The organism is Oceanobacter sp. 4_MG-2023 (assembly GCF_030689165.1).
Lineage (GTDB): Bacteria > Pseudomonadota > Gammaproteobacteria > Pseudomonadales > Oceanobacteraceae > Oceanobacter.
Window position 1 is genome coordinate 1 of sequence record NZ_JAUYVV010000024.1, and the last position, 50,878, is coordinate 50,878.

The window sequence follows — 50,878 nt, forward strand, 5'->3', positions numbered from 1 at the left end:
ACCCGTCAGGCCTGCAAGTCGGCTTCGTGATTCGAAACCATCCGGTGGCCCAGAGTGAGCACCGGATTAAATAGATGTCCCCGATATCCTGACAGTGCATCAGCCAGTGTATCAGCGTCGGTTATGGCCGACGTTTGGGGAATAACCAGAATCCGAACCAGCGTGTCATCCGGGGCATGGCCACATAAGACATCAGGACCATGACCACCGCCGTCACCAGCAGGGTGCGGAATATCAGCGGGATCTGGGCGAGGGGTTCACCAAACAAAAAGAACACCAGCGTGACAATCGGATACAAAGCCATCCAGCTGACAATCGTCATCTTGTATTTGGCCGGTGGTGTCTGTGGATTGGCGGCAGGTTGCCCTGGCAAATCAAACCAGTTGGCGATGCCGTAGGTGATCTCCCGCTGGGTTGGGGATGACAGCAGAGCCTCAATCGAGCCGAGTAGTTGCGCCCGTTGGGTGGATGCTTCCCAGACATTCAGTGCAGCATGGGAGGTAAAGCGGAAGATGATCCGGTACTCTGGGTCGTCGCTACTGGCTGGTCGGAACAGGTTGGTACCGAGATAGCCTTCGAAGCGTGAAGCGGCGAGGGTCATATCGGCGCTGAGTTGTTCGAACTCGGATTCCTTGCCGGGAATAACACGGCGGGAAATAACAACCGTAACCGGGCCGTCTGTATCGCTATGGGGTTCCATAACTACTCCAATAATAAGAATATCAAAATGCTAGCGCGAATAGAAAACGAGGTCAGGTGTTGTTTTTTATTATGCTCGGGAATTCAGAATGTCATATATGGGTGCTCAATGAATTATCAGGATTTGTATTTCTTTGTGAAGGTGGTCGATAAAGGCAGTATCGTGGCCGCGTCGCGTTATTTGAATGTTCCTACCTCCACACTGAGTCGTCGTATCCAGTCGTTTGAAGCCGAACTGGGTTACAAACTGATCCATCGCAGCGCCAAAACCTTTGGTCTGACAGAATCCGGCCAGCGTTTTTATCAGAGTGTTGTGGATACCGTACAAGACCTGGAAACCCGACTGGAAAACGTTAATAGCGAACTGTCCTCGATGTCGGGTGATATCAAAATCACCGCACCAGTCAGTCTCGGACATTATTACGTCAAACAGTGGGTATTCGATTTTATGAAAGAAAACCCCCGTATTACCGTGGAAATGTTCCTCAGTAACGAGAATGTCGACCTGGTTAAAAACAGCATTGATATCGCCTTCCGCATGGGCAATGTGACACTGAACGAATGGGTATCCCGGTCGCTGTTCCGTTCCAGCAACCTGATCTGCGCAACGCCCGCCTTTATGGCGCAATTCGACAGCCCGCAACGGCCACAGGCATTGTCACGGATGCCACTGGTAGCGCTCAAGCGTAACCCGGTCTGGCGCTTCTTTAATGCCGCTGGTGAAGCCGAAACCTTTGTCCCGAAACCCACCCTGCGTACCGATGAAATCCAGTTTGCCCTGGATGCGGTGCTGGAAGGCGTTGGAGCGGCCTGTTTGCCTTGTTATATCGCCCGCGAAGGGCTGGAAAACGGCGACCTGATCCAGTTATTGCCAGACTGGCGCATGGAAGACCGCGAAGTGAATATCGTCTTTCCTCATCGTCAGAACATGCCGGTCAAAACCCGCGCCTTTATTGATTTTATTATCGCCAAGGCAGCCCAGCATGCCGTCAATCTACGCCCTGCAGGGTAATCCCCCGGGGCGAAGGTAATTGTGTTATCCCTCGCCGACCGGCTCCCTGGCCGGTGCTGCTGGTTTACATGGCTCTTACGGATGGTGTTGGTTTGCCGGTTCTCATGGCTGGTTCTGGTTCTCATGGCTGGGAGAGCGAGGTGATTGAAGGAAAGGAAAGAGAAGGAAAGAGCCTGCAGGCCGGGCTAACAGCATACTGACATCCGCACTGAATCCCGTAATCGGGATGATCAACTCTCGAAAATATCGGTTTTAACCCCATGGGCCAGCCATATACTGAAGCTATGGAAATCCACGGCTGGCACAGCAACCCAATAACAATAAACCGTGATTCTGAACGGCGTAATGACGCTGCTTGCTGCGCAAATACATGATCAAACAGGTGATATATGAAAGAGTTTCGACACTTTATTAATGGTGAATATGTTGCATCTCTGAGCAACCGGACATTTGAAAATCGTAACCCGGTTGATAACAGCCTGATTGGCCTGGTGCACGAAGCCGGAAAAGAAGAAGTAGACGCCGCCGTTAAAGCGGCCAAAAAAGCACTCAAGGGGCCATGGGGCAAATACACCCAGGCACAACGTATCGAGCTGCTGAACAAGGTAGCCGATCGCATCAACGAACGCTTTGATGAATTCCTGCAAGCCGAATGTCTGGATACCGGCAAGCCCCACAGCATTGCCAGCCATATCGACATTCCGCGAGGAGCCGCCAACTTCAAGGCCTTCTCCGAAACCCTGGCCAACCATCCGACCGAAAATTTTCATCTGGATACCCCCGATGGCAAAGGCGCCATCAATATGGGCCACCGTACCCCCAAGGGCGTGATTGCCGTTATCTCCCCCTGGAACCTGCCCTTATTGCTGATGACCTGGAAAGTAGGCCCGGCACTGGCGTGCGGTAATACCGTGGTGGTCAAACCCTCGGAAGAAACCCCGGCCACCACCACCTTGCTGGGTGAAGTCATGAACGAATGTGGCGTTCCTGCCGGTGTCTTTAACGTGGTTCATGGCCTGGGGCCAAACTCCGCGGGTGAATTTCTCACCACCCATCCGCTGGTTGATGCCATTACCTTTACCGGCGAAACCCGCACCGGCGAAATCATTATGAAAGCCGCCGCCTGTGGCCTGCGTAATATCTCGCTGGAATGTGGCGGCAAAAATGCCGGTATCGTTTTTGCCGATTGCGATATCGAAAAAGCCGTCGAAGGCACCATGCGTTCCGCCTTCGTCAACTGCGGTCAGGTGTGCCTGGGCACCGAACGGGTGTACGTCGAACGGTCAGTGTATGACCAGTTTCTGGCCCGTATGAAAGAAGAAGTTGCCAAACTCAAGCTGGGTCGCCCGGAAGACAAGCAAGCCAACTTCGGCCCGCTGGTTAGCCTGGAACACCGCGACAAGGTTGCTTACTACTACAACCTGGCCAAAGAAGAAGGCGCGACCGTAGAAATTGGTGGCGGTATCCCGGATATGGGCGCAGCAATGAACGACGGTGCCTGGATTGAACCGACCATCTGGACTGGCTTGCCAGACGATGCCCGAGTGGTACGTGAAGAGATTTTTGGCCCTTGCTGTCATATCCGCCCCTTCGATACCGAAGAAGAAGTGATCGAACTGGCTAACGATACCGTATACGGCCTGGCCGCCGCGATCTGGACTGAAAATACCTCGCAAGCCATCCGGGTAGCAGAACAGATGGAAGCCGGTATCGTCTGGGTCAACTCCTGGTTCCTGCGTGACTTGCGTACCGCCTTTGGTGGTGCCAAACAGTCAGGTATTGGTCGGGAAGGCGGCGTTCACGGTCTGGAGTTTTATACCGAACTGAAAAACATCTGCATCAAACTGTAAAACCCAAAACGGCACCAACAAGACAACGTACTTGTTGATGCCGACAATACCGCCACAACGAAGGAATCATTATGCCGATTATTCAAGTCAGTATTATCGAAGGTCGCCCGGATGAGATGAAAGAACAATTGATTGTTGAACTGACCGAAGCGGCGGTTCGGGCGTTGGATGCACCGCGAGAGAGTGTGCGGGTATTGATTAGCGAAATGCCCAAACAGCATTTTGGTATTGGCGGTGTCTCGGTAAAAAAACTGGGACGCTGACGTTCACTGGTTGCCCGCATACTATGCGGGCTTTTTTATGGGCTATTACAACCTGCAGCGGCCATATACGGCGAATAGTGGTATCAGCTCTCTCGCAGCAGAAGAAAAACTTAACACCGTGTCCGGGATTCGTAGACCACTACAAGGTTTTTCTACAGACTCGTTATCCGCCTCTCGATGCGGCAATTCCCCCAAAACCAACCCTTTATCTCCTTCAGCCCACCGGATGAGTAAACCCTCCAATAGCGGTATTGTTCGCAAATAGCGATTTTTTGTTGACTAATAGCGAACTCATTGTTATCCTTCCCTAGCGTTAAATAAGGGAGCCAATCACCAGTTACTTGAGTGGGCTACCACTCGCGGAGACGTTGTCTCTACCTTTTGCGCCGCTCATGCTGCATGGGTCAAGCTACATCGATTCATCTAGCCCAAGTGCGCGTCTACGTCGTGTGGTGATACCTCGACGTGAAAACAGGGGTTTATTGCCGGTCACTCCCAAGTTCCTTTGGCAATGGTGATCCAGCACCCAGTTCCGGGTGTTGGGTGCTAAAGGAGCATAAGCTTTATGAAAGTAATTTTTAACGTTGTCTGGCAATCGCTTAAGGAGCGGAAACCGGAGGAGAAAATCCGCAGCAAAACTTGGGCGCTGATCAAGTTGTTAATGAAGATTGGTGTCATGGTTTGGAAGATACTGAAGTTTTTCTTCGATGAGGGTGACTCTGCTTAGGCGGTCCCCTGATTTTTTATCAGAGGTTGTTATGATTAATCGAGCATTAAAAACGATTCGCCAGTTTCATGGTTTAACGCAAGCAGAATTGGCTTTAAAGCTGGATATGTCCAAGTCTTATCTTAGTGAAATTGAATCTGGAAAGAAATCTGTTGGGTATGATCTGCTTGAAAAATATTCAGAACTCTTCGATGTGCCTGTATCGTCATTGGTTTTTTTCTCTGAAAATCTTGAAAAGGCAGATACCATTCCAGAAAAATATAGAAGTGTCGTAGCTGATAAGATTTTAAATATCATGGAATGGGTTGTATTAAAAAATGAAGCAAAAACGGCGTAAGCCAAGAATCATCACAAAGAAAAAGTCCTACCCCATTCAAGATTCAGTTTTCTACAAGCTATCCAGCAAAAAACGTCTAGCCAATCTATTATCTTCCACTCCCCAAGAGCTTAAGTCTCTTGTAGGGAGTGATAATTATCACTGCTTTACTCAAACCAAAAACGGCAAGCATCGGCTTATCCAAGAGCCTTTACCCAAATTGGATAGAATTCACTCTAGAGTTGCTAGCTTGCTGTGCCGGATAGAGACCATTGATGGATTGCATTCAGGAAAAAAAGGCAAGTCAAATATTACTAATGCTCGTTCGCACCTCGGTCTGGGTAAGAGGGTAATTACAGCCGATATTAAAAGCTTTTTCCCTTCAACTACGCGGCAAAGTGTATTCGATTTCTTTTTTAACACTATGCAGTGTTCTCCTGATGTTGCAGATCTCTTATCTAAAATTCTGACCTATGATGACCACGTTCCTACGGGCAGCAGAATAAGTATGCCGCTCGCTTACTTCGCCAACAAGAAAATGTTTGACGAGATCGAGTCTACTGCAGATGAATGTGGCGCGAAAATGACAATCTATGTTGACGATTTAACTTTTTCTGGCGCGATGTTACAGAAGAGCTTTATTGGGCGACTTGAAGCAATAGCTAAAATATATGGCCATAAAATACACCCATCAAAGACTCGCTTTTACTGTGCCAATAAAGTCAAGCTGATTACAGGCGCAGCTGTTAAGGGAAATGAAATTACTCCAAGAAATAAGCACCTGAAACAGCTGCGAGGTGAGCTTTCAGAATGGCTGGAGAGTTCCGTAAAAGATAAAAAACTAACAAATCGTGTTTTAGGTAGAATGACGTTTATGGGTAGCATTGACCCACGTTATAAAGATAAAGCTAGGACATTTAGAAAAGATGCATTCAAATAATTGAAATATTCTGGATTAGCATGCACGAATATCAAATGCGTATAACAAGTCAAAGCACTCGGACATCGCTGCGCTCCGCTGGTGTTTGAGACGTTACATTTTCTTGACCACACCTGTTAACTGGCGCTATTCGTGATAGCTGTTCCACTTTGGGGGAGGGTAGTTCTCTAATTTTCCTGCGTCTTTTTCAGCTTTAGAAATAATTGCCTGTCTTACAAATTCATAAGGTAAGTCTGGGTTGTCTTCCATCATTTTACCGATTTTAGCCCAGTGCTCAATTTGCTTGGGCGTAGTACGGTGTAAGGCTTTGGCCATAATTGTAGCTTTTTCAATAAGTTCTTGGTCTAGTTTAATGCTGGCTGTACCCATGGGGCCACCTGTTTGTGCAAAATAAATCTAATTGTAGTAATGCACTACAAGTGAGGCAAGTTGCAACAAGCAGCTGCCTCGGACTCGTCAAAGTGTCATGCCTTTTGTTCCAAAAGTCACGCCACTTTAACTCACCGCTGAGCTAGGCGTTGGCTGTTATTGCGCCGCCGAATAGTGATACTATAGTGTCACTATTGGTCTGATTCAGGGTGAGTCCATGAAGGTTGAACTTGTTACGAACCTCAAGCGCCAAGCCACAAAGATTCTGGCAGATTTGCACTTGTCCAAAGAGCCGGTACTGATCACTGAGCACGGTCAGCCATCCGCATACCTTGTTGATGTGCAAGATTACGAGTTTATGCAGCGCCGACTTGAGCTGCTTGAGGGGCTCTCGCGGGGAGAGCGTGCGGTACTTGAGGGAAGAACGTACAGCCAAAGTGAGGCCAGGGAGAAAATGAGTAAATGGCTGAAGTAATCTGGACAGAGCCCGCCCTTCAAGAATTGGATGCCATTGCTGAGTACATCGCTCTGGATAATCATGCTGCAGCAAGTCATCTGGTCCAAAAAATTTTCGACAAGACCGAGCGTTTGGAGAATTATCCCCAATCCGGGCGGATTCCTCCCGAGCTACCTAATTCGGTATACAGGGAGTTAGTGGTTCAACCGTGTCGCATTTTCTATCGTGAGGATGGGAAGCGTGTTCTCATCCTCTATGTCATGCGAGAGGAGCGGCAGCTCCGGGCTTACATGCTTGGAAACAGCTAACCAGGCGCGTCACTCGAGTGCCTTTGTCTCCGCATCGCGACATCAAAGTCACCGGTGCGCTTCGGCGTTACATTTTCTTTACCGCACCGGTTAACTGGTGCTATTAATGACGGCTGTGCCACTTTGGAGTATGCATCATGCAAGTAAAGTTTTCAGAAGACGTTGTCCCTCTCTCAGACCTAAAGATTAACCCTGGAAAGGTGGTTAGCCGAGCTCAGAGTACACACCGCCCAATCTTGCTTACGAGCCGAGGTCGTGGAGTAGCTGTTGTTCAAGGGCTTGAGGAGTTTGAGAAAACTGCTGAGGAACTCCGATTCGTTAAAGCGGTGGCACAGGGTCTCATGGATGTTCGCGAGGGCAATACTGTTTCTCTAGCTGATGCGAAGAAAACCCTAGGCATTAACTAAATGGAACTGCGCGTCGCACAGTCTGCTCTTGAGGATTTGCAAGCTATTCAAGAACACTACATCGAAGAGAGCGTGCCGCATATCGGTGATGGGTATGTGACCGCCATTCTGGAGCAAGCTGAAATGCTGTGCGACACCCTGATGCTGGCCGGATTGTCCCCGAGTTTGGTTTGAACCATATTCGAGAGTTAATCCATTCGCCATTTCGAGTTGTCTACCTGAGACAAGAAACCGACGTTGTGCTCATTCGAGTTTGGAGAAGTGAGAGACAACTTGAGCTACCAGAGAGCTGATATAACAAGCGGCTGTTGTCGGACACGCCTACGCTGCGCCCCAAATGTAGTAGTTCAATAACCCCGGACACTTGATAAGGCGACTCTCACCTCCACAGCTTACCTCCAGTCCGCCGCTGATTGAATCGCGCTGGATTTGCTCTTAACCTTCTCTTAACCCCACCTTAACCTTGGCTGCTCTAGCATGGCCGACCAGATTCCCGCGGAGTATCTTTTATGCCTTTTCCGGCATTCCCGTTGCCCCTGATTCCACGAACAGCCCGGCTGCTACCTGTCATGTTACTGGCGGGGTGTGCCAGTTTGTCTGGCGAGCAGCAAGCGGTACAGCAAACCTTGATGGATGAACAGGCCAGCGTTCAGCAGTGGCAAGCCACTCCCGTGACTTCTGTGGCAGGGGAGGAAGCGGTCGAGTCCAACAGTCTGCTGGCGCTACTGCCAGATGAGCAGTTAACCCAACTGGTCAAACAAAGCCTGGCCGCCAATCCCGGATTGCAGCAAACCTGGCTGACGTTGCAGGTTTTGCGTAGCAGCCAGCTTGGTGTGGAAGCCAATCAGTTACCGGAAGCCGATCTGTCCTTGTCTGGCAGTCGTAGCGAAGACGATGGCAACAGCTTTACCACTGAGCTATCGGTCAGCTGGGAGCTGGATTTATGGGCCAGGCTTGCCGATAGCAGCTCGGCGGCGGCGGCGGATGTGGCCGAGCAGCTGGCGTTATACCAGTCGGCCCGAGACACACAGGTGGCGGAGGTGATGTCGTCCTGGTTGCAACTGATCCAGCTGAACAACGCCATTCAGGTGCAGGCGTTATTGCTGGATTCGCTGCGCAAAAATGAAGACGCCATTATCCAGCGTTATCGTCGGGGGGTGGGCGATCTGGATGACCTCGACAGTGCCCGTTCCTCATTGGCCAGTGCCGAGTCGACCCAGGCGGATAACTACTACCAGTTAGCGGCGGCCAAACGCAGTCTGCGCACCTTGCTGGGACGTGTAACGGATACCGCCGAGGATGACGCGGAAGTACCGATTCCGGCAGATTATCCTGCGGTGTTATTGCCACTGGTGGAGCTGCCGGAGCAGACGCTGGCGCGTCGGCCGGATTTGCAGGCCGCCTGGCAGGCGCTGCAAGCCGCCGATTTGCGTACCCAGGTTGCCTATAAGGATATGTTGCCTTCCCTGAGCATTTCTGCGGCTCTGTCGGATACCGCGACGTCGCCGTCCTCTTCTTTGTTGACAGATCCGGTCTGGAGTCTGCTGGGACAGCTTACCGCGCCTTTGTTTCGGGGTGGGGAGTTAAAAGCGGCGGCTCGTACCGCTGAATTGAATGCTGCGGTGGCGGCCCAGTCCTACCGTGAAACGCTACTGACGGCGGTCGTAGAGGTTGAGAATGCTCTCGATCAGGAGGCTACCCTGGCGCGGCAGCAAGAGGCGATTCAACGTGCGTTAGAGAGCGCCCGCGCCAATGAAACACGTTACGTGCGGCGCTATCGTTCCGGCCTGGTGGATATGCTCGATCTGTTATCGGTACAACAGTCCCGTTACAGCCTGGAAGACACTCTGAATACATTGACTTATCAACGCTTGAGCAACCGCATTACGCTGGGTTTGGCACTGGGATTACCGGGTACCGTAACCCTGGAGAACCTCACCGCATCACCTGCCCAAGCGGTATCCGAATCCTTACCTGCATCTTCATCTGACTTATCTGCGGAGACCCTCTGATATGAGCGCTAACCCGTCCATTTCGACTCACACTGGCTGGCGCAAACTGATCTGGCTCGGCCTTGCTGTCGTCTTTTTAGCTGCTGTTGTGGCCTGGAACCAATACCAGATGGCGCAGCAAAATAGCCGCCCAATGCCCGGGCAGGCTGCCGGGAAAGGGGGTGCTCCGGCAGCTGGCGGCCAGCAAGGCGGGGCGGGTGGTCGGCCTGCTGAAGAAGCCGTGGTGGCCGCGTCTGTTCGAGTGGTGGAGGTGACTGCCGCTACGTATCAGGCGGAGTTATCGGGTTATGGATCTGCCGAGGCACATTTTCAGTTAAGCCTGACTGCCCGGGTCGCCGGTAATATTGAGCGTATAACGGATCTGTTCGACAGTGGCCGCCGGGTCGCTCAGGGGGCGGTGCTGGCGACTCTGGAAAACAGTAGCTATCAGGCTGAGGTGGCGGAAGCAGAACAGGACGTTGCCGATGCCCGGCTGGCGTTGCTGGAAGAGCAGCGCGAAGTCGAGCAGGCACTGGATGAATGGCAAGCTGCTGGCCTGTCTGGTGAACCGGACTCACCCTTGTTGCTGCGTGAGCCACAACTGGCCGCCGCGGAAGCTGCGTTAAAAAATGCCGAGGCGGCATTACGCTCAGCGCGCAAACAACTGTCCTGGACTCGAATCACAGCCCCGTTTGATGCCCTGGTTGTTGAGCGTCTGGTCAGCCCGGGAGAATACGTCAGTGCCGGTGGTGATATTGCGACCTTGTACAGTACCGACCGGGTTGAGGTGTCGGTGGCGTTGTCGGAACAGGAATGGGCCATGCTGCCTGGTATAGAGACGTTGCTGGATGGTCAATGGCCGGTAACGCTGACGTCGGTGGAGTCCGATGGGCAGTGGCAAGGGGTGGTGCTGCGGGCCGAGCAGCATATGGACGAAGAGACGCGTCAGCGTGCCTTGATTGTGGCGGTAGAAAAGCCTCTGGATCAACAACCGATGTTACAACCCGGGTTGTTTGTGAAGGTCTCGCTACTGGGTAAATCGGTTGATCAGTTATGGAAATTACCGGCTTCGGCCTTGAGCCAGCGTGGCGAAATCTGGCTGGTGAATGACCGCGATCTGTTGGAAAAATACGTCGCGGATACCCTGTTCAGCGATGCCAACTTTATTTATACCTCTGTGCCGGAAGGGTTGAGTGGAACGCATAAGGTGGTGGTGCAACCCCTGTCGAGTTATGTCGAAAAAAGCTTGGTCAAGCCGGTTGTGTTGACGCTGGGCAAGACCGGAATTGTCGACGCCCAGACCGAGGAAACAACGTATGAGTAACCTCAGCAAGCCATCGTCAGGAGGGATTATCGGCTGGTTTGCCTGTAATCCGGTGGCGGCCAACTTGTTGCTGGGGTTGGTGATTATTCTCGGGGTGTTGCAGGTCACTGAGCTGCGCAAGGAGGCGTTCCCCAGTCTGGAACCGAATGAAGTCACGGTGTCCGTGAGCTACAGCAGTGGTTCGGCGGTACAGTCTGAGGAAGGGGTTGCGATCAAGATCGAAGAAGCGCTGGAAGGCGTGATCGGTATCGATAGCGTTACCTCAACGTCCACCGGCAGCAGCGTCAGCGTGACCGTTGAGCGTAAATCCGATTACGACCTGGATACCCTGTTGCGGGATGTGCGTGCCGAAGTCGACAGTATTTCGACTTTTCCGGCCGATGCCAAAAATCCGGTGATTGCCAAGGCGCAGCGGGAAGAACATGCGCTCTGGCTGCAATTTTATGGGGATGTGGATCGCCACACCTTGCAGCAACTGGGTACCGAACTGAAATCCGATTTGTTGGCGCGTACTGAGATCAGCAGTGTGTCGAAGTCGGGTTGGCGTGATCCGCAAATGGTGATCGAAATCGATGAGGGACGCTTGCAAGCCTATGGCTTGAGCTTGTCGGATGTGGAAGATGCGGTCAATTCCGGCTCGGCCACCAGCATGACCGCCGTATTAAAGAGCAAGAACCTGTATTTGCAATTACAAGCCTCGGAGCAGGCTTACGATGTTACCGATTTTGAGCAATTGCCGCTGATCAGCCTCGACAGTGGTCGTCAGCTGTTATTGGGCGATGTGGCTCGGGTACGGGATACCTATGATGAAGACACGGTGGTGTTATCGCGCTTTCAGGGGCAGAACAGTATTGCCTTGCAGGTGATTACGACGGGTCAGGATGATATTTCCGACTCGGTGATCGCCGCCCGTGCGGTGGTGGAAGAGTGGCAGCAAAGTGGCCGCATTCCAGACTCGGTGCAGTTGGAAACCTGGTATGACCGCAGTGAATCGATCAACAGCCGGTTGGCCTTGCTGGTCAAAAACGCCGTGACTGGTGTGTTGATGGTGTTTGTACTGCTGGCGCTGTTTTTGAACGTCAGTGTTGCCTTTTGGGTTGCCATGGGGCTGCCGTTTATTTTCTTCGGCACCATGTACTTTATGGGTGATGGCTGGGCCGGGATGTCGCTGAATTCGTTTACCACCTTCGGTTTTATCATGGCACTGGGGATCGTGGTCGATGATGCGGTGGTGGTGGGAGAAAGTGTCTATACCGAGCGAAGTCGGCACGGCGATACCATGAAAAATACCATCGCCGGTACCATGCGAGTGGCTATTCCGACCATGTTCGGGGTATTTACCACGGTGGCGGCATTTTATTCGTTATCCCATATCGAAGGTCGCCTGGGGCAGGTCTACAGCCAGTTTGCCGGCGTCGTCACCATCTGTCTGTTGCTGTCGCTGGTGGAGTCGAAGCTGATCTTGCCAGCGCATTTGGCGCATCTGAATACCCACAAACGGCCACGCCGTCATCTGTTGGCTCGCGCCTGGGGCCGGGTTCAGCACGGCTGTGACTCCGGGTTGCAGTGGTTTAGCGAGCGCCTGTATCGCCCATTGATTGATACCGCGCTGGCGCAGCGTTATGCCGTACTGGTGGTATTTGCGGCCTTGTTTGTGCTGGTGGTGGGGATGCCGTTTACCGGAGCGGTGCGGGTCAGCTTTTTCCCGGATGTGGAAGGCGATACCGTGCGGGCCTCGCTGTCGATGGAACAGGATGCCAGCTACGGCCTGACCCACAGCCATTTGCTGACGCTGGAGCAGCAGGCTTATGAGATTGACCAGCGGCTGGGGGGCGGCGGGATTGCCAATCTGCAAGTGATGTCCAGTGCTGACCAGTCCGGCTCCCTGACGATTGAACTGGCTGCCGATGCGCCGTACCGGATCACCGAGTTTACTCGTCAATGGAAGGCCTTGGCCGGGATGCCGGAAGGGGTCAAAACCCTGCGTATCCAGAGCCGTCGCGAGTCGATATCCGCCTTGCGGGTGGAATTGCGCGCCAGTGCCGATGATGTGCTGGAAGGGGCCGGTGTTGCGTTTCGTACCAGTCTGGCGGCGATTCCCGGTGTCAGTGGCGTCGAAGACAATCTGGACCCGACCCAGCCACAAGTCAGCCTGTCGCTGAATGCCCAGGGTGAGGCTCTGGGCCTGACCACTTCGATGCTGGCGCAGCAGATACTGCAGGCTTTCAGTGGCCAGGTGGTGCAACGTTACCAGCGTGGCAGTGATGAAATTGAAGTGACGGTACGTTATCCGTTGACGGATCGTCAGAATCCAGCCGATGTACTGAGTGCCCGGGTACGGACGGACGATGGCACCGTGGTACCGCTGGCGGCTGTGGCGACCATTAGCTATGGCTATTCCCGCGATACCATTACGCGTATTGATGGCAAGCGGGCGGTCTACCTGACCGCTGATGTCGACAAGGATATTCTGTCGGCGACGGAGCTGGTCAGCTTGCTGAAGCGTGATGTTGCCCCACAGCTGGAAAAACAGTATCCGGGGCTGGATATACATTTTGCCGGTGAGGCAGAAGAGCAGGCCACCACCCAGTCGAGCATGACGGCGCTGTTTATTGTGGCCATGCTGGTGATTTACATTTTGCTGGCCGTGCCGCTGCAGTCGTATTTTCAGCCGCTGATTATTATGGTGGCGATTCCATTTGGCATTATGGGAGCGATTCTGGGGCACTGGATGACCGGCCTGTCGCTCACCATTCAGTCGTTTTTTGGCATTATCGCCCTGAGTGGGGTCGTGGTGAATGACAGCCTGTTGCTGGTGTCCCGCTTTAATGAGCTGAAGCCGGATGCGGCGCATTTCAACAGCGCGATCAGTCTGGCCTGCCGGGATCGTTTGCGGGCGGTATTGCTCACCTCGGTGACGACCTTTGCGGGTCTGGCGCCGTTGCTGGGGGAAACCGACCGGCAGGCGCAGTTCCTGATTCCGGCGGCGGTGTCGTTGGGTTACGGTATTTTGTTTGCTACCGTGATTACTCTGATTCTGATTCCAGCCTTGTTGGCGGTGCAGCATGATGTGATTGATCTGCTGGCGGCCTTGCGGCAACGGCTCGGATGGCAGTCTGACGATAAGAATGCTGCCCCTACCACAGGAGACAAGCCGTGCTGAGCGTGTTACTGGTCGAGGATGATCTCGACCTGGCGGCCACTCTGGTTGATTACCTGTTGCTGGAAGATATCCAGTGCGATCACGCCAGCAATGGTGTGGCCGGGCTGACGCTGATGGCAGACAATGAGTATCGCGTGCTGCTGCTGGATCTGAACCTGCCCCGGCTGGATGGCATCAGTATTTGCCAGCGATTACGGCAGTTGGGCAACGATACGCCGATCCTGATGTTGACGGCCCGTGACCAGCTCACCGATAAGCGGGATGGCTTTCAGGCTGGCACCGACGACTATCTGGTCAAGCCGTTTGAAATGAGCGAGCTGGTGATGCGGGTAAAGGCATTGGCTCGCCGTCGTAGTGGCCAGGTGATGCGGCTGGATTGTGGTGATTTGGTGATGGATCTGAGCAGTCGTGTGGTGACACGGGGAGAACGCGAAATTCATCTGTCGCCCACTGGCTGGATCTTGCTGGAAACCCTGCTGCGGGCCTCTCCTGCGGTGGTCAGCCGGCGTCAACTGGCACAAGCGGTCTGGGGCGACGAAGCCCCGGACAGCAACAGCCTTAAAGTACATCTGTTTAATCTGCGCAAGTCTGTGGATGGTCAGGCCGACGTGAACCTGATGCATACCCTGGCGGGGCAGGGGATTGCGCTGCGCGTGCCGGATGTCAGTAACGAGCCATCGTCCTGATGCGTATCAGTCTGAAGTGGTTGTTGATTCTGGCCTTCCTGCTACTGGGGTTACTGCTGACGGTGGGTTATTCGATGCTCAGTGTGCAGTATATGATCCGCGGCATGGATGTGGTGATGGTGCAGGATATGGAACACACGCTAAAGAAGCTGACCTCTGCTACCCATCCTCCTGATGCTGGCGAATACGCCGATTTTTATATTGCGCCGGACTGGGCACAACAGCCCGCGGTGATACAGCGGGTATTTGAACAGGCACCCAAGACGGCGGGTGTACTGTACAAGCGCCGTATTGCCGAACAGGGTGACGAGCACCCCAATATGCACTTTGTGATGCGTTATCGACTGGGCCGGGAAAATGACGGGCGGGACTGGTACATCAGCCGAACCCTGGAACACTCCACCCGGTCGGAACTGGTCAGCACCCAGATTGACAGCAGCCGTCGACGGCTGCATTGGATTCTGGGGTCAACCCTGGTGCTGATCGTGACGATCGCAGTGTTATTGTTCCGTTTTTTATCGCGTCCGGCAGGGCGTTTGCTGGACTGGACACGAGAGCTGGATGCCAGCGAGCTGGCACAACCGGTGCCGGATTTTGGTTATTCGGAGCTGAATGAACTGGCCAGCCTGATGCATGGCAGTTTGACCAGCGTGCAGCAGACGCTGAATCGCGAACAGGCGTTTTTACGCCATGCCAGCCATGAATTACGTACACCGATTGCCGTGGTGCGTAATAACACCGAGCTGTTGCGACGACTGACTGAACGCCACACGCCGCTGGACGACACGCGGGTGCTGGCCACGGTGGCGCGGCTGGAACGGGCGGGTATCACCATGGCCCAGTTGACCGAAACCCTGTTGTGGCTGAGCCGGGATGATATCGCCAGTTTGCCGGTGCGGCAGATTGCGCCTAGCGACTTGTTGCTGCAACTGGTGGATGAGCTGACCTTTTTGCTGAACAACAAAACGATCGAACTGGTGGTGGAAACCGATACCGACTGGCAGACCCCTCTGCCGGAAACTCCGCTGCGGATTGTGCTGGGGAATATTATTCGCAATGCCTTCCAGCACACCTGGGAAGGCCGCGTGGAAATTTATCAGCAAGGCAGCCGGATTGTGGTGAATAACTACGACAGCACAATGCCGGGCGAAAATACCTTGCTCGCCAGCCAGAATGCCGCTGACAGCGGTCAATATGACCAGGGCTTCGGGCTGGGATTGCAGCTGACCCGGCAATTGACGAAGCGATTGAACTGGGACTATCACAACCATGCCGAAGCGGATGGTCATCGGGTTATTCTGGATATTGGCGCCGGCGATGGACCGTCACAGCCCAGCTGACCGGCCATGTGCCTGAGTGGCTAATTTGCGAGCAGGCCTCGACCGGGCCTGCTTCTCTGGCATAATCAGCCGATCATGTTAAAGGCTGGTACTTATGTCTCTACAACCCGATGCCATACTGATCCGACGTGCGGCCATGGCCTCCATTGCCACAGCGGTGATACTGCTGGTGGCCAAACTCGGTGCCTGGAGCGTCAGTGACTCGACCAGTGTGCTGTCGTCGCTGCTGGACTCCCTGATGGATATCGCCGCTTCTGTGGTGAATTTTTTTGCCATCCGTTATGCCCTGATGCCTGCGGATGATGAGCATCCCTTTGGTCACAGCAAGGCCGAAGGTCTGGCAGCACTGGTGCAGTCGGCCTTTATTCTGGGGTCGGTGGTCGCGTTATTGCTGCACGTCACCGATCGTCTGCTGGACCCTCAGCCGCTCAAGGCGTTGGGTGAAAGCATCGGCGTGATGTTGTTTTCGACCGCACTGACCACGGCGCTGGTGCTGTATCAACGCTGGGTCGTCCGCAAGACCGGCTCGCTCGCAGTAAAAGCGGATTCCGCTCATTATTACGGCGATATTCTCACCAGTCTGGCGGTCGTGGTTGCGCTGCTTGGGGCCTGGTTTGGCCAGTATTGGCTCGACCCGGTGATTGCGCTGGTGATTGCGCTGGTATTGGTGCGCAGTGTGTATGAAATCATCCAGGAGGCGCTGGTGGTGCTGATGGATCAGGCCATGCCAGAAGCAGAAGAGACGGAGTTGCATCAGTTGATCAAGGGCGTTGATGGCGTGCGTGGTTTTCATGATATGAAAACCCGTCAGGCCGGTGCCGTGCAGTTTATCCAATTTCATCTGGATATGGATGGCGACCAGACACTGAACCGTGCCCATGCCATTGGTGATCAGGTCGAGGCGGCGATTCTGGCGCGTTTCCCCCGTGCCGAGGTGCTTATTCATCATGACCCGGTCTGACCGGGCCAGCTGGGCCGGGAGTATTGCCATTGCCGCTCTCAGCCTGCAGCTTGTACCGGCGCAGGCACTTACAACGGAGCCTTATCTCCGCGCTGGCCAGGAAGCCTTGCAAGTGGAAGAAACGGATACCGTCGAGCCCTCTTATGAGTCAGAAACCCTGATTTCAGGGGAGATGGTGGAGCGCTCACGGGAATGGCTGGCCAACCATCTGGACAATTTGTCGGGCGGTCTGGACAGCTTTTTTGTTGATACCTTTTTCAGTGAAGATATTTTTGACGATGACGTCAAGGGCAGCCGGGCCAAACTGTCGCTTTATACTCGCCGGGAGCTGGGCGATCCGGTGGATTACAAATTTGGTATCAGTGTCAATCTGGAGCTGCCACACATCAGTGAACGGCTGAACCTGTTGCTGGAATCGGAAGAAGAAGAAGCGCGGGAAGCGGACCCGCTGGAAAGTATCGAAAACAATAATTATTCGGCCGCCTTGCGGTTTATTCTGCAGGAAAGCGAACGCTGGAAAACCAATATTGATGCCGGTATCCGCTGGGGATTACCCCCGGACCCGTTTGTCCGTCTCCGGGCCAGGCGTTACAGCTACTTTGCTGAATGGGAAATGAAAGCGACCCAGAACTTTTCGTATTTTGCCAGCGAAGGCTGGGGCGAATACACCAGCGTACAGATGAACTACCCACTCAATATCGAAAAATTGTTTCGGGTGAATGCCAAAGCCAGTTATTTGCTTAACGATGATTACTTCAAGCTGTCTTACAGTGGTGGCTTGTATCACGAACTCAGCCAGCGTGCCGCGCTGGGTTACGTTGCCGGTGCCAGTGGTGATACAGAAGCCAGCGCCAGTTTCTACAATTACAGCGTCAGTGTCCGGTATCGCCGCCAGATTTATCAGGACTGGGTCTTTGCCGAACTGGCCCCGGAACTGGTGTGGGAGCGGGACAAGGATTACGAAACCACGCCGGTGATCATGTTCCGGATCGAGAGCGTGATTTCCAAATAACGCAGCCAGCAATCAAAAATCCCACTGATAGCCCGAAGACAGGTCGATGCGAGGCGTGTCGTCGAGGTAATACCCTCTATTCTGCAGTTCATCAATCCGGTCATCAGCGGCGCTGCTGGTGATATACAACAAGTCTATGCCCCAGCCTTGATAACCGGCGCGGGTACCCCAGCCGATACCCAGCGTCAGGCCATTAAAGGATTCATAATCGCTTTTGCAGTAGTAGCCATTGCAGGTACTGATCTCCTGCACCGTATTGGTACCGTAGAGCACAGTCAGACGCCAGTCACGATGATTCGAAAAAGCCGTGGAAGGATAGACGCGTGCCCCGACTTCCCATCCTGCTCCATCCTGGTTAAGACCCAGAGCCGCCAATGTATCGATATGGTCGTGGAGCTGATAGGAGAGATTTGTTCCCAGACTGCCTCCGTATGGGGTTCCCAACCCGAGACCGAAGGACAGGTCATCGGCGAGCACGGCAGGAGTCGCAGTCAGAGCCGCGATGGCGATCAGTAGAGTTGGAGAAGAAACAGGTGTCACAATTCAGATCCTTGAAAAGACGGAATGGCGGAATCCATAGTCTGTTGTAAGGCCCAAAGAAAAACAACTGGCTGTCGGTGTCGGTGGTGTGGCGGGAGTAGAGGAGCTGCCATGGCAACCATGGCTGTGCTCCTCTTGCTACGACGGCTTACTTGTCGAAGAAGCCATCAAACAGGGGCGAGGTCAGATAACGCTCACCGGAGTCAGGCAGGATTACCACGATTTTCTTGTCTTTAAACGCGTCTTCAGCGGCCAGGCGCAAGGCTGCGACCATGGCGGCACCACAGGAAATACCGGCCAGAATTCCTTCTCCCGACATCAGTTTGTGGGCCATGGCCATGGCTTCGTCATTATCGACGGCTTCAACCCGGTCGAGGATATCCAGGTCCAGATTGCCTGGAATAAAGTTGGCGCCAATTCCCTGGATTTTATGTGGGCCAGGGGTCAGGTCTTCCCCTTTCAGCTTCTGGGCAATAATGGCAGAAGCCGAAGGTTCCACCGCTACCGAGGTAATGGCTTTCTGGCTTTTGAGGTAGCGGGAGATACCGGAAATGGTACCGCCAGTACCAACACCCGCCACCACAACATCCACTTCACCATCAGTGTCACGCCAGATTTCCGGGCCGGTGGTTTGTTCATGAATCGCCGGGTTGGCCGGGTTATTGAACTGTTGCAGCATGATGCGGTTTTCTGGTGCTTCGGCCAGCAGTTCGGCAGCCTTGTCGACGGCACCTTGCATCCCTTTTGGACCTTCGGTCAGTACCAGATTGGCACCCAGTGCCATCATGACTTTGCGACGTTCCATGCTCATGGTTTCCGGCATGGTCAGCGTGACCTTGTAGCCCCGGGCAGCACCGACATAAGCCAGTGCAATCCCGGTATTACCACTGGTTGGCTCAACGATTTCCATACCGGGTTTCAGAGTGCCGTCTTTTTCGGCTTGCCAGATCATGTTGGCACCAATACGACATTTGACGGACTGGGCCGGGTTGCGGCTTTCCAGTTTGGCGTATACGTGCGGGTGATCGGTCAGGGTACGAATACGTACCAACGGGGTGTTACCGATCGATTGACTGACATCTTCAAACACATTCATTGCATAAGCTCCTTGTTCATTCAGTAGCGGTGACCGCAGCATAGGTGCCGATGGGTTTGTCTGGCAATGGCTGTTCGCGGTTCTGACGCGCAGTTCTGCTGCTGTACCGTGACCAGGTCTGTCCGTCAGACATGGGAAACGTTCATTTTACCGGTCTTCCCGGTGATGGCCTGGGTAATGGTGTGGGTGATTAGTCAGAGGCGTTTGGTGGGCGATGAGACAGGTATTCCAGCGTGTCATCCTTGTCGAGCCACAATTCATGTACCCATTGCTGAAAGCGGTTACGGAAGTCGATGTCGTTCTGGTAGTCACCGCTGGACAGTCCGGCCGGGATGGGGATCTGGCGGATAATGACCTGGCAGCGTCGCATCTTGCCACTGAGAAATGACCAGAATGTGGGTACGCCATCAGGATAATGAATGGTGACATCAATCAGAGAATGGAAATTGTCTCCCATAATATTCATGGCAAACGCCATGCCGCCAGCGCGAGGTTGCAGTAGGTGGCGGTAGGGTGAGCGTTGTTGTTGCTGTTTGTCCGGGCAAAAACGGGTGCCTTCAAGAAAATTCATCACGCTGGTGGGAAGGTGCTGGAATTTTTCGCAGGAGCGGCGGGTGGTTTCCAGGTCCTGACCGCGTTTTTCTGGATGGCGGGCCAGGTAAGCCTTGCTGTAGCGTTTCATGAATGGAAAATCGAGGGCCCACCAGACGACTCCCATAATCGGTACCCAGATCAGCTCTTGCTTGAGAAAAAACTTGAGCAGCGGAATACGGCCGTTCAAACAATGTTGTAGCACCAGGATATCTACCCAGCTCTGGTGATTGCTGACAACAAAATACCAGCCATCAGAATCGAGCTGTGATGGCCGTTCTATGTGCCAGTCCATTGCCTGGGTCAGTTTCATCCAAAGGGAGTTGCCAGAAATCCAGCGGTTGGCACAGCCATCGATCAGGGGGCTGATCACGGATCGCAGTGCCGGAATGGGCAGCAGCAATTTCAGCAGGGCCAGGACGATCAATAAGGGTGCCCAAAACAGGGTATTGATGATCAGCAACAGGCTGGCAGCCAGTCCGGTCAGAAGTGCGGTCATATGATATGAGCTTTTTTCGCTATCGTTATGGAAAGTCGGAATTCAATATCGAGCTGCATAAAACCCTACCGGTTTGTGTGGGTCAAGCCGGGAAAGTGGCTTCCGGTGCCGGTAACAACCCATTGCCAGTCAATGAGTCAGGTTATTCAGGATAAGTTTGAGAAGGGTCTCAGCACTTTGGCGTGAATTGTCCGATTGTCTACTGAAATCGAATTTCAGGCCATAGAGAAAGTCACGTCCTTGAGGGGATTTTTGAATCACCTCTGCGGTTACTTGCTGCAAGCTGTGGTGGCGGTTGCCCAGCGAGATCAGCAGGTGTTGTCCGATGCGAAGTTTCAGGGGCGACAGAATCGATACGCCTCCCAGGGTGATTTCCAGTGCCATGGCATGATGGGGGGCTTGCCATTGACCCAGCCAGCTACGCTGATACAGCTCCAGCTTGAGTGGAGCTGCATCATAGCGTTGACTGAAATGACGTTCAGTCACACTCACATCAGTCTTCCTGTGTGTTGGCCTTGAGGTCGGTCTGGACATCCGGGTCGAGCTGATCAATCTTGTTAAAGCTGATCATGCTGCGGATTTCCTTGATGTACTCGTGGCCGCGTTCGGAATAGCCTTCCAGACCACCGGCCAGATTGATGCCGGTCGGATAACCCTGGGTCGCCATTTCGGTATTACGCAAATCGCGCAATTTCTGATAGGTCGGATGGCTGTTCAGGTTGCGGATATAGCTTTCGACGGATTCCAGCGGATCATCAAATTTGGCCACTTCATGACCAGCGCCATCATTACGCTGGCTCGGCACAATGCCGCAGCCTTTGGAGAAACACCATTGGCCAAAAAAGTTATTACCCTGACGAGCAAAACGAGAGGTGCCCCAGGCGCTCTCATTGGCCCCTTGTGCCAGTACCAGTGACGGTGGAATAACCTGGACGCGTTTTAGCAGGCTGGCTTTCTGGTCGCTGGTCGACAGTGTGTCGTCGACCCGGTATTTCTCAACCAGAGCGCTGATAGCCGGGCTTGCAGCGCTGTTACCATCCCATTGTTTGATGATGTCACGTTCTTTGAGGACGTTGGCATTGGCGTGCTTGACCAGCTTCAGCATGTAGCCAAAAAAGGCTTCTTTTTTCTGTTTGACGTCGGTGTAGCTGGCAAAGTCAGGCAAGGTAACCGTGCCGGTATGTTCTGGCTCAGCCGGTGACTGAACGGCCTTGACGGTTTGCGGAGCGACTTCGACCGTTGGCATTTCGGATTCTGGCGCCGCTTCGGATGCCGCTGACTCGGGCTGTGCTTCCGGTGTTGGTGCCGGTTCTTGTGGCTGTGTTTGTTCTTGTGCTTGCTCTTGCGGCTGTACTGGCTCTGGTGCAGCCGGCTCAGCGGGTTGGTCACAGCCCGTCAGTACCAGTGCCACCGTGGTGGCCAGTACACTCAGTGGCAGTAAAGGCAGAGAGGTCCGTGAAGTCGTTGGTCGCGACATGTGTTGCTCCTTGGTCACAATGATTGGTTTGCAGTGTATATGAGGATGGGGTTTGACCTCAAAAAATAACCGATGGATCAGGCTTTCTGATTCGGCACAGTAACGGTAGTGCTCATTTCTGCTATTTTTATGTCGCAGTGTGTCTGGTTTGTCCTTTATGGTGACTCATTGTCAGTATTGATTCACAGCCCCCGGTGTCTCTGAATATGAATAAATCCCTGACTGTTTTGATCGCCTCTGCCAGCCCGTCTGATCAGACCCTGCTGGCGTCTGTATTGCCCGCTACCAGTGATGTGATGTCTTTGAACTCACTGGCGCAGCTGGAAGCGTGTTTGCTGCAATTTGGGCGTTACCCCTCGTTGTTGATTCTGGCGATGGATCTGCCGGGACTGGACTTCGCTGCTTTTATGGCACAGCGGGCCGAAGACCCCTTGTACCGGTATATGGAAGTGGTCGCGGTAGGCGCAGCGAGTGTTGATCAGGAAATTATGGCGCTGGATGCTGGTGCTGCACTTTATCTCAAGCAACCGTTACAGGTACCGCTGGTAGCCGCCCGGCTGGGCGTACTGGAGCGACAGTATCAGCGTATACGGCAGCTGAAAGCCCTGTCCATGACTGATGGGTTAACCGGAATTGCCAATCGGCGGCGGTTTGATGAGTTTTTACTGGCGGAGTGGCGTCGGGCGCAACGACAGCAAAGTAATCTGGCGGTGATGATGGTGGATGTGGATGCCTTCAAGGCGTTTAACGATCGATACGGCCATGTACAAGGGGATGAGGCCTTGCGTCAGGTGGCCAGGGCACTGGACGACAGCGTCAATCGTTCCCACGATCTGGTTGCCCGCTACGGTGGTGAAGAATTTTCTATTGTACTGCCGTTGATCGAGCCGGAAGGGGTCGCGATTGTTGCGCAGCGAATGCTGGCAGCGGTGGCTGCCTTACGGCTGGAGAATAAAGGATCACCCGCAGGGCCATGGCTCAGTATCAGTATTGGCAGTGGCTGGTTTCAACCCATGATGAGTGACCCGGTTACCATGGCCATTGAGGTCGCTGACAAGGCTTTGTACCAGGCCAAAAACACTGGTCGTGCCCGCCATCAGGCAGTTGCGTTACCCCGCTAGTCTGCCGCTTGATGGCGAGCCGCGATCAGTTCTGACCGTCGGTTTTGGTGAAGTGGCGCAGGTAACGTTGGTTGATGTTGTCGCGGCTCAGCAAAATCAGGGCATCGGCGACATTAAAGTCTTTATCCAGACAGGGTTCGCCACAAACCTTGACACCAATGCGCAAATACGCCTTTAACAGCGGTGGCACCAGCCTGGCACCATCCATCTCAACGTCGATGCTGGGCATATGGACGCGGGGTTCGGCGCGGGCATCGGCTGCCGAGAAATGCTTGTCTCGCAGGTAATTGATGATGGCGATGGCACGTGCATAACCGTCATTAAGCGAGATACTGGCACAGCCCATCAGGTAATCAATCTGGTGAGCCGACATAAACTGGGCAATCCCTGACCATAACAAGCCAATCACCGCACCGCTGCGAAAATCAGGATCAACACAGGTACGGCCAATTTCCATATAACGGTAACCGGGTTTGACGATGTTGCTGAGGTCAAATTCGGTGGCGGAGTAGAACCCGCCCGCCTGCTCTGCCAACTCATTGGTGAGGATACGACTGTAACCCACCACCCGGTCGTTATTGACATCTTTCACAATCAGGTGCAGGCAAATATCGTCAAAATGGTCACGGTCGATACCCGCTTCACCACTATCGATATTGGCTCCCATTCCTTCGGCAAACACTCGGTAGCGCAGCGCCAGTGCCTGACGGATTTCAGCGGGGTCCTGGGTAACTCGGGCCACGAGGGGGGAGTCGCTGCTGATGGCTATCTGGGAGGCAGTGGCTTGCTGCATAGTGACACCTGATGGTTGAGTTAATCCGGCCAAATTTACGGCTTGGGTATGACATTTGGGTGACATATCCGACATTCGTTCCAAGGGGTGTGATGGTATTGGGAGTCATGCCATTCGTGAATCATTTATGACAAAAATATTTCAAAACTGAGACGCCTTAGAGGTTGGACAGAGGCAACGGAGACGTTATACACGACGGAATCGGCGTATGGGTCAGAATGCAGACTTTGAAGGAGTAACGAGGCCGGAGTTCCTTGGCGGGTGCGGAATATCGGCCAGAGGGGCTTACCAGTCGGCCAGACGAGTCCGTAACCAGAGGCCTGGCAAGGTGCTCAGCCCTTGATCGGCAAAACGGACGGCGCCGTTTTTATCGATAACGTAATAACTGGGATATCCTTGAATATTCAACTTTTTGGCCGTTGCCGGATCACCCAGCAGCGTGGTGCCGGCGTAACCAACGGATTGGACCATATCGGTCACTTCTGACTTTTGGCGCCAATCCAGAGCGATGGCAATAATACGAATATTGTCGCTTTCGACCCATGGCAGGGTCGGCATACTGACCCGGCAAACACTGCACCAGGGCGCAAACAAATACACCAGCGTGGTCTGGGGTGGCTGGGTGGTATCCGGGAACGGTACGGGTTGCCCGTGCAGGTCAGACAGGTAAATGTCGGGGAACGGGGTATTCCGGTCGAGCAGGTGACGGCCGAGCCATTGGCTGAGCAAGGTCATCACCACCACCATCAATAACAGTTCCAGCCCCCAGCGTTGCCACCGGGGCCTGGCCTGATAGTTTTGTCGCCAGCGGGATTCAGATCGCTTTGGAGAAGCGTTGTTGCTCATGTTGGTAAATATACTCGTCAAATGCCATGCAGGCATTACGCACCAATAGCTGGCCTTTGTCACGAATGGATACACCATCGGCGCTAATACTGACCAGACCATCGTTCACCATGGGCTCCAGGCGTTGCAGCGAAGACAGCAGATAATCATGGCTGTTAATGTTGAATTCAGCGTCGATGGTGCTGAAGTCGACCCGCAGGTGACAGAGTAATTCGCTGATAACCCGACGGCGGATCTGGTCATCGCGGGTGACCTGGCAGCATTTGCTGGATGGCAGTTGCTGGTTGTCGAGGGCGGCGCAGTAGTCATCCATACGTACCTGGTTTTGCAGGTAATAATCGCCAATCTGACTGATGGAAGAGACACCAAAACCCAGCAGGTCACAGTCACCATGAGTGGTGTAACCCTGGAAGTTGCGGTGCAAGCTACCATTGGCCTGAGCCAGTGCCAGCTCGTCATTCGGGCGGGCAAAGTGATCCATACCGATATAGTGATAGCCAGCGGCAGTCAGGCGCTGGATGCAGTGCCCGAGAATGGTCAGCTTTTCCTGAGCGGAGGGCAGATCGTCGGCATTGATGCGACGCTGTGGTTTGAAGCGTTCAGGCAAATGAGCGTAATTGAACACGGACAAACGATCCGGGTTTAACTCGATCATGGTGTCCAGCGTCTGGTCAAAGCTGTCACGGGTTTGGTGTGGCAGACCATAGATCAGATCAATATTGATGGAGCGGAAACCCAGTGCCCGTGCTTCCGACATAACCGACCGGATCATGGCTTCAGGCTGCAGGCGGTTAACCGCTTGCTGGACGTCGGGCTGTAAATCCTGCACCCCATAACTGAGGCGATTAAAGCCCAGTTGGCGCAACAGCGTCAGGGTACCGGGGCGCAGTTCGCGCGGGTCGATCTCGATGGAATAGTCCGCGTCTTCAGCATCACTGAACTCGAATGTTTCGCGCAGGAAAGTCACCAGATCCTGCAGTTGCTCATCACTGAGAAAGGTGGGCGTGCCACCGCCCAGATGCAGCTGTTCGACAGGGGCCAGGCGACCGTTATTCGCGCTGGCCAGCAGCGCATGTTTACGGCGGATTTCTGCCTTGAGATAGTCGAGGTAAGGGGCTGCCCGGCTCATGTCCTTGGTCACAATCTTGTTGCAACCACAGTAGTAGCAAACGTGACGACAGAAGGGGATATGCAGGTACAGGGACAGCGGCCGCTGTGGATCACGCCTGGCATAGGCTTCACGTTCGAGAGTGTCGTTTTCGAGCGGCAAGAACTCCACAGCCGTCGGATAGGAGGTATAGCGTGGCCCCGGGCGATTGTAGCGCTGGATCAGCAGGGGATCCCAGGAGACGGTGTGATTCATGCTGAAGTTACCTCGTGATGGCTGGCGGTCTGCAGGGAGGGTGGTCATCGGGTGTGTGACTGGCTGGCAAGCACCGGTGTGGCATGCTGTCGCATCATCAGCCCAACAGCCTGACCCAAGGCAGTGCAGTAAACTGTTACATGAACGAATGATAAATAAGTTGGCAAGCGCTTGAATTGCCTTGTATCAATAGAAGAACGGAGTCAGGTCGTTATGCTTGCCGGAGCATCTGTTTCATCGCTGCCCCGCCTAGCCATGCAGAGTCAGATTAATGGCCCCAAGCATGCCAATACGACGTTTCGCTAGTTAGCCTGACTTGATTTGATGTTGGTAGTCGTTAACCTGATGTGTTTGGTACTCGGGTATAAGCTTGAACCCGCCCGTCCTTTTTATAGTAACGACCAGGAGTCGTCATGCCCAAGAAGCCATTTTCAGCGGAAGAAATCGCTCATCAACGTGAGCGCATTATGGATAGTGCTGCTTCCATCATGGCCGATGTCGGTTTTCATTATCTCTCCATGCGTAAATTGGCGGCTGAGTTAGGGATGACAGCCAGCAATATTTATAACTACTTCCCCAGTAAGGAATCCTTGCTGCTGCATATCCGTCGCCGGGGTTTTGAAATGCTGTTCCAGAATACACGACTGGCGCTGATGGATAGCCAGGATGCAGTGGATTCGCTGCATCGTCTGGCCCATCAACTGACCTGTTTTGCCAGAGACTATGCTGGTTATTACCAACTGATGTTTCAGCCGCCACGGATTCGTCCGGGTTCGACAGGGGACGACGATGGAGGTGTCACCCGGCAGCTGGCGCGGCTACTGGACGAATGGCAACACCAGGCCCAGATGTTATTGACGGACGCCATTGACGGCCTGGCACAGCGGACGGACGTCGAGCGTCAGCGAGTGACGCTGTACTTCCTGACAGCGATTCATGGTTTGGTCGACTGTTATCAATATCAGGCCCTGCCACAGCTGCTGGAAGGGGTGGAGCTGATCCCGGAAGATATGGTGCGAACCCATACCGACTGGCTGGTGGAAGCGGTCAAGGTGCGGGTTGTTGATCTCGTCTGAGGCTTGGCCTGACCGGAGCAATGGCAGCTTTATTGCCTGGTGCACAACGTAGAAGAACTGGCAAAATACGGTCAGCCCTGCCAGCAAGAGCAAAGCGGCAGGGCGAAGACCGTATTAACGCAAGCATGAAAAGCATGATAAAACCTGGCTGAAGTCAGGTTTTTCTACAAGCTGGCTGTGTAACTAAAGGAGCGTTGTGGTGGAGTTGAGACATGTTGCAAGCAAGGTTATTCATGGGTTAGAGGTCAGAACCGATAACGCAGCGGAAATGAGTCCTGATAAAGGTAAAATTCCTGCTTTATGGCAAGCATTTGATGAAGCTGTGCCAGTCGATTATAAAAATGGTGAAAGAGTATACGGTGTATATTCCGATTATGAGTCTGACCATACTGGAGAATTTACGGTGCTTGCCGGTTTTGATGGTCAATCACTGCCGCCTGATGTGAGTTTAAAGCAGAGAGTTATTCCAGCGGCCAAATATTTGGTGTTTTCTCACAAGGGAAATATGCCTCAAATAGCTATTGATGCATGGACGGAAATTTGGGAATATTTTTCCAACCCTGATTCTGAATATAAAAGGGTTTATTCAACTGACTTTGAATATTACCCCAGTGCCGATGCAATTGAAGTTCATATAGCCGTGCTATAGCTGTATAGTTGGCACGGGTGTTTGTTGTTCTGTATTAATCATTGTCAGAGCCAGCTGTCGTCGGTTATCTGACGGTCTGGCTTACAGGCAGCAAAACCTGAAATACAGAATTAACAAGCGATTGTGGGTTAAAACGGGCAATCGGAAATAAACAACAGAGAACGAGCAGGTGGCGGGAAAGACTACCTGAAATCAGGTTTTTCTACAGGCTCGTTATGAATGTCTGTACTTTTGGTGATCAGGAATTGATTTTGTTCAAACTTTATTACTACCCAAACAATGCGAGCCTGGCTCCTCATTTTTTACTTCATCACTTAAAAGCAGATTATGAGTTGTTGTTGGTCGATAAGACGTCAAATGCTCAAAAATCTGAAGATTATCTCAGGCTCAACCCTGTAGGGCGAATTCCGACTCTGGTTGTTAATGAGCAGCCCGTTTTTGAAAGTCCGGCCATTTGCATTCACATCTGTGAATTACACCCTGAATCAGATTTGATGCCATCTCCAGGTGATCCGAACCGTCCCTTGTTTTATCAGTGGCTCGCGTTTCTTAATAATACGCTGCAAGCTGAACTTATGGTTCACTATTATCCTCATCGCCATACCAATGATGAAGCTACCATTCCAAATGTTGTAGCGGCCCAGGGCGACAGGGTTGCAGACGCCTTATCAATTATCAACGACCAGCTAGAGGGCAATGAATACTTGCTTGGTGGGACGCTAACAGCATGTGATTATTTTTTGTTTATGCTTGCGGAATGGTCGTTGCCACTGGAAAAATCCCCTCTTGAATTTGAGCATCTGGCTGCTTATTTAAAGCGTCTTTGCTCAAATCCAACTATTAAGGCGGTTTGCGATATTGAAGGTATAGACCTCAAACCCTTTGAGTCGTACTCATAACAATCAATTTAAGGAAGCTCTGAAAAAGCCCATCGATTGCCTGTCTTTATGCCAAACCAGCAATCTAAAACAACCCGATACAGCCCATAATTCCCAGTAAATTGGCAACCCTGATCTGCAATGTTCATCACCATGGCGCCGCTTTTCAGCAGGTGCCAGGTTGTGAACATTCGCGGCGGAGGGTCAGGCTCATAGCTTCATCAACGCCAATGGGCATCTTCATCCCGGACTTTAATTTGTTGCCGTTCTTCGTTTGGTGCCTTTCTTGCGATAGATCAGTTCTGAGGCATCACGCTTTTCCTGCCCGGGTTCCATACCTCTAACCTGAGTGATGCCGGGTGCCTGCGTCGGGAGAGATCCTCCATCCTGATGGCTACTGCGTTTGGCAAAGTAGGAGGTGATATTGCTCCAGGTCTGGCGTGCGTCTCATGAACGAAGCAAATTGGTCGAAGGACCCATCCGGGTCAAGCCACAGTCCACAGGGTTTTTGTATATAATGCGCCCGCTTTTATGCGCAATGGCAATTTCCGGGGTTTGAATGGCAAATCGTTATACCGATAACAGTGTGTCCCTGAGTGCGAGTGAGTTGTACTGCGAGCGTGATGACCGGGTGTTATTCGAGCGTTTGAACCTGACCGTCAAGAATGGTGACTTGCTGCAACTGGCGGGGCCAAACGGTGCCGGGAAAACCACCCTGTTACGATTGCTGGCCGGACTGAACCGGGATTTTGACGGCGATCTGCTCTGGCATGGCGAGCCATTGACCCAGGTGTTTGCCGATTACGCCAGCCAGCGCTTGTATCTCGGCCATCTGGCGGCGCTCAAGCGTGCGCTGACACCGCTGGAAAATCTGCGCTGGCTGGTCAGTCCATGGATGTCCACAGAATCCGCGTCGATGATTACCGATGATGATCTGTGGCAAGCACTGGAATATGTTGAGCTGGGCGGTTATGAAGAAACGCCCTGTAATCAGCTTTCGGCCGGGCAGCAGCGCCGTGTCGGTTTGTCGCGGTTGGCGATTGTGCCCGCGCCGCTATGGATTCTGGATGAACCCTTTACCGCTCTGGATGTTGCTGGGGTGGCCTGGTTGGAAGCCCGCATTCAACAGCATGTTGCCCGCAACGGTGCGGTCATTATTACCAGTCACCATGCGTTGCAGAATATTCCGTCACTCAAGCGTCTGGATCTGGGTGAACTGGCCTTGGGCGGAGGACTCTTATGAGCCTGGTGATGGCGACGATCAAGCGGGATCTGCTGTTGGCTGGGCGTAATCCTGGCGAGTGGCTTAATCCGTTGATGTTTTTTCTGATGGTGGTGGCGATGTTCCCACTGGCGGTGGACCCGGACCCTGAATTCTTGTCCCGGATCGCTGGTGGGGTGATCTGGGTCGGTGCTTTACTGGCGACGCTGCTGTCACTGGATGCTTTGTATAAAGCCGATGTTGAAGACGGCACTCTGGAACAATGGCTGGCATCGGGAGAATCTCTCTATATGCTGGCGCTGGCCAAGGCCCTGGTGCATTGGCTTTGCAGCGGTTTGCCTCTGACGTTAATGGCCCCTGTGCTGGGATTAATGATGGCGCTGCCTGATGACGCTTATATCGGGATGTTACTGAGTCTGGCGGTCGGAACGCCGATTCTGAGCCTGCTGGGATCTGTGGGGGCGGCGTTGACGGCCGGGGTGCGCAGTGGTGGATTGCTATTGAGTCTATTGATTTTACCTATGTATGTACCGGTGTTGATCTTTGCTGCCAGTGCGGTTTATCACGCCGGACTGGGGATGGCATACAATGGCCAGATCGGTTTTCTGGGCGCCATGTTGGCGCTGTCTGTGTGTTTGACGCCCTTCGCTTCGGCAGCGGCACTGAAACTGAATTTATCGCGCTAGGCGCACGTTTTTGATCGGGGATTTTATGTGGCAGTGGATTGTACGGCTGTATCACCGCCTGGGTTCGCCCAAATGGTTTTATGAACTGACATCAAAATGGATCTTTTGGTTGGCTTTGCTGTCTGTGGTGGGCTGCGTGGTTGGGCTGGTGCTTGGCTTGCTGTATGCACCGGCTGATTATCAGCAAGGCAACAGCTTTCGCATTATTTATATTCATGTGCCAGCGGCGTTGGTGGCCCAGAGTGCGTTCATCATGATGGCGGTTGCCGGCGCGGTGTTCCTGATCTGGAAAATGAAAATGGCGGCCTGGGTGGCGCGGGCGATTGCGCCGATTGGTGCCAGTTTTTGCCTGATTGCCCTGTTGACCGGCGCGATCTGGGGCAAACCGACCTGGGGGACCTGGTGGGTATGGGATGCACGTCTGACTTCGATGTTGTTGCTGCTGTTCCTGTATTTTGGCGTGATGGCATTACAGCGGGCGATTGAGTCGGAAGAAGCCAGCCACAAGGGCGCGGCGATTCTGGCGCTGGTTGGGCTGGTGAATATTCCCATCATCAAGTATTCGGTGGAGTGGTGGAATACCTTGCACCAGCCAGCGACCTTGAAGTTGACAGAAAAACCGAGCATGCATCCGGATATGTTATTGCCGTTGCTGATCATGATTCTGACAACGTATGTACTGTTTGCCTTGCTGGTGATTTTACGCACCCGTAATGAAATTCTCTGGCATGAACGCAAGCGCAGCTGGGTTCAGGCGTTACCGGAAATGCTGGGTGGAGGTCGCTAATGGAATTTCACAGTGTCGGCGAATTTCTCGCCATGGGACGTCATGGTTTGTATGTATGGCTGTCTTACGGCCTGAGTGCGCTGGTAATTATTGCCAATCTGGTGCTGCCAATGTTGCAGCGCCGTCGTTTGATTCGGGAACAAGGGCAACGTGTACGCCGTGATCGTCGCGGACAAGCGGCCGCTGACCGAACCGTAGTTAACGAGGAGAAAAACTGACATGCATCCACAACGGAAGAAACGGCTGAAGCTGATTCTGTTTTTGGTGATCGGCTTTGGCGTTGCGGTGGGGCTGTTGATGTATTCCCTTAGCCAGAACATCAACCTGTTCCAGACTCCGACCCAGATTGCCAATGGTGAAGTGCCGGTAGGGCGCACCATTCGTGCCGGTGGTCTGGTGGTTGACGGTAGCGTACAGCGCGATGAAGAAGGGCTGGCGGTTACGTTCCAGGTCACGGATGGTGCCGCCACGGTGCCGATTCATTACGAAGGTATCCTGCCCGATCTGTTCCGTGAGGGACAGGGTATTGTGGCACTGGGCAAGCTGGATGAGCATGGCGTGATACAGGCATCCGAAGTATTGGCCAAGCACGATGAAAACTATATGCCACCGGAAGTGCAGGATGCTCTGGAGCAGGCACACGAAGATGGCAAACAGGCCATGCAGGGGGCATCGGCAACATCGAGCAGTTACTCGATTTCCGAATCGATCAAAAATGACGGAGCCTATTAATGTTGACCGAAGCTTACGGCGCCTTGTCGTCGATTCCGGAGTTTGGCCAACTGGCGCTGATCATGGCGTTTGTGGTGGCGGTATTCCAAACCGTCGTGCCGTTGTGGGGGGTACATCGCAATAATACGCTGATGATGGCCTACGCCCGGCCACTGGCGGCAGCCCAGGCGCTGTTTTTGCTGATCAGCCTGGTGGTGTTGGCCTGGTGTTTTGTGGTGGATGATTTCTCGGTGACTTATGTCGCTACCAACAGTAATAGCGCCTTGCCGACGCCGTTTAAAATCAGCGCGGTGTGGGGTGCCCACGAAGGCTCGTTATTACTGTGGGTGGCTTTATTGGGTTGCTGGGGCGTGGCGGTTGCCTTGTTCAGTCGTTCGTTGCCGCTGGATATGCTGGCGCGGGTGCTGGGTATTATGGGGCTGATCTCGACCGGTTTTATTCTGTTTACACTGGAAACCTCCAATCCGTTTGCCCGCACCTTGCCCTCGGTACCGTCAGAAGGCGGTGATTTGAATCCGCTGCTGCAGGATTTTGGTTTGATCGTGCATCCACCGACCTTGTATATGGGTTACGTTGGCCTGTCCGTGGTGTTTTCGTTCGCTGTGGCGGCGTTGTTGGGTGGGCGTCTGGATGCCGCCTGGGCACGCTGGTCTCGTCCATGGACAACAGCTGCGTGGATTTTTCTGACCATCGGTATCGCCTTGGGCAGCTGGTGGGCTTATTACGAACTGGGCTGGGGCGGCTGGTGGTTCTGGGACCCGGTTGAAAATGCGTCACTGATGCCCTGGCTGGTGGCGACTGCGCTGATGCACTCGCTGGCGGTGACAGAAAAACGCGGCCTGTTCAAAAGCTGGACCGTGTTACTGGCGATCATTGCGTTCTCCCTCAGTCTGCTGGGAACCTTCCTGGTACGTTCCGGCGTACTGACCTCTGTACATGCGTTTGCTTCTGACCCGGAACGAGGGGTGTTTGTACTGGCATTGCTGGGTATCTGCGTGGGTGGCTCGCTGCTGATTTATGCACTCAAGGCGCCCACGGTGGCGTCGGTTGGGCGTTACGACTGGTTATCCCGCGAAAGCTTTTTGCTGATGAACAATCTGCTGTTGCTGGTGGCGGCCTTTGCCATTCTGCTGGGCACCCTGTACCCGTTGCTGATTGATTTCCTTGGCATGGGCAAGATCTCCGTCGGAGCGAGTTGGTTTAACGTGATGTTTGTACCGGTGAGCGTCATGTTGACACTGATTATCGGTATCGGTGCGGTATCGCGCTGGAAGACGGATCAGACCAAGCGTCTGGGGCGGGAACTGGGCCTGGCGGCAGTGGCCGCTCCTGTGCTGGGTATCGCCACCCCCTTGATTGTTTCTGGGGAGCTGAATGGCCAGGTTATTCTGGGGATCGGTATTGCCAGCTGGTTGATACTGGCCAGCCTGCTGGATGTCTGGAAAAAATGCCGGGGCCAGTTGCAGCGGATTCCATCGTTGAGTCTCAGTTTTAACGGCATGATTCTGGCGCACATCGGTGTTGCCGTGACGGTGGTCGGTGTGACCATGGTGGCCAATTACAGCCAGGAAGAGTCAGTCCGGATGTCGGTCGGTGACAGTCATACACTGGGGGATTACCGCTTTGAATTTGTCGAGGCGGGGCAGATTCGCGGCCCTAACTACCACGCCGATGCCATCCGTTTCCGGGTCTACGACAACGACCGGCTAATCGGCGAGCTGATGCCGGAAAAACGCCGCTACACGGCGCGGGGTTCGGTCATGACCGAAGCCGCCATCGATGTCACGCTGTTCCGTGACCTGTACGTATCCATGGGTGAGCCACTGGAAAACGGTGCCTGGGGGATGAGGATTCAGGTCAAACCCTTTATGCGTTGGGTCTGGCTGGGAACCATCTTTATGGCGCTGGGCGGGCTGATGGCCATGTTTGATAAACGTTATCGCCAACCACGGCGGTCGGCACCTTCTCCATCTGCAATCGCGGAGGCAACTGCATGAACCGGTTTATTCTGTTTGTCCCTCTGGTTGGCTTTACCATCTTGGCGGGGCTGTTTTTTCTCACCATTGACCGTAAAGACAAGGATGTTTTGCCTTCGCCGCTGGTCGGGCAACCATTTCCGGAATTTGAAATGGTATCGCTGGAAACCGGAGAAGTGGTAACCCGCGATGACTTGCTGGGCAAACGTGCGCTGGTGAATGTCTGGGCTACCTGGTGCCCGACCTGTAAAGCAGAGCATTCTTTCCTTAATTTGCTGGCTGCGGAAGGCATACGCATTTACGGCATCAACTATAAAGACGAAGAGCGCAAGGCGATTCAATGGCTGGCGTCCTACGGCAATCCTTATCGCTGGAACCTGTCGGATACCAATGGCCAGTTGGGCCTGGAACTGGGGGTTTATGGCGCACCGGAGACATTTCTACTGGACAGTCGCGGGATTATTCGTGGTCGTCACGTCGGTGATTTGAATGCCCGGGTCTGGTCGACTCTTGAACCTGAATTTGAGAGCTTGCCATGATGCGTTATGAATATCGCCACTGGCTGGCCGGCTTGCTGCTGCTGCTGTTGGGAGCGGTCTCTGCCCACGCGGTGGTGAATGGCTATAAATACCCGTTTGATGATCCTGATGATATTGCCCGTTTTCAGCATCTGGCAGAAGAGCTGCGCTGTCCCAAGTGCCAGAACCAGAACCTGGCGGATTCCAATGCCCCAGTGGCCGGAGACATGCGTGACAAGGTTTATGAGCTGATGAATAACGGCCAGACGGATGAGCAGATTATTGATTATCTGGTCGCCCGTTACGGCGATTTTGTCCATTACAAACCTCCGGTGAGAGCAGAGACCTATGTACTCTGGTTTGGCCCCTTGCTGGCCTTTTTGCTGGGGCTGCTGATCTTGCGACAAATGCGGCGTAATCAGAAAGCTGCTCCGGCTCCATTGACGGCAGAAGAACGTCAGCAACTGGAACAATTAAAAGCCGCAGTCTCGGCGGATTCATCGAACGACCAAAAGGCGAATAACTCATGATCTGGATGTTATTGATCCTGCTGCTGCCCCTGGTGGCCTTGCTGTATCGCCCTGTGTGGTTCAGACCGGAAACCAATCAGCAGAGTGAAGAAAATCTGCGCCTGTACCAGGAACGTACCGATGAGCTGAAATCCAGCGAGCTGAACGATGCCGAACAGGCTGCCTTGCAGCTGGAGCTGGACCGTGAATTTCTGGCCAGCGCCGACGGGCATACCAGTCGTGCCGACAAGACCTCTGGCAGCTGGATCATGCTGGGAAGCATGGTTGTGGTGGCCTTGCTGGCGTCGGTCATGCTGTACAGCATCTGGGGGGCGGATAATGCCCTGCGAGCCAGTGCTTTGCTGAACAAGGGCGAACAGGTTGAGTTGACCATGCCGGAGCGCCAGCAGTTGATGCAGCGCCTGGCGGCAGAAGCGGACCATGATCCGGATAATCTGGAGTGGGCTTATCTGAACGCCCGCTTGCTTAACGCCAGCGGTGAATACCAACAGGCCGTGGATGCCTTTGGCGAGATTCTGGAAGCCTTGCCAGAGGACGCTGTCAGTGATCGTGCTGCGACCCTGACATTGATGGCCGAGGCAAAGTTCTTTGCTGCCGACCAACAAGCTGACGAAGCGACCTATGCCTTGCTGGATGAAGCCTTGTCGCTTAATCCCCAAAGCCGTCAGGCTCTGGGCATGGCAGGTATTCTGGCGTTTGAGCTGGGCAAGCATGAGCGAGCGATCAATCACTGGAAAGCCTTGTGGCAGGGATTGCCAGAAGGGCCGGAATCCCAGGTACTGGCACAAGGTATACGTCGGGCTGCAGAACAGTTGGCGACACAGGATATTATCGTCGATCTGGCTTGGCTGGAGCGGGTTGGGCTGACAGTGGCGGTTGATATCAGTGCTGAAGCCAGAGCGGCGGTCAAGCCGGATGATCTGGTGTTTGTGCTGGCGCGGGCGGTGACTGGCCCTCCTTTACCTCTGGCGGTACAACGTTTGACGGTGGCGGATTTGCCCACACAAGTGACCCTGACCGATGCCCAGGCCATGGCTCCGGGTATGACGATCAGTGATTTTGAACAGCTGACATTGATTGCGCGGGTGTCCCGTACCGGACAACCGACTGCTCAACCAGGAGATTGGCAGGATGAGCGCTCACCGGTGGATCATCGTGACAGTGAAGTCCAGATGTTGACCATCAAAACCCAGGTGAACTGACTGGGTGTCAGCAGAGCCGGTCACTCTGATCGGCTCTGCTGTTTTTTCTGACTACCTGTTTCTCTTTCTAGTTACTTACTTACTCTTACTATTCTTGCTGCACTTTCTGACAAGTGCTTCCTCTGGCTGTTTCCGGCGTTGTAATGCCGTTGTAATACCAGTGGAGGTTATGGGTTATGGCTGCAATGCCAGCTTCAGCTCGCGGCTATCCGGTTCCAGTGTTTGCACACTGACCCGGACAGTCTGACCAATGGCCAGCGTTTGTTCGCCGTTGCTGTGTGACAGGGTTTTGCTGTCGAATGCCCAGTTGCCCTTCACTTTACGACGATCAATCTGTCCTTCCACCCCGGAGTCTTCAAAACGCACCATGATGTTATTGGCAGTCGCGTATTGAATGACCGCATCAAACTGGGCATCAGCCGGAAACGTTTTTAACCACTGCAGCTTGAGCCAGGATTCCGTCTGATTAGCGGCCACCCGTGCCTTGGCTTGCTTGTCCTGAATCGCACTCAGTAAAGGAGCGTCGACGGCAGGGACGGGTTGCTCTGTCAGAATCGCCGCAATCATACGGTGTACCAACAGATCGTTGTATTTGCGCAACGGTGACGTCATGGTGGTGTAGCGGGGGAAGCCCAGGCCCATATGCGGCTTGTCTTCGGTGGTCAGATTACTGCGCTCAAGCTGGCGACTGATGATCTGCTTGATATTCAGGCCATCATCACCGCCTGCCGCTTGTTTCATCAGGCTGACGTAGTCTTCCAGCGATTTGATTTTGGGTTTCTTTTCCAGCCCCAACTGTTCCTTGAGCAGGGTGGTGACATCCCCGATACGTTCGGTACGAATACCGGCGTGCTCAATAAAAATACCGCTGTTATGTTGCTGCAGCCAATCGGCGCACAGGCGATTACAGACCAGCATGCATTCTTCGACCAGACGTTGGGCGTCGTTACGTTCCTGACGCACGATGTCTTTGACCTTGCCGTTTTCGTCCAGTATCAGGCGATAGTCTGGGCGGTCTTCCATCACCAGACAGGCGTTTTTGCGTTGGCTGGCCAGTGCCTGGGCACAATCTTTCAAGGCATCCAATGACGGCTGCAGAGCGGCATCGATATCACCGAGGCTGCCATCCGCCATAAATTCACCGACTTGCTGGTAAGACAGCTTGGCCTGGCTGGACACCAGCGCCTGAGACAAGCGGGTCAGAGTGGAGGCACCAGCCTGATCAACCGCGACTTCGGCCACCAGAGCAAGGCGTTTGACGCCAGGTTGCAGTGAGCAGAGTTGTTCGGACAATGCTGCCGGCAACATCGGAATCACCAGATTGGCGAAATAGGCCGAGGTCGCACGATCGCGTGCCATCAGGTCAAGGGGAGTACCCGGCTGAATAACCGCTGCCGGATCAGCAATGGCAATGTGCAGGGTCCAGCCGGTATCGGTAACGGTCGCACAGAGGGCATCGTCAAGATCGCGGGTGCTGGCGGAGTCGATCGTGACCAGCGGCAGTTCTGTCAGGTCGGCGCGATCGGTGCTGAGGGCATCAATGCCGGCGGCTGCCAGCTCATGAGCCTGTTGCAGTTCGGTTTCGCTGAACTCTGTGGCCAGATTCCATTTCTGACACATGTAGCGGGCTTCGATACCGGCATCCTGGCTGCTGCCTATCACGGTATCAATTTCTGCTTGAGCCCGGCCTGCGGGGTAAGGGTGCTGTGACAGATGCGCCTTGACCAACATGCCTTCTTCGGCATTCTGGCGAGCTTTGGGTGGTACAAAAATCCATCGGTTCAGTGCCTGGTGATCGGGCTGGATAAAGTGGCCTTTACCCTTGATCACATAAGTCCCACAAAAGTCGCTCAGCTCTGTGCTGATCAGGCTTTCGATAATGGCTTGCGTCTTTTTGGTATCCACTTCCTCAACACGAAAAGCAACCCTGTCGCCTGGAAGCACCTTTTCCATCTCTTCCGGTGACATGTAGAACTGCTGGTTATCGTCCGTGACTACGAAGCCGAAGCGTCCGCCAGTCGCTCGAACCTTTCCCTCAAATCTGGGAACACTGTCGTGTATTTCCTGTTTGAGGGATTGCAGTTGTGACAACGAATTCTTATCTAGCATTCCGATCTGGCCCCGGCCGGTAAAAAAGGCCGTTGAGTTTAATGGACGCGTGCCGTGCAGGCCAGCACGGAAAACTCATGCCGCCAGTAGTTCTTGATAAAGATTTACCTCAGGAGGCTTTCTGTCTTAAGTTCTTAACAAATATTTACGATTATGGCCTTTTAAGTCATTGATGGGGCAATTACGCCCTCTCGTTATGTTGAGGTCCAAGTATGTCACGTACTCCCGATTTGAGCCGTCGTCGCTTTTTGCAATCTGTGGCTGGCACGGCCAGCGCGGTGAGTGTACCCGCTGTAATTACCGGCTGTTTTGCCGATGACGACGACGATGATTCCAGCCGCAACCTGACCGTATTTGTCTTTGGCCACGGCGTGGCGTCGGGTGATCCTTTGGTGGATGCCGTGATTATCTGGACCCGGGTAACGCCGGACGAACTCGCGGATGCCGACGCGGAAGCCGAAGTGGGTTATGTCGTGGCGACTGACGCTGCCATGACCGATGTGGTGGCATCCGGCACTGTGTATACCGATGCTTCCCGTGACTATACGGTTAAAGTGGACGTAACAGGGTTGTCGGCAGGCACTGGCTATTATTATCAATTTGCTGGCAAGGATGGTGAAACCTCAACCATCGGTCAGACCAAAACCCTGCCGGAAGGCAGTGTCGACAGCGTCAAACTGGCGGTGTGTTCCTGTTCCAACTTTCCGGCCGGCCTGTTTAACGTTTATCGGGAAATCGCCAACAGCGATGCCGATGCCGTGATCCATCTGGGTGATTACCTGTACGAATACGGCTCCAACGAATACCCCACTGAAGATGCCGAAGGCCGCCAACCGGAGCCAACGGCAGAAATCACCACATTGGCACAATATCGCCAGCGTTACGCGCAATACCATGTGGATGCCAACCTGCAGGCTGCCCATGCCGCCAAGCCGTTTATTTGCGTCTGGGATGATCATGAGTTGGCCAACGACACCTATATCGACGGTGCCGAGAATCATGATGAAACGACCGAAGGCTCATTCAGTGAGCGTCGTGATGCTGCCGAGCAGGCCTATCATGAATGGTTGCCGATTCGTACCGGTTCCGATAACGCCCATATCTATCGGGCGTTTGATTTTGGCGATCTGGTACGCCTGCACATGCTGGATACCCGTATTCTGGCCCGTAGCAAGCAATTGGATTATACCGATTACGTCACTTCTACTGGGCTGGATACCACAGCGTTCATGACGGACATGTCAGACACTTCCCGTACCTTGCTGGGGGATGAACAAACAGCCTGGTTTGGCAACAGCCTGGCTACCTCGGGTGCCACCTGGGATGTATTGGGTCAGCAGGTTTTGATGGGGAAAATGTACATCCCGGCAGATATCTTGCTGGCGATGAGCTCACTGACAACCGTTGAAGACCAGTTGGCACTGGCGACCATGCTGGAAACCTATGCCACCGCCAAATACATGCAAAGTCTGGGGATGGATATTGATGACGACGTCGCCACCGCATTGGCCACCACAGCACCGTATAATCTGGATGCCTGGGATGGTTACGAAGTTGCGCGTCAAACGCTGTATGCCCAGATCAGCGGCCAGTCCCGTGATGTGAATCTGGTGACACTGGCGGGTGATACCCACAATGCCTGGGCCAGCCAGCTGACTCAGTCAGGCACCACGATTGGTGTCGAATTTGCCACACCATCGGTGACTTCGCCAGGGCTGGAGTTGTATGCCGGATTTGGTTCGGATGAGGCTTTGCAGGCTGGTTTTGAGTCGGCGATTACTACCTTGATTGATGACCTTGAGTATCTGAATGCCGGTCAGCGGGGCTTTATGCTGGTGACCTTTACCGTAGAAAAGGCCAGCTGTGACTGGGTGTTTGTTGATACTATCGCCAGCTCAAGCTACAACGTAACCACAGGTAAACGTATGCAGGTGCTGGCTGGTTCAGAACTGACGCTGGAGAGTGTTGATGATCTGGGCTAGTTTGGGCCAGATAGCGACCTGGTGATAAAACCAAACCCCTGATACCTCCCGGTATCAGGGGTTTTTTACGGCTGGCGGGTTGGCAGGGAGTGATACAGCAGGGAAGTGGCGTAAGGATCGTTGGGCCCGGTTTCCGGTTCGGTGGGGTAACAGTGTCGGCCCAGATAGTGAAATGCCGGGTGCTGGATATCGGGCTGTCGTGATTCTGCCAGCCAGACCTGCTGGCTGATCGCTATGAACTTATCCAGCAAGCCATGGTTATGCTGGTCGTACAGCAGGTCGGCGGCCAGTACCAGATCGACCTGGCCGAGCTGGAGAAAGTCGCTGCATAACGCCAGTTCGGTCTGCTGTTGTGCCAGCGGATTTAACGCCATATTGGCGCGACAGGCGATCAGGGCCTGTGGATCGAGGTCGCAGGCAATCACCTGTTTGGCTCCCGCATAGGCGGCAGCAATGGCCACCAAGCCGGAACCACAACCAATATCAAGTACGGTTTTGCCCTTAACCATGGCTGGATGATCCAGCAGATAACGGGCCATCGCCAGACCGCCAGGCCAACACACCGCCCAATAGGCCGGGTGTGCGGCAATACGTAATTGTTCGTCGGCAGCAAACGGCCGATTGATACATTCTGGTGCTGCCAGCCAGAGTTGCAGCTCTGGACAGGCACTCAGGGTTTGGCGGCAAACATAGGCATCCGGCAACATTTGCTGTAGCTGCCGGTTGAGTTCCGGGTGGCTGTTATTCACGGCGGTGGTTGATCTGCTCTGCTGGTTGGTGTGCTGCTGATTGTACTGCACTGGTTTGAGTGCCGTTACCCAGAGTAAAACAGGCGTCGACTGTGGCAACCCGATATCCGGCGGCGCTCAGCTGCTGGCCAGCGTCTGTATTGGCGTAGTGATACAGCACCAGCTGACGGCGCAAGGCCTCGGGGTATTCTTTTGCCAGATCATCGAGACCGGTATGGGATGGATTGGAAATCAGGCCGCAATCGTGAAATACCACTTCATTGCCGCTTAACTGGTGATTGAGAATTTCAGGGATGGGCCGGGTGTCGCCACTGTAAAAAAACTGTCCAGGCAGGTGCAATGCAAAGGATGAGCCGGGAGCGTGATGCCGGGTCGGATAACAGTGGAAGGTCATGCCGGCGTATTCAAACCGGTCGCTGACTGGTAATAACTGGAACGACTGCCAGAAGTTATGGCCACCTTCGGCCATCGTGCCCGGATACGTTGCCAGCCGCTGATGCAGTACCGGAATGACACTGAGAGGCACAAACAGCGGAATGGGGGCGACCTGTTGCAGCTTCGCCCGTACCGTCAATATTTCCAGATCGGCAATATGATCCATATGCGCATGGGTCATGAAAATAGCTGTCGGCAAGGCCTGATAGCGCTGCTGGACCTGTGCCAGTGTCCCTGGACCACAGTCGATTAATAACAAGGGTTGGCCCTGATGTTCCAGAGTGGCGGCGGCACTGCCCAGAGCCAGATGGCCGCCGCTGCCAACGCCGTGAAAACAGAGGGATAGCTGATTCGGATAGGTTGTCATAGGATGCCTGTAGAAAATTCCTCTGCCTGAATACGATTACCGTTACTGGAGACTGATTATGTGGCGTCCAAAACATATGTCCATTCCTTCTGCGGAAGAGGCCTTGCCGGGCCGCTCCGAGCCTTTGCCAACCAGCAGCCATCACTTTGTGAATGGTCATGTGATTGCCGGAGAGCGCCCGGCAGGGTTATCAGAGCTGATGGTAGGTATGGGTTGCTTCTGGGGTGCCGAACGGGCGTTCTGGTCGCTGCCCGGGGTGTATTCTACCTCGGTCGGGTATGGTGGCGGTCATACCCCTAATCCGGCCTACGACGAAGTCTGCAGCGGTTTGACTGGTCACAATGAGTTGGTGCGTATCTGGTATGACGCGCAGCAACTATCGCTACAACAGCTGTTGACGGTGTTCTGGGAAAGTCATGACCCGTGTCAGGGGATGCGTCAGGGCAATGATATCGGTACCCAGTATCGCTCCGGGATTTATCTGCCCGATGCCGCAGCCCTGACGGTGGCAGAGCAGAGTCGGGAGCAGTATCAGCAATGTCTGACGGCAGCAGGCAAGCCAGAGGTTACAACCGAAATTCGGACAGGCATTCGTTATTATATGGCTGAAAGTTATCATCAGCAGTATCTGGCCAAGAACCCCGGCGGTTATTGTGGATTGGGAGGCTGTGGGGTGGCTTTCAAGGGAACTACCGTCTGACTACTTATCTAACTCTCGTTCGAGAGCCTGGTGCCTGGGTAGTGTGAAAACCGTGTCAGCAAGCCGGGTCAGAAAGATGTTTTCTGGCACGGTTTTTCACGGTTAAATGGCGATGAGATCCAGACTGGTCTGATCTCAGCATGGGTGTGATGAGTGGCCGTGCTGATAGAGCATTTTGGTGGGATATATCGTAAGAATCACGTGTTAGACTGACCGTTAATATTATCAAGGGATGAGCGTTTCGTGCGTGCTATTGCTGTATTTCAGCTGAAAGGCGGGGTGGGGAAAACTACTACCGCCGTTAACCTGGCCGCTCTGGCCGCCAGCAACTCCGTTCGCACTCTGCTTTGGGATCTTGACCCGCAAGGGGCCGCCACCTGGATTCTGGGCGTTGAGACTGATCGCAAGCAAGACAAGGTCTGGAGTGAAGGCAAGCCGATCGGCCGTTATATTTACCCGACGCAGTATGACCGTCTGGACGTTTTGGCTGCGGATATCTCTTTGCGCAAATTTCACCAAAGTGTCGCCGACAAACGTACCGCCAGAGATATCACCAGTGATGCTATCGATATGTTGGGAGAAGATTACGAGCTGGTGGTGATTGACTGCCCTCCAATATTGTCACCGCAAATTGAAGGGGTGTTACAGGCGGTGGATAAAATTCTGGTGCCGATCGAACCATCGTTACTGTCCATTCGGGCCTATGAACAGTCGAAACAGCATCTCAGCTGGGTCAAAAGTAAACAATGGCTGCCATTTGTCACTCTGATTGATCGCCGCAAGCGAGCGCATGTGCAATGGGCCTCGGAAGTTGCACCAACCATCAAAGAGTTATTGCCGGTTTTTATCGGTCATTCTGCCAGTGCTGAACGGATGCTGGAATTACGCAGCCCGATTGTCGTCTGCCAGCCTAATGTGCCGTTGGCGCGTAATTACCAGGCTCTGTGGGATGCAGTAAAAGAGCAGCTGGCATTTTAACAGGCACTTTTCCGCTCCAGGCCGTTTGCCAGTATTTGTGGATAAGCGATAAAAACAGCCCAGGCAATGGCGGTGGCATAACTGAGGTTGGTTTTTAATTCGTGGTGGGGATCAATCAGAAACTGTCGCTGCGACGCCAGTCCCCGAATCAGGCTGGCCTGATCAGGATTGAATGCCAGGTACTGATCCCAGATTTGCTGGTGCAGATCGTTATCAATCGGGTACAGAGAAGTGCTGTCGTGGTTATTGAGCGGGCGGCGGCATTGTGCTTGTGCCAGAGCAACCAGTTGCTCTTCTGTGGCAACAGAATAACAACCCAGATAGTCCAGCGTTGGATGAATAATACTTCTGAGCTCGTGAGGCGTTAGCATCATTGCTCACCTTCCTGTGTCGGATAATCAGTGTCGGATAAGTTGGCAGTATTAAATATCGAAGCAAAAAGAGCGCCATCCCTGTTTTTATTATTATGCCCCCAAAATCGTCATGGTAGCGACGGGTGGCGTGGTCAGGCAGGCATTTGGGGCGATTGTTATGCTGTTTAGGGTAATATTCTGACGAAAACAGGGACGACTTGTCATAAATTTGACAACGGCCACCAAGGCCCAAGGTAGACAATCGATGAATACCGCTATGTATGAATAAGCCCGCGGCAACAGATGGCCCTGTCTCTCCTGTTCTGTCAGGCTGGTTTGACAGTCATTGCCACTTTGACTTCCCGGTCTTTGCGCAAAACCGTCAGGCGGTGTGGCAGCACTGTGAAAGTCTGGGGCTGACGGGCCTGATCGTGCCAGGGATTAGCTGTGAGCAAGGCAAACAACTGGCGTCGTTTTGCCAGGGGCGGCCTTGGTGGTTTGCCCTGGGTCTGCATCCTTTTTTTATTGATCAGCACACGATGGACGATCTGGACTGGCTGGAGCATGCATTGGTGACATCGGACTGTGTCGCGGTGGGGGAGTTTGGTTTGCACCGGGTTCGGCAGATGGACCCGGCGATACGCCTGCGTCAGCGGCGGTTGTTTGATGCCCAGCTACAGCTGGCGCAACAATATCGACTGCCGGTGATCCTGCATGGTGTTGGTGCGCATGATGAGATCATTCTGGCACTGCGACAAACCCGGTTTGACCAGGGGGGTGTTATCCATGCCTTTAGTGGCAGTGAACAGCAGGCCCGGCAGTATCTTGATCTGGGTTTTCGGTTGGGGCTGGGTGGGCTGTTATTACGGCCCAATGCCCATCGGTTGCGCCGCACTGTGCAGCAGCTGCCACTGGACGCCTGGTTACTGGAAACCGATGCACCGGATATGGCTCCGGCAGTGGTTGCCAGCGCGACCAATTCACCGGTTTTTTTACCATTAATCGGCGTTGCCCTGGCACGCCTCAAGCGCGTTACTCCCGCCACCGTGCGTGCCGTACAGGCTGCCCGTATTGGTCAGATATTCAGGCGCTCTACGGATCTTTCCATATAACCTAAAAGTTATATTTTTTTATTTTTCAAAAGGCATTCGTATTAATGTCACTCTAAAGTATGAGATTGATGGGCTCTCAGTTTCTTATTCATGATCAAAATGTTGCCTTTTGTAAGGTGAAATTGATCATTGGTGGGGAGTGGCCTCATTATCGATAGCGATGGAATAACAATAACAATAACAGTAATAACAACAACAGCAGAGTGACTGGTTCATCAGACGCGCGGCTGCCAGGTAAATAAAAACATGAAAATAATAAGTATGCTTGTGTGGTTGCTGGGTATGGCAATGCCATCCTGGGCAGAGTTGCCGGATAGTGAGATTAAACGATTACAGCAGGACCTGACGCCCCTGGGGGCGGAGCGCGCAGGTAACGGCAGTACCATTCCGGCCTGGACAGGCGGCTTGCCACAAGATCAAGGGCCGTGGGAAACCGGTTTCCATCCCGACCCTTATGCCGGCGAGAAGCCGCTGTTGCGGATTGATGCTGGCAACCTCGGTGCTTATCAGGACCAGCTGACCGAAGGGCAGCGTCAGCTGCTGCAGCGTTACCCGGATATGTATTTGAATGTCTACCCCAGCCACCGTTCAGCGTCGTACCCTGATTATGTTTATGATGCCATCCAGTCCAATGCCGCCACGGCACAGTTATTACCGTATGGCTCGGGGGTTACCGGCGCGGTGATGAGTTCGCCGTTTCCGATTCCAGCCAATGGCCTGGAAGTACTCTGGAATCACACCCTGAGATTTCGGGGGCAGACGGTCTCCTACGAAGCAGTCAGCTCCTTGATCACCACCAACGGCCAGCGAATGGACACCTTGCGGGAGTACAACTATTACTTCAAATACAGCGAGGCGGACATAAAATCATCCGAACTGGAAAACAAAATCTTTCTGTTAACACGAAAAACACTGGCACCAGCGCATCAGGCCGGCAGCCTGACCCTGGTCCATGAAACCCTGGATCAGATGCGAGCGCGGCGCAAGTCGTGGGTGTATACACCGGGTGCTCGACGGTTGCGCCGGACACCGGATTTGGCATACGACACACCGGACCCCAACAGTCAGTCGTTACGCACCATTGACCAGGTTGATATGTTTAACGGTGCTCCCGATTATTACGACTGGGATTTGCAGGGCAAACAGGAAATCTATATTCCATACAATGCCTATCGGGTACACCAAGGGGATCTGGCGCTGGACGATATTCTGGCCAAACATCACCTGAACCCTGCCTTGCTGCGTTATGAGTTGCATCGGGTGTGGGTGATCGAGGCCAACTTGCGGGTTGGCTTCAGTCACCGTTATAGCAAGCGCCGTTATTATCTCGATGAAGATTCGTGGTCGATTGTGTATGCCGAAGAATACGATCAGCACGGAGCACTGATACAGATGACGGAAGGGCATTTGATCAACTACTACGATATGCCCTTGATGATGACCACGCTCGAAGTCACCTATGATTTTCCATCCGGACGCTATTACACCGAAGGGCTGGATAACGAGCGGCCGCGCAGCTTTCGCTTTTTTGATACCGGTTTGAATGAAAGTGATTTCTCCACCAATGCCATCCGTCGTCAGGCCAGACGCTGACAGCCAGAAAGCAGGCGGCTACACTACGGACTTTTCTGGATAAGGATATACTGTGGTGAAGGTCTTTTATTGCCGGTTCTGGCCTTGTTGAACAAAGTGTTCAGACCGCGATCGTGGCGATGGAGCCAATGCCGTTATTTACTGCTGGGCATTCCACTGACGGGATGCCTGGCTCTGGCAGATGCCGAGCTACCGGAAAACTTCGCTGAGCTGTCGGACGATGTACAGTCGGTGATTCTGGAGTTTATGTTCTTTCCGGATCGGGCCAATAAGGTCTGGGGAAGAGACCTGGCTGTTTCCGGAGTGCGGTCACTGGTGAAGTATCTGGATAATTACCATACCCAGGTACGTATCGACTTTGATGCCGGGACCATCCATATCGAAAACCGTGGCAGTAAAACACCACTGCAAGCGCTGACACACGCTATCGAAGCGACCTTGCTGACCCCGGCGGACCCGGCAGCGGTGGATCTGCGCACTGCTGCCGACTTTGGCCTGACCGGAACGCCGTTTCTGGCCGGCAAGGTAAAAGATCACGATGGCCAGCTGATTGAATATTCCTGGCGTGCCCGACGTTATGCCGAATACCTGGTGGCTAACCAATTACAACAAGAAAGCAATCGTTACTGGGTCTCGATTCCGATGGTGCAGGAATTTCAACAGGTCAGCGCCCAGCAATATGGCACTCTGGTGCAACAGGCCGCGATTCGTTACAGCGTACCGGCGCCACTGATTCTGGCCATTATTGAAACCGAAAGCAGTTTTAACCCGTTCGCCGTGTCGCCATCCGGTGCTTATGGCCTGATGCAGGTAATGAGTCGGACGGCAGGCAAGGACGTATATGAAAAAATCTACCAGCGCAGTGGCAGCCCCGGTCGTGATGTCCTGCTGCGTCCAGAACAGAATATTGATATTGGTACTGCCTATCTGTCGATTTTGCGGGATCGTTATTTACGTGATATCCAGGGTACCGAAAAACAACTGTATTGCATGATTGCCTCCTACAACGGAGGGGCAGGGAACCTGTATAAAACCTTCCACAGTGACCGTGAAAAAGCCGTTGCCCGCATTAACGCCATGTCGGCCAGCCAGGTGTACCGCACCATTCTATCCAGTCATCCCAGTCAGGAATCCCGTAACTATCTTAAAAAAGTCTCCGCTGCCCAGGCGCGTTATGGCGGTGGCACATGACCAGTGTGATGCATTATCCCCCGGCGGACTTGTTGGCCGGACTGCAACAGCACGACGTTTGGTCCAATGCCGGCTTGGAACCGGTTACGCTGGAACATGGCATACAGCTCTGGTTGCTGGCTATCCAGCAGGGACGACTGTTCAATAGTCAGGAAGTAGCGGCTCTGTGGCGGTATATGCCGTATTGGGCATTTGCCTGGGCAGGAGGACGCGCCATGTCCAGCTATTTGGCCAGGCACCCGCAGCTGGTGGCCGGCAAGCGGGTGTTGGATGTCGGGTGTGGCAGCGGCATAGCGGCGATTCAGGCTGAGCGACAGGGAGCCAGTCGAGTGGCCGTCTGCGATATTGACCCGCTGGCGACCCTGGCTGCACAACACAATGCCCGGTTGAACGGAGTGGTTCTGGATTCGGTGAACGAGCATGATTGGGATGGCTTTGATTTGTACCTGGCTGGTGATCTGTTGTATGACCCCAGCAGCCACGGATTGCTCAATCGCCTGAACGATTGCATTCCAGCGGGGCTGACGGCAGAGCCTGTTAATGCCTGGCAAGCGATATCTGACAGCCAGTCAGCCAATGCAATGCTTGCTGCGACAGCTTGCCCTGCCTCTGCCGCGCTGGATCGCGGACACTTTGCCACCTTGCCGGCCATCGGTGATTTTGATCAGCAGGTTTTGATAGAAATCCACGCTATGCCCGTCGCTCCCTGACCCAGCTGTGATAACCTCGCGGCATGATCACCCCAGAATATCGCTTCAGAATATAGCAACGGAGATTATTATATGCGTCGAGTTATCACACTGACTGCCATGCTGGCAGCATCCCCGGCGTGGGCCTTGACCGCCACGGAACTGGATGTGTGGATTAAATCCATGCCAACGGTACAGGTCTGGCTGGATCAACACGAAGATGCGATGCCACAAGGGAATGCGGCAATGACAGACGGCATGGCCGCGATGTTCCAGGAAGGTATCAACAGCCTGAAAACATCGGGATTGTATGGTGAATTCAGCCAGCAACTATCCGCCGTCGGATTTGACAGCGTTGAACAATGGACCCGGATTACCACCGAAATCAGCCTGGGCATGCTGGCAGTCGATATGAACGAGCAAGGTGGAAGCCGTGCCCAGGTACAGCAGCAATTGGCTCAAGTACAGCAAATGCGCAGCAGCGGTAATATGCCAGCAGAGCAACTTAACGCCATGGAATCGATGCTTCGGGGAACATTGACAATGATCGATGAAATGGAATCGGTTGATGCTGCCGACAAGGCACTGGTTCGTGACCGCATGACGGAGCTGCAGGAACTTATACAATAAACAGAGGCTGAACAGGCCGCTGTTATCTCCTGTTGCAGATAGCCGATATACCTGACGATAGTCTCCGGTTGGTTACTGTTTTCCGTTCAGCAAAAACAGCAACCAACCAGGCAGGATCAACCGGTTGCGAGATAGCGCTAGTAGAAGCCGATATTGGATTCCAGCGGCGACAGGCTGGAAACGGCAGCAACCGCCTGGTTGCGCCATTGACGCCGAAACGCAGCCGGTGTTTGCCCAGTCCACTGCTTGAAAGCCCGCTCGAATCCACGACGATCAGAGAACCCCAGTTCATTAGCCAGCTGCTGCACATCTTTACTGGTACGTTTCAACGCCGCCGCAGCGCGTACCAAACGGCAATGCTTGCTTAATTCCGAGAACTGGCTGCCTTCTTCTTGTAGTCGCCGAGTCAATGTCCTGGCGCTGGTGCCCAATAAATCAGCCACCGCCTCCTTGGTCATTGGCAGACAGGTGGGCCAGTAATAAAGAATATGGCGTAACTTGCGACTGAAAGGGCGTTCCGTGTCTTCCGAGCGCCAAGGGACTTCCGCTCCCTCGAGCATGGCTTCCAGGAACGGCATGGCTTTCTTCATCGACTTGTCGAGATAGTCGCTGGAGAAACTGATCCAGTTGCAGCTTTCGCCATAACGAACCGGCACACCAAAATAACGATCGAGTTGATCCCGGTACTGAGGAGGCTGCTGCTGAAAACCAATACCCGTAATATTGTAGAAGCCGTTACCCAGCCGGGAACCGACATCATGAATACCGGCCGCGACCAGCTCCGCTCGGGTCTGACGCGCTTGCGCGCTCCCCTCACTGACATAAAACACTACCTTGACGGCCTGCTGCCCGATAAACACATCGGGAGAATGGCTATCGCTGATCAGTGGGTAATAACGTCGCAACTGTGACAGCGCATCACGGCCCGTACGGCATTCACTCAATAGATACGCCAGTAACCGGAAGCGTCGCCAATCCAGCCGACTACCCATCATCACACCGATGGCCGGTGTCTTCAGGAATTGGCCAGCCTGTTCGACGATACGATCAAACACAGGCACAGGAAATTGTAGTTGGCTGCTACCCCAGTCCTTGGCCAGCTCAGGAAGCTCGTCAGGGTTCAGGCCCCGCTCACGCATGAGCTGGAACAAAGGATGCAACGCGGCCGACGTCAATGTCGGAGTAAGATATGCACTCATAAGTAATGTCATTGTTGTTATTTTTGTTACAGGTAACGTATCACCGCCACCGGCTTCAGACCACCCCTGTAGAGCGCTTTTTCATCGCTATCTGGCTTTGCGCAGCAGATCCTGTCTTCTTTGTTGATAAGCCTTGACAGACAGGGAGGCTCTCCGTATTATATGCAACCTCTGACGCGGGATGGAGCAGTCTGGTAGCTCGTCGGGCTCATAACCCGAAGGTCGTAGGTTCGAATCCTGCTCCCGCAACCATTTTTTCAGTGTGCGGTTTAGGTCAGAGTAGCAACAAAAAGTAGTAAGATGATGTCGCGGGATGGAGCAGTCTGGTAGCTCGTCGGGCTCATAACCCGAAGGTCGTAGGTTCGAATCCTGCTCCCGCAACCA

The 50,878-nt window shown here is 53.7% G+C and carries 54 protein-coding genes and 2 tRNA genes; 41 read left to right on the forward strand and 15 right to left on the reverse strand.

Features of this window, described 5'->3' with window-relative positions:
* Positions 1-121: 121 nt before the first annotated feature.
* A complete protein-coding gene (locus tag Q8W24_RS14195; RefSeq protein WP_305415095.1) occupies positions 122-700 on the reverse strand; it encodes an antibiotic biosynthesis monooxygenase in 579 nt (192 codons plus the stop codon).
* Positions 701-808: 108 nt separating this feature from the next.
* On the opposite strand from Q8W24_RS14195, the gene Q8W24_RS14200 reads away from it, so the two are divergent.
* From Q8W24_RS14200 to Q8W24_RS14225, 6 genes are all read left to right on the forward strand, one after another.
* Positions 809-1,711: a LysR family transcriptional regulator gene (locus tag Q8W24_RS14200; RefSeq protein WP_303433298.1), complete on the forward strand. Its 903-nt coding sequence runs from the start codon at positions 809-811 to the stop codon at positions 1,709-1,711.
* 389 nt (positions 1,712-2,100) lie between these two features.
* Entirely contained in the window at positions 2,101-3,561 is a 1,461-nt protein-coding gene (locus Q8W24_RS14205) for a 2-hydroxymuconic semialdehyde dehydrogenase (RefSeq protein WP_305475730.1), read from the forward strand.
* A 71-nt stretch (positions 3,562-3,632) separates the two neighbouring features.
* Complete coding sequence (locus tag Q8W24_RS14210; protein WP_303433300.1) at positions 3,633-3,824, forward strand: 4-oxalocrotonate tautomerase; 192 nt, start codon at positions 3,633-3,635, stop codon at positions 3,822-3,824.
* 565 nt (positions 3,825-4,389) lie between these two features.
* On the forward strand, positions 4,390-4,551 hold the full coding sequence (locus Q8W24_RS14215) for a hypothetical protein (protein WP_305415097.1): 162 nt from the start codon (positions 4,390-4,392) through the stop codon (positions 4,549-4,551).
* Between the two features lie 31 nt (positions 4,552-4,582).
* Complete coding sequence (locus Q8W24_RS14220; RefSeq protein WP_305415098.1) at positions 4,583-4,888, forward strand: helix-turn-helix domain-containing protein; 306 nt, start codon at positions 4,583-4,585, stop codon at positions 4,886-4,888.
* Positions 4,869-5,807: a reverse transcriptase family protein gene (locus tag Q8W24_RS14225; protein WP_305415099.1), complete on the forward strand. Its 939-nt coding sequence runs from the start codon at positions 4,869-4,871 to the stop codon at positions 5,805-5,807. The genes Q8W24_RS14220 and Q8W24_RS14225 overlap by 20 nt, the downstream gene beginning before the upstream one ends.
* A 126-nt stretch (positions 5,808-5,933) precedes the next feature.
* Here the strand turns inward: Q8W24_RS14225 and Q8W24_RS14230 are convergent, their stop codons facing one another.
* Entirely contained in the window at positions 5,934-6,176 is a 243-nt protein-coding gene (locus tag Q8W24_RS14230) for a hypothetical protein (RefSeq protein WP_305415100.1), read from the reverse strand.
* Positions 6,177-6,393: 217 nt separating this feature from the next.
* On the opposite strand from Q8W24_RS14230, the gene Q8W24_RS14235 reads away from it, so the two are divergent.
* The 12 genes from Q8W24_RS14235 to Q8W24_RS14290 all read left to right on the forward strand — a co-directional run bounded on the left by Q8W24_RS14235 (position 6,394) and on the right by Q8W24_RS14290 (position 17,825).
* A complete protein-coding gene (locus Q8W24_RS14235; RefSeq protein ID WP_022990189.1) occupies positions 6,394-6,651 on the forward strand; it encodes a type II toxin-antitoxin system Phd/YefM family antitoxin in 258 nt (85 codons plus the stop codon).
* Entirely contained in the window at positions 6,639-6,941 is a 303-nt protein-coding gene (locus Q8W24_RS14240) for a type II toxin-antitoxin system RelE/ParE family toxin (protein WP_305415103.1), read from the forward strand. The genes Q8W24_RS14235 and Q8W24_RS14240 overlap by 13 nt, the downstream gene beginning before the upstream one ends.
* A 137-nt stretch (positions 6,942-7,078) precedes the next feature.
* A complete protein-coding gene (locus Q8W24_RS14245) occupies positions 7,079-7,348 on the forward strand; it encodes a type II toxin-antitoxin system Phd/YefM family antitoxin (protein ID WP_305415104.1) in 270 nt (89 codons plus the stop codon).
* The gene (locus Q8W24_RS14250) at positions 7,349-7,522 is read left to right on the forward strand and encodes a type II toxin-antitoxin system RelE/ParE family toxin (protein WP_305415140.1); all 174 of its coding nucleotides are present in this window, start codon (positions 7,349-7,351) and stop codon (positions 7,520-7,522) included.
* Entirely contained in the window at positions 7,477-7,641 is a 165-nt protein-coding gene (locus Q8W24_RS14255; protein ID WP_305415105.1) for a type II toxin-antitoxin system RelE/ParE family toxin, read from the forward strand. The genes Q8W24_RS14250 and Q8W24_RS14255 overlap by 46 nt, the downstream gene beginning before the upstream one ends.
* A gap of 216 nt (positions 7,642-7,857) precedes the next feature.
* Entirely contained in the window at positions 7,858-9,360 is a 1,503-nt protein-coding gene (locus Q8W24_RS14260) for a TolC family protein (protein ID WP_305452152.1), read from the forward strand.
* 1 nt (position 9,361) lies between these two features.
* Positions 9,362-10,663 (forward strand): efflux RND transporter periplasmic adaptor subunit, encoded by a 1,302-nt coding sequence (locus tag Q8W24_RS14265; RefSeq protein WP_303433302.1) that lies wholly within the window; start codon positions 9,362-9,364, stop codon positions 10,661-10,663.
* Positions 10,656-13,826 carry an efflux RND transporter permease subunit gene (locus Q8W24_RS14270; RefSeq protein ID WP_305475733.1) on the forward strand — a complete coding sequence of 1,057 codons (3,171 nt, stop codon included), beginning with the start codon at positions 10,656-10,658 and terminating at the stop codon, positions 13,824-13,826. Before Q8W24_RS14265 ends, Q8W24_RS14270 begins: the two co-directional genes overlap by 8 nt.
* A complete protein-coding gene (locus Q8W24_RS14275; RefSeq protein WP_303433304.1) occupies positions 13,820-14,512 on the forward strand; it encodes a response regulator transcription factor in 693 nt (230 codons plus the stop codon). Before Q8W24_RS14270 ends, Q8W24_RS14275 begins: the two co-directional genes overlap by 7 nt.
* Positions 14,512-15,852 carry a HAMP domain-containing sensor histidine kinase gene (locus tag Q8W24_RS14280; RefSeq protein WP_305475735.1) on the forward strand — a complete coding sequence of 447 codons (1,341 nt, stop codon included), beginning with the start codon at positions 14,512-14,514 and terminating at the stop codon, positions 15,850-15,852. The genes Q8W24_RS14275 and Q8W24_RS14280 overlap by 1 nt, the downstream gene beginning before the upstream one ends.
* Positions 15,853-15,946: 94 nt before the next feature.
* On the forward strand, positions 15,947-16,813 hold the full coding sequence (locus Q8W24_RS14285) for a cation diffusion facilitator family transporter (protein ID WP_303433306.1): 867 nt from the start codon (positions 15,947-15,949) through the stop codon (positions 16,811-16,813).
* Positions 16,800-17,825 (forward strand): hypothetical protein, encoded by a 1,026-nt coding sequence (locus Q8W24_RS14290; RefSeq protein WP_305475736.1) that lies wholly within the window; start codon positions 16,800-16,802, stop codon positions 17,823-17,825. The genes Q8W24_RS14285 and Q8W24_RS14290 overlap by 14 nt, the downstream gene beginning before the upstream one ends.
* Before the next feature lie 12 nt (positions 17,826-17,837).
* Here the strand turns inward: Q8W24_RS14290 and Q8W24_RS14295 are convergent, their stop codons facing one another.
* The 5 genes from Q8W24_RS14295 to Q8W24_RS14315 all read right to left on the reverse strand — a co-directional run bounded on the left by Q8W24_RS14295 (position 17,838) and on the right by Q8W24_RS14315 (position 22,028).
* Entirely contained in the window at positions 17,838-18,365 is a 528-nt protein-coding gene (locus Q8W24_RS14295; RefSeq protein WP_305475737.1) for a hypothetical protein, read from the reverse strand.
* Between the two features lie 148 nt (positions 18,366-18,513).
* Positions 18,514-19,461: a cysteine synthase A gene (gene cysK / locus Q8W24_RS14300; protein WP_303433309.1), complete on the reverse strand. Its 948-nt coding sequence runs from the start codon at positions 19,459-19,461 to the stop codon at positions 18,514-18,516.
* Positions 19,462-19,651: 190 nt separating this feature from the next.
* Positions 19,652-20,551, reverse strand: a complete 900-nt coding sequence (locus Q8W24_RS14305) for an acyltransferase (protein ID WP_303433310.1) — start codon at positions 20,549-20,551, stop codon at positions 19,652-19,654.
* A 129-nt stretch (positions 20,552-20,680) separates the two neighbouring features.
* Positions 20,681-21,043 (reverse strand): PilZ domain-containing protein, encoded by a 363-nt coding sequence (locus Q8W24_RS14310; RefSeq protein ID WP_303433311.1) that lies wholly within the window; start codon positions 21,041-21,043, stop codon positions 20,681-20,683.
* 1 nt (position 21,044) lies between these two features.
* The gene (locus Q8W24_RS14315; RefSeq protein WP_305415114.1) at positions 21,045-22,028 is read right to left on the reverse strand and encodes a glucosaminidase domain-containing protein; all 984 of its coding nucleotides are present in this window, start codon (positions 22,026-22,028) and stop codon (positions 21,045-21,047) included.
* A 206-nt stretch (positions 22,029-22,234) separates the two neighbouring features.
* Here Q8W24_RS14315 and Q8W24_RS14320 point away from each other — a divergent pair, with 206 nt between their 5' ends.
* Positions 22,235-23,149 (forward strand): diguanylate cyclase domain-containing protein, encoded by a 915-nt coding sequence (locus tag Q8W24_RS14320; RefSeq protein WP_305475739.1) that lies wholly within the window; start codon positions 22,235-22,237, stop codon positions 23,147-23,149.
* A 25-nt stretch (positions 23,150-23,174) separates the two neighbouring features.
* On the opposite strand, the gene Q8W24_RS14325 is transcribed toward Q8W24_RS14320, so the two are convergent.
* From Q8W24_RS14325 to hemN, 3 genes are all read right to left on the reverse strand, one after another.
* Positions 23,175-23,942, reverse strand: coding sequence for a GNAT family N-acetyltransferase (locus Q8W24_RS14325; RefSeq protein WP_303433314.1), 768 nt, complete (start codon positions 23,940-23,942; stop codon positions 23,175-23,177).
* A gap of 285 nt (positions 23,943-24,227) precedes the next feature.
* Positions 24,228-24,788, reverse strand: coding sequence for a TlpA disulfide reductase family protein (locus Q8W24_RS14330; RefSeq protein ID WP_303433315.1), 561 nt, complete (start codon positions 24,786-24,788; stop codon positions 24,228-24,230).
* Positions 24,757-26,151 (reverse strand): oxygen-independent coproporphyrinogen III oxidase, encoded by a 1,395-nt coding sequence (gene hemN / locus Q8W24_RS14335; protein WP_305475741.1) that lies wholly within the window; start codon positions 26,149-26,151, stop codon positions 24,757-24,759. The genes Q8W24_RS14330 and hemN overlap by 32 nt, the downstream gene beginning before the upstream one ends.
* Positions 26,152-26,564: 413 nt before the next feature.
* Here hemN and Q8W24_RS14340 point away from each other — a divergent pair, with 413 nt between their 5' ends.
* The 12 genes from Q8W24_RS14340 to ccmI all read left to right on the forward strand — a co-directional run bounded on the left by Q8W24_RS14340 (position 26,565) and on the right by ccmI (position 36,407).
* The gene (locus tag Q8W24_RS14340) at positions 26,565-27,227 is read left to right on the forward strand and encodes a TetR/AcrR family transcriptional regulator (protein WP_305475743.1); all 663 of its coding nucleotides are present in this window, start codon (positions 26,565-26,567) and stop codon (positions 27,225-27,227) included.
* 196 nt (positions 27,228-27,423) lie between these two features.
* Positions 27,424-27,876: a GyrI-like domain-containing protein gene (locus Q8W24_RS14345; RefSeq protein ID WP_305475745.1), complete on the forward strand. Its 453-nt coding sequence runs from the start codon at positions 27,424-27,426 to the stop codon at positions 27,874-27,876.
* Between the two features lie 251 nt (positions 27,877-28,127).
* Positions 28,128-28,775, forward strand: coding sequence for a glutathione S-transferase family protein (locus tag Q8W24_RS14350; protein WP_305475747.1), 648 nt, complete (start codon positions 28,128-28,130; stop codon positions 28,773-28,775).
* Between the two features lie 538 nt (positions 28,776-29,313).
* A complete protein-coding gene (gene ccmA, locus Q8W24_RS14355; protein ID WP_305475749.1) occupies positions 29,314-29,997 on the forward strand; it encodes a cytochrome c biogenesis heme-transporting ATPase CcmA in 684 nt (227 codons plus the stop codon).
* A complete protein-coding gene (gene ccmB, locus Q8W24_RS14360) occupies positions 29,994-30,662 on the forward strand; it encodes a heme exporter protein CcmB (protein WP_303433321.1) in 669 nt (222 codons plus the stop codon). Before ccmA ends, ccmB begins: the two co-directional genes overlap by 4 nt.
* Before the next feature lie 25 nt (positions 30,663-30,687).
* On the forward strand, positions 30,688-31,449 hold the full coding sequence (locus tag Q8W24_RS14365) for a heme ABC transporter permease (RefSeq protein ID WP_303433322.1): 762 nt from the start codon (positions 30,688-30,690) through the stop codon (positions 31,447-31,449).
* Positions 31,449-31,667 (forward strand): heme exporter protein CcmD, encoded by a 219-nt coding sequence (gene ccmD, locus Q8W24_RS14370; RefSeq protein ID WP_303433323.1) that lies wholly within the window; start codon positions 31,449-31,451, stop codon positions 31,665-31,667. The genes Q8W24_RS14365 and ccmD overlap by 1 nt, the downstream gene beginning before the upstream one ends.
* 1 nt (position 31,668) lies before the next feature.
* Positions 31,669-32,181 (forward strand): cytochrome c maturation protein CcmE, encoded by a 513-nt coding sequence (gene ccmE, locus Q8W24_RS14375; RefSeq protein ID WP_303433324.1) that lies wholly within the window; start codon positions 31,669-31,671, stop codon positions 32,179-32,181.
* Complete coding sequence (locus Q8W24_RS14380) at positions 32,181-34,178, forward strand: heme lyase CcmF/NrfE family subunit (protein ID WP_303433325.1); 1,998 nt, start codon at positions 32,181-32,183, stop codon at positions 34,176-34,178. Before ccmE ends, Q8W24_RS14380 begins: the two co-directional genes overlap by 1 nt.
* Positions 34,175-34,696 carry a DsbE family thiol:disulfide interchange protein gene (locus Q8W24_RS14385; protein ID WP_303433326.1) on the forward strand — a complete coding sequence of 174 codons (522 nt, stop codon included), beginning with the start codon at positions 34,175-34,177 and terminating at the stop codon, positions 34,694-34,696. The genes Q8W24_RS14380 and Q8W24_RS14385 overlap by 4 nt, the downstream gene beginning before the upstream one ends.
* Positions 34,693-35,205 (forward strand): cytochrome c-type biogenesis protein, encoded by a 513-nt coding sequence (locus Q8W24_RS14390; RefSeq protein ID WP_305475751.1) that lies wholly within the window; start codon positions 34,693-34,695, stop codon positions 35,203-35,205. The genes Q8W24_RS14385 and Q8W24_RS14390 overlap by 4 nt, the downstream gene beginning before the upstream one ends.
* Positions 35,202-36,407: a c-type cytochrome biogenesis protein CcmI gene (ccmI, locus tag Q8W24_RS14395; protein WP_305415124.1), complete on the forward strand. Its 1,206-nt coding sequence runs from the start codon at positions 35,202-35,204 to the stop codon at positions 36,405-36,407. The genes Q8W24_RS14390 and ccmI overlap by 4 nt, the downstream gene beginning before the upstream one ends.
* Before the next feature lie 174 nt (positions 36,408-36,581).
* Here the strand turns inward: ccmI and Q8W24_RS14400 are convergent, their stop codons facing one another.
* A complete protein-coding gene (locus Q8W24_RS14400; protein WP_305452142.1) occupies positions 36,582-38,516 on the reverse strand; it encodes a VacB/RNase II family 3'-5' exoribonuclease in 1,935 nt (644 codons plus the stop codon).
* A gap of 212 nt (positions 38,517-38,728) precedes the next feature.
* Between Q8W24_RS14400 and Q8W24_RS14405 the strand changes: the two genes are divergently transcribed.
* Positions 38,729-40,498 (forward strand): alkaline phosphatase, encoded by a 1,770-nt coding sequence (locus Q8W24_RS14405; protein WP_305475752.1) that lies wholly within the window; start codon positions 38,729-38,731, stop codon positions 40,496-40,498.
* 65 nt (positions 40,499-40,563) lie between these two features.
* On the opposite strand, the gene Q8W24_RS14410 is transcribed toward Q8W24_RS14405, so the two are convergent.
* Positions 40,564-41,247, reverse strand: coding sequence for a methyltransferase (locus tag Q8W24_RS14410; protein WP_305475753.1), 684 nt, complete (start codon positions 41,245-41,247; stop codon positions 40,564-40,566).
* The gene (locus Q8W24_RS14415) at positions 41,240-42,049 is read right to left on the reverse strand and encodes an MBL fold metallo-hydrolase (RefSeq protein ID WP_305475754.1); all 810 of its coding nucleotides are present in this window, start codon (positions 42,047-42,049) and stop codon (positions 41,240-41,242) included. Before Q8W24_RS14415 ends, Q8W24_RS14410 begins: the two co-directional genes overlap by 8 nt.
* Before the next feature lie 58 nt (positions 42,050-42,107).
* Here Q8W24_RS14415 and msrA point away from each other — a divergent pair, with 58 nt between their 5' ends.
* Both msrA and Q8W24_RS14425 read left to right on the forward strand, forming a co-directional pair.
* Positions 42,108-42,749, forward strand: a complete 642-nt coding sequence (gene msrA / locus Q8W24_RS14420; RefSeq protein ID WP_305475756.1) for a peptide-methionine (S)-S-oxide reductase MsrA — start codon at positions 42,108-42,110, stop codon at positions 42,747-42,749.
* A 243-nt stretch (positions 42,750-42,992) separates the two neighbouring features.
* A complete protein-coding gene (locus tag Q8W24_RS14425) occupies positions 42,993-43,727 on the forward strand; it encodes a ParA family protein (protein WP_303433334.1) in 735 nt (244 codons plus the stop codon).
* Here Q8W24_RS14425 and Q8W24_RS14430 read toward each other — a convergent pair.
* Positions 43,724-44,101 carry a hypothetical protein gene (locus Q8W24_RS14430; RefSeq protein WP_305475758.1) on the reverse strand — a complete coding sequence of 126 codons (378 nt, stop codon included), beginning with the start codon at positions 44,099-44,101 and terminating at the stop codon, positions 43,724-43,726. The genes Q8W24_RS14425 and Q8W24_RS14430 overlap by 4 nt on opposite strands.
* A 260-nt stretch (positions 44,102-44,361) precedes the next feature.
* Here Q8W24_RS14430 and Q8W24_RS14435 point away from each other — a divergent pair, with 260 nt between their 5' ends.
* The 5 genes from Q8W24_RS14435 to Q8W24_RS14455 all read left to right on the forward strand — a co-directional run bounded on the left by Q8W24_RS14435 (position 44,362) and on the right by Q8W24_RS14455 (position 49,295).
* Positions 44,362-45,192: a TatD family hydrolase gene (locus tag Q8W24_RS14435; RefSeq protein ID WP_305475760.1), complete on the forward strand. Its 831-nt coding sequence runs from the start codon at positions 44,362-44,364 to the stop codon at positions 45,190-45,192.
* Positions 45,193-45,438: 246 nt separating this feature from the next.
* The gene (locus Q8W24_RS14440; RefSeq protein ID WP_303433337.1) at positions 45,439-46,785 is read left to right on the forward strand and encodes a DUF1329 domain-containing protein; all 1,347 of its coding nucleotides are present in this window, start codon (positions 45,439-45,441) and stop codon (positions 46,783-46,785) included.
* An 84-nt stretch (positions 46,786-46,869) separates the two neighbouring features.
* On the forward strand, positions 46,870-47,976 hold the full coding sequence (locus Q8W24_RS14445) for a murein transglycosylase domain-containing protein (protein ID WP_305475762.1): 1,107 nt from the start codon (positions 46,870-46,872) through the stop codon (positions 47,974-47,976).
* Positions 47,973-48,686 carry a methyltransferase gene (locus tag Q8W24_RS14450; protein WP_305475764.1) on the forward strand — a complete coding sequence of 238 codons (714 nt, stop codon included), beginning with the start codon at positions 47,973-47,975 and terminating at the stop codon, positions 48,684-48,686. Before Q8W24_RS14445 ends, Q8W24_RS14450 begins: the two co-directional genes overlap by 4 nt.
* 72 nt (positions 48,687-48,758) lie before the next feature.
* Complete coding sequence (locus Q8W24_RS14455; RefSeq protein ID WP_305475765.1) at positions 48,759-49,295, forward strand: hypothetical protein; 537 nt, start codon at positions 48,759-48,761, stop codon at positions 49,293-49,295.
* A gap of 137 nt (positions 49,296-49,432) precedes the next feature.
* Here the strand turns inward: Q8W24_RS14455 and Q8W24_RS14460 are convergent, their stop codons facing one another.
* Positions 49,433-50,494, reverse strand: a complete 1,062-nt coding sequence (locus Q8W24_RS14460) for an AraC family transcriptional regulator (protein ID WP_305452133.1) — start codon at positions 50,492-50,494, stop codon at positions 49,433-49,435.
* A gap of 175 nt (positions 50,495-50,669) precedes the next feature.
* Between Q8W24_RS14460 and Q8W24_RS14465 the strand changes: the two genes are divergently transcribed.
* Positions 50,670-50,746: transfer RNA gene (locus tag Q8W24_RS14465), tRNA-Met, on the forward strand.
* Between the two features lie 55 nt (positions 50,747-50,801).
* A tRNA-Met gene (locus Q8W24_RS14470) sits at positions 50,802-50,878 on the forward strand.

Excerpts from the sequence above, each read along its gene's own strand:
- Q8W24_RS14325 (WP_303433314.1), bottom strand. The coding sequence starts at position 23,942 with ATGCAGCAAGCCACTGCCTCCCAGATAGCCATCAGCAGCGACTCCCCC.
- Q8W24_RS14330 (WP_303433315.1), bottom strand. The coding sequence starts at position 24,788 with ATGAGCAACAACGCTTCTCCAAAGCGATCTGAATCCCGCTGGCGACAA.
- Q8W24_RS14195 (WP_305415095.1), bottom strand. The coding sequence starts at position 700 with ATGGAACCCCATAGCGATACAGACGGCCCGGTTACGGTTGTTATTTCC.
- msrA (WP_305475756.1), top strand. The coding sequence starts at position 42,108 with ATGTGGCGTCCAAAACATATGTCCATTCCTTCTGCGGAAGAGGCCTTG.
- Q8W24_RS14245 (WP_305415104.1), top strand. The coding sequence starts at position 7,079 with ATGCAAGTAAAGTTTTCAGAAGACGTTGTCCCTCTCTCAGACCTAAAG.
- Q8W24_RS14240 (WP_305415103.1), top strand. The coding sequence starts at position 6,639 with ATGGCTGAAGTAATCTGGACAGAGCCCGCCCTTCAAGAATTGGATGCC.
- ccmD (WP_303433323.1), top strand. The coding sequence starts at position 31,449 with ATGGAATTTCACAGTGTCGGCGAATTTCTCGCCATGGGACGTCATGGT.
- Q8W24_RS14340 (WP_305475743.1), top strand. The coding sequence starts at position 26,565 with ATGCCCAAGAAGCCATTTTCAGCGGAAGAAATCGCTCATCAACGTGAG.
- Q8W24_RS14290 (WP_305475736.1), top strand. The coding sequence starts at position 16,800 with ATGACCCGGTCTGACCGGGCCAGCTGGGCCGGGAGTATTGCCATTGCC.
- Q8W24_RS14235 (WP_022990189.1), top strand. The coding sequence starts at position 6,394 with ATGAAGGTTGAACTTGTTACGAACCTCAAGCGCCAAGCCACAAAGATT.
- Q8W24_RS14225 (WP_305415099.1), top strand. The coding sequence starts at position 4,869 with ATGAAGCAAAAACGGCGTAAGCCAAGAATCATCACAAAGAAAAAGTCC.
- Q8W24_RS14265 (WP_303433302.1), top strand. The coding sequence starts at position 9,362 with ATGAGCGCTAACCCGTCCATTTCGACTCACACTGGCTGGCGCAAACTG.
- Q8W24_RS14390 (WP_305475751.1), top strand. The coding sequence starts at position 34,693 with ATGATGCGTTATGAATATCGCCACTGGCTGGCCGGCTTGCTGCTGCTG.
- Q8W24_RS14215 (WP_305415097.1), top strand. The coding sequence starts at position 4,390 with ATGAAAGTAATTTTTAACGTTGTCTGGCAATCGCTTAAGGAGCGGAAA.
- Q8W24_RS14305 (WP_303433310.1), bottom strand. The coding sequence starts at position 20,551 with ATGACCGCACTTCTGACCGGACTGGCTGCCAGCCTGTTGCTGATCATC.
- Q8W24_RS14210 (WP_303433300.1), top strand. The coding sequence starts at position 3,633 with ATGCCGATTATTCAAGTCAGTATTATCGAAGGTCGCCCGGATGAGATG.
- Q8W24_RS14365 (WP_303433322.1), top strand. The coding sequence starts at position 30,688 with ATGTGGCAGTGGATTGTACGGCTGTATCACCGCCTGGGTTCGCCCAAA.
- Q8W24_RS14315 (WP_305415114.1), bottom strand. The coding sequence starts at position 22,028 with ATGTCGCGACCAACGACTTCACGGACCTCTCTGCCTTTACTGCCACTG.
- Q8W24_RS14455 (WP_305475765.1), top strand. The coding sequence starts at position 48,759 with ATGCGTCGAGTTATCACACTGACTGCCATGCTGGCAGCATCCCCGGCG.
- ccmB (WP_303433321.1), top strand. The coding sequence starts at position 29,994 with ATGAGCCTGGTGATGGCGACGATCAAGCGGGATCTGCTGTTGGCTGGG.
- Q8W24_RS14250 (WP_305415140.1), top strand. The coding sequence starts at position 7,349 with ATGGAACTGCGCGTCGCACAGTCTGCTCTTGAGGATTTGCAAGCTATT.
- Q8W24_RS14450 (WP_305475764.1), top strand. The coding sequence starts at position 47,973 with ATGACCAGTGTGATGCATTATCCCCCGGCGGACTTGTTGGCCGGACTG.
- ccmI (WP_305415124.1), top strand. The coding sequence starts at position 35,202 with ATGATCTGGATGTTATTGATCCTGCTGCTGCCCCTGGTGGCCTTGCTG.
- cysK (WP_303433309.1), bottom strand. The coding sequence starts at position 19,461 with ATGAATGTGTTTGAAGATGTCAGTCAATCGATCGGTAACACCCCGTTG.
- Q8W24_RS14205 (WP_305475730.1), top strand. The coding sequence starts at position 2,101 with ATGAAAGAGTTTCGACACTTTATTAATGGTGAATATGTTGCATCTCTG.
- hemN (WP_305475741.1), bottom strand. The coding sequence starts at position 26,151 with ATGAATCACACCGTCTCCTGGGATCCCCTGCTGATCCAGCGCTACAAT.
- Q8W24_RS14440 (WP_303433337.1), top strand. The coding sequence starts at position 45,439 with ATGAAAATAATAAGTATGCTTGTGTGGTTGCTGGGTATGGCAATGCCA.
- Q8W24_RS14220 (WP_305415098.1), top strand. The coding sequence starts at position 4,583 with ATGATTAATCGAGCATTAAAAACGATTCGCCAGTTTCATGGTTTAACG.
- Q8W24_RS14320 (WP_305475739.1), top strand. The coding sequence starts at position 22,235 with ATGAATAAATCCCTGACTGTTTTGATCGCCTCTGCCAGCCCGTCTGAT.
- Q8W24_RS14430 (WP_305475758.1), bottom strand. The coding sequence starts at position 44,101 with ATGATGCTAACGCCTCACGAGCTCAGAAGTATTATTCATCCAACGCTG.
- Q8W24_RS14435 (WP_305475760.1), top strand. The coding sequence starts at position 44,362 with ATGAATAAGCCCGCGGCAACAGATGGCCCTGTCTCTCCTGTTCTGTCA.
- Q8W24_RS14200 (WP_303433298.1), top strand. The coding sequence starts at position 809 with ATGAATTATCAGGATTTGTATTTCTTTGTGAAGGTGGTCGATAAAGGC.
- Q8W24_RS14400 (WP_305452142.1), bottom strand. The coding sequence starts at position 38,516 with ATGCTAGATAAGAATTCGTTGTCACAACTGCAATCCCTCAAACAGGAA.
- Q8W24_RS14405 (WP_305475752.1), top strand. The coding sequence starts at position 38,729 with ATGTCACGTACTCCCGATTTGAGCCGTCGTCGCTTTTTGCAATCTGTG.
- Q8W24_RS14415 (WP_305475754.1), bottom strand. The coding sequence starts at position 42,049 with ATGACAACCTATCCGAATCAGCTATCCCTCTGTTTTCACGGCGTTGGC.
- Q8W24_RS14230 (WP_305415100.1), bottom strand. The coding sequence starts at position 6,176 with ATGGGTACAGCCAGCATTAAACTAGACCAAGAACTTATTGAAAAAGCT.
- Q8W24_RS14380 (WP_303433325.1), top strand. The coding sequence starts at position 32,181 with ATGTTGACCGAAGCTTACGGCGCCTTGTCGTCGATTCCGGAGTTTGGC.
- ccmE (WP_303433324.1), top strand. The coding sequence starts at position 31,669 with ATGCATCCACAACGGAAGAAACGGCTGAAGCTGATTCTGTTTTTGGTG.
- Q8W24_RS14270 (WP_305475733.1), top strand. The coding sequence starts at position 10,656 with ATGAGTAACCTCAGCAAGCCATCGTCAGGAGGGATTATCGGCTGGTTT.
- Q8W24_RS14460 (WP_305452133.1), bottom strand. The coding sequence starts at position 50,494 with ATGAGTGCATATCTTACTCCGACATTGACGTCGGCCGCGTTGCATCCT.
- Q8W24_RS14385 (WP_303433326.1), top strand. The coding sequence starts at position 34,175 with ATGAACCGGTTTATTCTGTTTGTCCCTCTGGTTGGCTTTACCATCTTG.
- Q8W24_RS14260 (WP_305452152.1), top strand. The coding sequence starts at position 7,858 with ATGCCTTTTCCGGCATTCCCGTTGCCCCTGATTCCACGAACAGCCCGG.
- ccmA (WP_305475749.1), top strand. The coding sequence starts at position 29,314 with ATGGCAAATCGTTATACCGATAACAGTGTGTCCCTGAGTGCGAGTGAG.
- Q8W24_RS14280 (WP_305475735.1), top strand. The coding sequence starts at position 14,512 with ATGCGTATCAGTCTGAAGTGGTTGTTGATTCTGGCCTTCCTGCTACTG.
- Q8W24_RS14285 (WP_303433306.1), top strand. The coding sequence starts at position 15,947 with ATGTCTCTACAACCCGATGCCATACTGATCCGACGTGCGGCCATGGCC.